Origin of the sequence: Burkholderia sp. RS01 (assembly GCF_039748055.1) — a bacterium.
Classification (GTDB): domain Bacteria; phylum Actinomycetota; class Actinomycetes; order Actinomycetales; family Micrococcaceae; genus Arthrobacter.
On the sequence record NZ_JBDLAK010000017.1, the window covers coordinates 56,034 to 112,962 of the forward strand.

The 56,929-nt window shown below is 67.2% G+C and carries 51 protein-coding genes (2 of these 51 only partly in view); 30 read left to right on the forward strand and 21 right to left on the reverse strand.

The genetic code is table 11. From position 1 onward, the window contains the following. Both metH and ABFP37_RS15910 read right to left on the reverse strand, forming a co-directional pair. On the reverse strand, positions 1-1,721 hold the beginning of the coding sequence (metH, locus tag ABFP37_RS15905) for a methionine synthase (protein ID WP_347034139.1). 1,930 nt of this gene lie to the left of the window's left edge; only the first 1,721 of its 3,651 coding nucleotides appear in the window; the start codon lies at positions 1,719-1,721; its stop codon lies off the left edge, out of view. A gap of 422 nt (positions 1,722-2,143) precedes the next feature. Beyond that, positions 2,144-2,593, reverse strand: coding sequence for a Rieske (2Fe-2S) protein (locus ABFP37_RS15910; protein ID WP_347034140.1), 450 nt, complete (start codon positions 2,591-2,593; stop codon positions 2,144-2,146). 565 nt (positions 2,594-3,158) lie between these two features. Between ABFP37_RS15910 and ABFP37_RS15915 the strand changes: the two genes are divergently transcribed. After that, positions 3,159-3,758: a TMEM175 family protein gene (locus tag ABFP37_RS15915; protein ID WP_078029634.1), complete on the forward strand. Its 600-nt coding sequence runs from the start codon at positions 3,159-3,161 to the stop codon at positions 3,756-3,758. Positions 3,759-3,774: 16 nt separating this feature from the next. Here ABFP37_RS15915 and ABFP37_RS15920 read toward each other — a convergent pair whose 3' ends face one another. Continuing rightward, a complete protein-coding gene (locus tag ABFP37_RS15920) occupies positions 3,775-4,278 on the reverse strand; it encodes an ATP-binding cassette domain-containing protein (RefSeq protein ID WP_347034141.1) in 504 nt (167 codons plus the stop codon). 207 nt (positions 4,279-4,485) lie between these two features. Further along, positions 4,486-4,929 carry an SDR family oxidoreductase gene (locus ABFP37_RS15925; RefSeq protein ID WP_347034142.1) on the reverse strand — a complete coding sequence of 148 codons (444 nt, stop codon included), beginning with the start codon at positions 4,927-4,929 and terminating at the stop codon, positions 4,486-4,488. Between the two features lie 83 nt (positions 4,930-5,012). Between ABFP37_RS15925 and ABFP37_RS15930 the strand changes: the two genes are divergently transcribed. The 4 genes from ABFP37_RS15930 (at position 5,013) to ABFP37_RS15945 (ending at position 8,117) form a co-directional block, all read left to right on the forward strand. Continuing rightward, positions 5,013-5,618: a TetR family transcriptional regulator gene (locus ABFP37_RS15930; protein WP_078029632.1), complete on the forward strand. Its 606-nt coding sequence runs from the start codon at positions 5,013-5,015 to the stop codon at positions 5,616-5,618. 747 nt (positions 5,619-6,365) lie between these two features. After that, on the forward strand, positions 6,366-6,728 hold the full coding sequence (locus tag ABFP37_RS15935) for a hypothetical protein (RefSeq protein WP_347034143.1): 363 nt from the start codon (positions 6,366-6,368) through the stop codon (positions 6,726-6,728). 166 nt (positions 6,729-6,894) lie between these two features. Then, positions 6,895-7,401 carry a sigma-70 family RNA polymerase sigma factor gene (locus tag ABFP37_RS15940; RefSeq protein WP_078029630.1) on the forward strand — a complete coding sequence of 169 codons (507 nt, stop codon included), beginning with the start codon at positions 6,895-6,897 and terminating at the stop codon, positions 7,399-7,401. Then, a complete protein-coding gene (locus tag ABFP37_RS15945; RefSeq protein WP_347034144.1) occupies positions 7,398-8,117 on the forward strand; it encodes a zf-HC2 domain-containing protein in 720 nt (239 codons plus the stop codon). The genes ABFP37_RS15940 and ABFP37_RS15945 overlap by 4 nt, the downstream gene beginning before the upstream one ends. A gap of 78 nt (positions 8,118-8,195) precedes the next feature. On the opposite strand, the gene ABFP37_RS15950 is transcribed toward ABFP37_RS15945, so the two are convergent. Further along, complete coding sequence (locus ABFP37_RS15950) at positions 8,196-8,744, reverse strand: hypothetical protein (RefSeq protein ID WP_347034145.1); 549 nt, start codon at positions 8,742-8,744, stop codon at positions 8,196-8,198. A gap of 294 nt (positions 8,745-9,038) precedes the next feature. Between ABFP37_RS15950 and ABFP37_RS15955 the strand changes: the two genes are divergently transcribed. Beyond that, a complete protein-coding gene (locus ABFP37_RS15955) occupies positions 9,039-9,458 on the forward strand; it encodes a hypothetical protein (protein ID WP_078029627.1) in 420 nt (139 codons plus the stop codon). Positions 9,459-9,574: 116 nt separating this feature from the next. Here the strand turns inward: ABFP37_RS15955 and ABFP37_RS15960 are convergent, their stop codons facing one another. Genes ABFP37_RS15960 through ABFP37_RS15970 form a run of 3 tightly spaced genes read right to left on the reverse strand, consistent with a single transcriptional unit; the run spans position 9,575 to position 14,528 of the window. After that, the gene (locus ABFP37_RS15960) at positions 9,575-10,675 is read right to left on the reverse strand and encodes a hypothetical protein (RefSeq protein WP_078029626.1); all 1,101 of its coding nucleotides are present in this window, start codon (positions 10,673-10,675) and stop codon (positions 9,575-9,577) included. Positions 10,676-10,734: 59 nt separating this feature from the next. Beyond that, the gene (locus ABFP37_RS15965) at positions 10,735-12,774 is read right to left on the reverse strand and encodes an ABC transporter ATP-binding protein (protein ID WP_347034146.1); all 2,040 of its coding nucleotides are present in this window, start codon (positions 12,772-12,774) and stop codon (positions 10,735-10,737) included. Continuing rightward, positions 12,771-14,528: an ABC transporter ATP-binding protein gene (locus ABFP37_RS15970; RefSeq protein WP_347034147.1), complete on the reverse strand. Its 1,758-nt coding sequence runs from the start codon at positions 14,526-14,528 to the stop codon at positions 12,771-12,773. The genes ABFP37_RS15965 and ABFP37_RS15970 overlap by 4 nt, the downstream gene beginning before the upstream one ends. 205 nt (positions 14,529-14,733) lie before the next feature. On the opposite strand from ABFP37_RS15970, the gene ABFP37_RS15975 reads away from it, so the two are divergent. The 3 genes from ABFP37_RS15975 to ABFP37_RS15985 all read left to right on the forward strand — a co-directional run bounded on the left by ABFP37_RS15975 (position 14,734) and on the right by ABFP37_RS15985 (position 16,813). Further along, on the forward strand, positions 14,734-15,180 hold the full coding sequence (locus tag ABFP37_RS15975) for a hypothetical protein (protein WP_185982434.1): 447 nt from the start codon (positions 14,734-14,736) through the stop codon (positions 15,178-15,180). A gap of 146 nt (positions 15,181-15,326) precedes the next feature. Continuing rightward, positions 15,327-15,842, forward strand: a complete 516-nt coding sequence (locus ABFP37_RS15980; RefSeq protein ID WP_221937618.1) for a YbaK/EbsC family protein — start codon at positions 15,327-15,329, stop codon at positions 15,840-15,842. Positions 15,843-15,964: 122 nt separating this feature from the next. Further along, on the forward strand, positions 15,965-16,813 hold the full coding sequence (locus tag ABFP37_RS15985; RefSeq protein WP_347034148.1) for a PhzF family phenazine biosynthesis protein: 849 nt from the start codon (positions 15,965-15,967) through the stop codon (positions 16,811-16,813). A gap of 29 nt (positions 16,814-16,842) precedes the next feature. Here ABFP37_RS15985 and ABFP37_RS15990 read toward each other — a convergent pair whose 3' ends face one another. Together ABFP37_RS15990 and ABFP37_RS15995 are read right to left on the reverse strand one after the other, a co-directional pair. Further along, the gene (locus ABFP37_RS15990) at positions 16,843-18,234 is read right to left on the reverse strand and encodes a cation:dicarboxylase symporter family transporter (protein WP_347034149.1); all 1,392 of its coding nucleotides are present in this window, start codon (positions 18,232-18,234) and stop codon (positions 16,843-16,845) included. 200 nt (positions 18,235-18,434) lie between these two features. Then, positions 18,435-19,199: a hypothetical protein gene (locus ABFP37_RS15995; protein WP_347034150.1), complete on the reverse strand. Its 765-nt coding sequence runs from the start codon at positions 19,197-19,199 to the stop codon at positions 18,435-18,437. Between the two features lie 232 nt (positions 19,200-19,431). Here ABFP37_RS15995 and ykgO point away from each other — a divergent pair, with 232 nt between their 5' ends. Beyond that, the gene (ykgO, locus tag ABFP37_RS16000) at positions 19,432-19,554 is read left to right on the forward strand and encodes a type B 50S ribosomal protein L36 (RefSeq protein ID WP_056624948.1); all 123 of its coding nucleotides are present in this window, start codon (positions 19,432-19,434) and stop codon (positions 19,552-19,554) included. A 254-nt stretch (positions 19,555-19,808) separates the two neighbouring features. Here ykgO and ABFP37_RS16005 read toward each other — a convergent pair whose 3' ends face one another. Then, positions 19,809-19,961, reverse strand: a complete 153-nt coding sequence (locus ABFP37_RS16005) for a hypothetical protein (protein ID WP_347034151.1) — start codon at positions 19,959-19,961, stop codon at positions 19,809-19,811. Positions 19,962-20,018: 57 nt separating this feature from the next. On the opposite strand from ABFP37_RS16005, the gene ABFP37_RS16010 reads away from it, so the two are divergent. The 8 genes from ABFP37_RS16010 to ABFP37_RS16045 all read left to right on the forward strand — a co-directional run bounded on the left by ABFP37_RS16010 (position 20,019) and on the right by ABFP37_RS16045 (position 30,646). Next, positions 20,019-20,282: a hypothetical protein gene (locus ABFP37_RS16010; protein WP_347034152.1), complete on the forward strand. Its 264-nt coding sequence runs from the start codon at positions 20,019-20,021 to the stop codon at positions 20,280-20,282. Positions 20,283-21,038: 756 nt separating this feature from the next. Next, the gene (locus ABFP37_RS16015; RefSeq protein ID WP_078029681.1) at positions 21,039-22,253 is read left to right on the forward strand and encodes a glycosyltransferase; all 1,215 of its coding nucleotides are present in this window, start codon (positions 21,039-21,041) and stop codon (positions 22,251-22,253) included. Then, positions 22,240-23,457, forward strand: a complete 1,218-nt coding sequence (locus ABFP37_RS16020) for a glycosyltransferase (RefSeq protein ID WP_078029622.1) — start codon at positions 22,240-22,242, stop codon at positions 23,455-23,457. Before ABFP37_RS16015 ends, ABFP37_RS16020 begins: the two co-directional genes overlap by 14 nt. Next, positions 23,457-24,647, forward strand: coding sequence for a glycosyltransferase family 4 protein (locus tag ABFP37_RS16025; RefSeq protein WP_347034176.1), 1,191 nt, complete (start codon positions 23,457-23,459; stop codon positions 24,645-24,647). The genes ABFP37_RS16020 and ABFP37_RS16025 overlap by 1 nt, the downstream gene beginning before the upstream one ends. A 137-nt stretch (positions 24,648-24,784) precedes the next feature. Next, the gene (locus tag ABFP37_RS16030) at positions 24,785-26,554 is read left to right on the forward strand and encodes an ABC transporter ATP-binding protein (RefSeq protein WP_347034153.1); all 1,770 of its coding nucleotides are present in this window, start codon (positions 24,785-24,787) and stop codon (positions 26,552-26,554) included. Next, the gene (locus tag ABFP37_RS16035; protein ID WP_347034154.1) at positions 26,551-27,852 is read left to right on the forward strand and encodes an aminoglycoside phosphotransferase family protein; all 1,302 of its coding nucleotides are present in this window, start codon (positions 26,551-26,553) and stop codon (positions 27,850-27,852) included. The genes ABFP37_RS16030 and ABFP37_RS16035 overlap by 4 nt, the downstream gene beginning before the upstream one ends. Further along, complete coding sequence (locus ABFP37_RS16040) at positions 27,849-29,036, forward strand: phosphotransferase (RefSeq protein WP_347034155.1); 1,188 nt, start codon at positions 27,849-27,851, stop codon at positions 29,034-29,036. Before ABFP37_RS16035 ends, ABFP37_RS16040 begins: the two co-directional genes overlap by 4 nt. Continuing rightward, entirely contained in the window at positions 29,033-30,646 is a 1,614-nt protein-coding gene (locus tag ABFP37_RS16045) for a UDP-glucose/GDP-mannose dehydrogenase family protein (RefSeq protein WP_347034156.1), read from the forward strand. The genes ABFP37_RS16040 and ABFP37_RS16045 overlap by 4 nt, the downstream gene beginning before the upstream one ends. Positions 30,647-30,760: 114 nt before the next feature. Here ABFP37_RS16045 and ABFP37_RS16050 read toward each other — a convergent pair whose 3' ends face one another. Then, positions 30,761-30,967 carry a hypothetical protein gene (locus tag ABFP37_RS16050; RefSeq protein WP_078029618.1) on the reverse strand — a complete coding sequence of 69 codons (207 nt, stop codon included), beginning with the start codon at positions 30,965-30,967 and terminating at the stop codon, positions 30,761-30,763. Between the two features lie 412 nt (positions 30,968-31,379). Here ABFP37_RS16050 and ABFP37_RS16055 point away from each other — a divergent pair, with 412 nt between their 5' ends. The 10 genes from ABFP37_RS16055 (at position 31,380) to bcp (ending at position 43,384) form a co-directional block, all read left to right on the forward strand. Continuing rightward, on the forward strand, positions 31,380-32,435 hold the full coding sequence (locus tag ABFP37_RS16055) for a LacI family DNA-binding transcriptional regulator (protein ID WP_078029617.1): 1,056 nt from the start codon (positions 31,380-31,382) through the stop codon (positions 32,433-32,435). Between the two features lie 200 nt (positions 32,436-32,635). Continuing rightward, complete coding sequence (locus ABFP37_RS16060) at positions 32,636-33,985, forward strand: MFS transporter (RefSeq protein WP_347034157.1); 1,350 nt, start codon at positions 32,636-32,638, stop codon at positions 33,983-33,985. Further along, complete coding sequence (locus ABFP37_RS16065; RefSeq protein ID WP_347034158.1) at positions 33,982-35,364, forward strand: amidase; 1,383 nt, start codon at positions 33,982-33,984, stop codon at positions 35,362-35,364. The genes ABFP37_RS16060 and ABFP37_RS16065 overlap by 4 nt, the downstream gene beginning before the upstream one ends. A gap of 324 nt (positions 35,365-35,688) precedes the next feature. Next, a complete protein-coding gene (locus tag ABFP37_RS16070; RefSeq protein WP_078029614.1) occupies positions 35,689-36,489 on the forward strand; it encodes a TIM barrel protein in 801 nt (266 codons plus the stop codon). 55 nt (positions 36,490-36,544) lie between these two features. Next, a complete protein-coding gene (locus ABFP37_RS16075; RefSeq protein WP_347034159.1) occupies positions 36,545-37,423 on the forward strand; it encodes a 2-hydroxy-3-oxopropionate reductase in 879 nt (292 codons plus the stop codon). Positions 37,424-37,581: 158 nt separating this feature from the next. Next, a complete protein-coding gene (gene gcl / locus ABFP37_RS16080; RefSeq protein WP_347034160.1) occupies positions 37,582-39,360 on the forward strand; it encodes a glyoxylate carboligase in 1,779 nt (592 codons plus the stop codon). Positions 39,361-39,396: 36 nt separating this feature from the next. Next, positions 39,397-40,674 (forward strand): glycerate kinase, encoded by a 1,278-nt coding sequence (locus ABFP37_RS16085; protein WP_347034161.1) that lies wholly within the window; start codon positions 39,397-39,399, stop codon positions 40,672-40,674. Further along, positions 40,667-42,010 (forward strand): allantoinase AllB, encoded by a 1,344-nt coding sequence (allB, locus tag ABFP37_RS16090; RefSeq protein WP_347034162.1) that lies wholly within the window; start codon positions 40,667-40,669, stop codon positions 42,008-42,010. The genes ABFP37_RS16085 and allB overlap by 8 nt, the downstream gene beginning before the upstream one ends. A gap of 119 nt (positions 42,011-42,129) precedes the next feature. After that, positions 42,130-42,780: a winged helix-turn-helix domain-containing protein gene (locus ABFP37_RS16095; protein ID WP_347034163.1), complete on the forward strand. Its 651-nt coding sequence runs from the start codon at positions 42,130-42,132 to the stop codon at positions 42,778-42,780. 124 nt (positions 42,781-42,904) lie between these two features. Then, positions 42,905-43,384, forward strand: coding sequence for a thioredoxin-dependent thiol peroxidase (bcp, locus tag ABFP37_RS16100; protein WP_347034164.1), 480 nt, complete (start codon positions 42,905-42,907; stop codon positions 43,382-43,384). Positions 43,385-43,487: 103 nt separating this feature from the next. Here the strand turns inward: bcp and ABFP37_RS16105 are convergent, their stop codons facing one another. Then, a complete protein-coding gene (locus ABFP37_RS16105) occupies positions 43,488-44,462 on the reverse strand; it encodes a polysaccharide deacetylase (protein ID WP_347034165.1) in 975 nt (324 codons plus the stop codon). Positions 44,463-44,475: 13 nt separating this feature from the next. Then, positions 44,476-45,999 (reverse strand): cytosine permease, encoded by a 1,524-nt coding sequence (locus tag ABFP37_RS16110; RefSeq protein WP_347034166.1) that lies wholly within the window; start codon positions 45,997-45,999, stop codon positions 44,476-44,478. 108 nt (positions 46,000-46,107) lie between these two features. Here ABFP37_RS16110 and ABFP37_RS16115 point away from each other — a divergent pair, with 108 nt between their 5' ends. Beyond that, the gene (locus ABFP37_RS16115) at positions 46,108-47,688 is read left to right on the forward strand and encodes a PucR family transcriptional regulator ligand-binding domain-containing protein (protein ID WP_078029605.1); all 1,581 of its coding nucleotides are present in this window, start codon (positions 46,108-46,110) and stop codon (positions 47,686-47,688) included. Between the two features lie 80 nt (positions 47,689-47,768). On the opposite strand, the gene purU is transcribed toward ABFP37_RS16115, so the two are convergent. The 7 genes from purU to glyA are packed head-to-tail and all read right to left on the reverse strand — an operon-like array spanning position 47,769 to position 56,594. Next, the gene (gene purU, locus ABFP37_RS16120) at positions 47,769-48,668 is read right to left on the reverse strand and encodes a formyltetrahydrofolate deformylase (protein ID WP_078029604.1); all 900 of its coding nucleotides are present in this window, start codon (positions 48,666-48,668) and stop codon (positions 47,769-47,771) included. Positions 48,669-48,671: 3 nt separating this feature from the next. Beyond that, the gene (locus ABFP37_RS16125) at positions 48,672-50,045 is read right to left on the reverse strand and encodes an L-serine ammonia-lyase (protein ID WP_347034167.1); all 1,374 of its coding nucleotides are present in this window, start codon (positions 50,043-50,045) and stop codon (positions 48,672-48,674) included. Next, a complete protein-coding gene (locus ABFP37_RS16130; RefSeq protein WP_347034168.1) occupies positions 50,045-50,680 on the reverse strand; it encodes a sarcosine oxidase subunit gamma family protein in 636 nt (211 codons plus the stop codon). Before ABFP37_RS16130 ends, ABFP37_RS16125 begins: the two co-directional genes overlap by 1 nt. After that, positions 50,673-53,636, reverse strand: a complete 2,964-nt coding sequence (locus ABFP37_RS16135; protein WP_347034169.1) for a sarcosine oxidase subunit alpha family protein — start codon at positions 53,634-53,636, stop codon at positions 50,673-50,675. The genes ABFP37_RS16130 and ABFP37_RS16135 overlap by 8 nt, the downstream gene beginning before the upstream one ends. Continuing rightward, complete coding sequence (locus tag ABFP37_RS16140; RefSeq protein ID WP_347034170.1) at positions 53,633-54,034, reverse strand: sarcosine oxidase subunit delta; 402 nt, start codon at positions 54,032-54,034, stop codon at positions 53,633-53,635. The genes ABFP37_RS16135 and ABFP37_RS16140 overlap by 4 nt, the downstream gene beginning before the upstream one ends. 14 nt (positions 54,035-54,048) lie before the next feature. Then, positions 54,049-55,269: a sarcosine oxidase subunit beta family protein gene (locus ABFP37_RS16145; RefSeq protein ID WP_347034171.1), complete on the reverse strand. Its 1,221-nt coding sequence runs from the start codon at positions 55,267-55,269 to the stop codon at positions 54,049-54,051. Next, complete coding sequence (gene glyA, locus ABFP37_RS16150; protein ID WP_347034177.1) at positions 55,266-56,594, reverse strand: serine hydroxymethyltransferase; 1,329 nt, start codon at positions 56,592-56,594, stop codon at positions 55,266-55,268. The genes ABFP37_RS16145 and glyA overlap by 4 nt, the downstream gene beginning before the upstream one ends. A 184-nt stretch (positions 56,595-56,778) precedes the next feature. On the opposite strand from glyA, the gene ABFP37_RS16155 reads away from it, so the two are divergent. Next, positions 56,779-56,929, forward strand: partial view of a GntR family transcriptional regulator gene (locus ABFP37_RS16155; RefSeq protein ID WP_347034172.1) — the beginning only. The gene runs 521 nt beyond the window's last position; 151 of the gene's 672 nt are visible here — the first part of the coding sequence; it begins with the start codon at positions 56,779-56,781; the stop codon falls past the right edge of the window.

Genomic DNA, 56,929 nt, shown 5'->3' on the forward strand with positions numbered 1-56,929 from the left:
ACGTTGGAGACGCCGAGGGTGGTTTGGATACCGGGATACTTCGTGGTGATCTGGCGGATGGCCTCGATGGTTTCGATGGCGTCGCGGCGGGTTTCTTCCTGGCCGGTGGCGATGGGGAAGGTGAGTGCGTCGACGATGATGTCTTCGACGCGCATCCCCCATTCGCCCACCAGTGCGTCGACGAGGCGGGAGGCGATGGCCACCTTGCCCTCGGTGGTGCGTGCCTGGCCGTGTTCGTCGATGGTCAGGGCGATCACGGCGGTGCCGTGTTCCTTCACGAGCGGCATGATGCGCGCGAAGCGGCTGTCCGGGCCGTCGCCGTCCTCGTAGTTGACGGAGTTGACCACCGGGCGCCCGCCGATGTGTTCGAGCCCGGCCTGCAGCACGGGCGGTTCGGTGGAGTCGATGACGAGCGGGAGCGTGGAGGCCGACGCGAAACGTGACACGACCTCCTTGATGTCGGCCACGCCGTCGCGACCCACGTAGTCAATGCACACGTCGAGCAGGTGCGCGCCGCCGCGGACCTGCTCGCGGGCAATGTCGACGCAGTCGTCCCAGCGCTCTTCCAGCATCGCCTGGCGGAACGCCTTCGAACCGTTCGCATTGGTGCGCTCACCAATGGCAAGGTACGCGGACTCCTGGTCGAAATTCACGTGATGGTAAAGGGAAGCGATGCCTGCTTCACGCTCGGTGGGAAGGCGGCCGCCGTCGGCGCCCCGCCCGCCGATGGTGACGGCGGAGGCGGTGCGGAAGGGCGCAAGACGCTCGACGACGGCGGCCATGTGTTCCGGCGTCGTACCGCAGCAGCCGCCCACGAGGCCCAGGCCGAATTCGCGCACGAACTGCTCGTGCGCGGTGGCGAGTTCGGTAGGCGAGAGCGGATAGTGCGCGCCGTTGGCACCAAGGACGGGCAGGCCGGCGTTGGGCATGCAGGCGATGGCCACGGAGGACTGCCTGGCGAGGTGGCGCAGGTGCTCGCTCATCTCGTCCGGCCCGGTGGCGCAGTTCAGGCCGATGGCGTCGACGCCGAGCGGCTCGAGGGCGGTGAGCGCGGCGCCGATCTCGGAGCCCATCAGCATGGTTCCGGTGGTTTCGACGGTCACCTCGACGAAGATCGGGAGCCGGATGCCGCGGGACACGATGGCCTGCTTGCAGCCGTTGACCGCGGCTTTGGTCTGCAGGAGGTCCTGGCTGGTCTCGATGAGAAAGGCGTCCGCTCCGCCGTCGATGAGGCCCTGGGCCTGCAGGGCGAAGGTCTGCTTGAGGTAGTCGTAGGTGGTGTGGCCGAGGCTGGGGAGCTTGGTGCCCGGCCCCATGGAGCCCAGGACCCACCGCATCCGTCCGTCTGATTTTTCTGCCGCTTCGGCGCGGTCCCGGGCGATCTCCGCACCCTTCCGGGCGAGCTCTTCGATCCGGTCGTCGATGCCGTAGTCGGAAAGGTTGGACCAGTTCGCGCCGAAGGTATTGGTTTCGACAGCATCGATTCCCACCGCGAAGTACGCGTCATGAATGTCCGCGAGGATATCCGGCCGCGTGGCATTGAGGATCTCGTTGCAGCCTTCCAGCCCCAGGAAGTCGTCCTCGAGCGACAGCTCCCGCCCCTGCAGCATGGTGCCCATCGCCCCATCGGCAATGACGACCCGGTGGTTCACGGCATCCAGCAGCTCCTGCGAACGGACGGGGCGGGGGACGGACTCAATATCAAGCGCAAAACGAGGCATGTGACCACATTACGGGCGGGGTCCGAACATTGCGCCGTGTTTTCCATGTACTACGACGGCGGGTGGAGGGCCGGGGTGCTGCCCTGCCTCCCGCTCCACAGCGTCACGGCGGAATTCGACGCCCTGCCAGCATGAGCGCGAGATTCCGTCAACCGGCAGTGGAGCGGCCGTGGAAGCTTGCGCCACGGCCAGCAGGCGGAGTTCCCAAGCTTGCACAGCGTATATCGCTTCCGTATTGGTGTGGACAGTTTGTTTGCTCGTGCCAGGGCGCAAGGTGAGGACCTCCCAGGCCGGGCCGTGTTGTAGGGCCGTGCGGCAGGCCCGACCGAGCCTTCCGGCGCTCTCAGACGCATCTGGGCTTGGTATCTCAAAGAGCAGACCCGACAGTCCAAGCGAGGCGCCACGTGCCATTTAATCCATTGTCAAGCGATGACTGTGATCCAGTCCCCGTCGATGGCGGCGGTTAAAGGCAGGAGAGGGCGGCGCGCCGGCCCGGTGATGACGCTGCCGTCCGACCCGTTGAAAGTGGAGCCGTGACAGGGACATTCGAAGTTCATACCGGCAGGCGCCACCGTGCAGCCGGCGTGCGTGCACGTTGCGTCATAAGCCACGACGTTGTTGTCTTCAGGTCTGAAGACAACAACGGTCCTCCCATTGGCTTTCCCTGTGGCGGTGTCGCCTACGTTAACCTCGCTGAGCTTCCCGATCCGGAAGGGACGACCGGGTGGCGCCGAAGGGGCGGGAGCCAGCGGGACGGTGGTGCCGCCCGAGGGAGAGACGGAGCAGGCGGACAAGCCCAGCGCGCCGCCCACCGTGGTGGCAGCTGTACCCAGCAACACGGAGCGTCGAGGCAGGGATTTTTCGGAACTCATGGAGCTATCGTGCCAGCTCGGCCTGAAAGTATGCTGCGCTCCCTGGAAACACCGCACGCCTGCGACATGCCGGGAGGGGCGAAACTCCGACGACCTCAACGGCTGGTTCGAGGAGGAGCGGCATCGCCCACTGACGGTGGAAAGCCGGTGCTTCGCCTCTCGCCGCTTCTGTTAAGGCGGGGTTCTGTCCAAGGGAGAGTTCTTTGACCGAGCGGTTTCGATTTGACGAGTCTGGCCACGAAACCCTGGCGGCAAGATCGTGCTCCGAGTCCGTTGGCCCGTTGCGGCAACCCGTCGCGGACGTCGACCCGCAGCCTAGGGAGGGCCGGGGAATTTGACGAGTTCTGGGCGAGCAGTGGTCGCGGTCAATGGACGTCACGCCCGCTAGCTCCGACGCCTAAAAACATCGTTCGACGCCTCCCCCGACTGGGCCCGGCTACGCGTGCATAAACGCCTGTCGCAACCGCCCCATCGAGTGGCGGGAACCTTGGGCCTGAACTTTCTCGCTGACGGGTATTGGCCACGAGGCAGGGGCTTGGGATGATGCGCTGATGAAGGGAACTCAGTGAACAAGAATCGCCTCGAGGCATTCAGCGATGGCGTACTGGCCATCGTCATCACCATCATGGTGCTTGAACTGCGTGTGCCCCACGAACCGACGTGGCAGGGGTTGGCCGCTGTGCTGCCCACGTTCCTCAGCTACCTGCTCAGCTTCGTATACGTGGGTATCTACTGGAACAACCACCACCACATGATCCACTTGGCCGACCGGGTAAACGGCGGGATCCTCTGGGCGAATCTGCACCTGTTGTTCTGGCTGTCGCTCTTCCCGTTCAGCACCCGTTGGATGGACGAGTCCGGGTTTCTGCAGGTCCCGGTTCTTGTATACGGGATCAATCTCCTCTGCGCAGCCATTGCCTACTTCATCCTGCAGCAGGCCCTCATCCGCCAGCAGGGCAGGGACGGTGCCCTCGCCCGGGCCGTCGGCAGGGACTGGAAGGGTAAGGCGTCCCCGCTGATCTATTTGACGGGCCTTGCGCTGAGCGGAGTACAGCCCTTGTTGGGAGTTGCGGTCTATACGGTGGTGGCGCTGATCTGGCTTGTTCCGGATCGTCGGGTTGAGCACTTCGTAGCTCAGGCGCACCAAGACCAACGCCGGCACTGACCTCAGACCTTGGAACTCAAACCTCCGCCACCGGAGCCGCGAACTGCGCCGCGTACAGCGCCGAGTACGCCCCACCCACCGCCAAGAGTTCAGCATGCGTCCCCTGCTCCACGATCTGCACGGCCTCCATCACCAGGATGAGGTCGGCGTCGCGGATCGTGGACAGCCGGTGCGCGATCACGAAGCACGTCCGGTCGGACCGCAAAGTACTCTTCGCCTTCTGCACCAGCACCTCGGTCCGCGTATCCACCGAGTTCGTCGCCTCGTCCAAAATCAAGACAGAGGGCCGGGCCAGGAACGCCCGGTCAATCGTCAGCAGCTGCTTCTCGCCGGCGGACACATTGGCGCCCTCGTCGTCGAGCACGGCGCCGTAGCCCTCCGGCAGAGTGCACAAACCGGTCCACATACGCCGTCTTTGCTGCCTCCAGGATCTCCGCTTCGGTAGTCGAAGGCCGGCCGTACGCGATGTTGTCCCGGATGGTCCCCCGAACAGCCAGGAATCCTGCAGCACCATGCCCATCCGCAGCACAGCCCGCGCCGGGAGACGGTGGTGACCTCCACGCCGTCGAGCGTTATCCGCCCCGCATCCAGCTCGTAGAACCTCATCATCAGCTTCACCAGCGTGACTCGTGGAGCCTATTCGAGGCGAGCACGGCTGTGCGCCGCGACGGTGGCGGACGACGGCGGGACCTCCCGCCGTCGTCCGCTTGCGCTTGGTGTCGCTCCCCTACAGCGCCGACCAGCCGCCGTCGGAGGCGAGGATGGAGCCGTTGATGTTGGTGCCGTCGTCGCTGAGCAGGAAGGTGATGGAGGCGGCGAGCTGCGCGGCGGTGGCGGGTGTGGGGACGGTGGCCTGCATCAGCGGGCCGAGCCGTTCGGCCGCGAGCTGGGATCCCCAGTTGGCCACGATGTTGGTGATGGTGGGGCCGGGTGCCACGGCGTTGAAGCGCAGGCCCCTGGGCCCGTACATCACGGCCGAGTTCTTGGTCAGACCGACGACGGCGTGCTTGGACGCGGTGTAGGCGGCGCCGGCGGCGGACCCGCGCAGGCCGGCCTCAGAGGCGACGTTGACCACAGAGCCGGTGCCGACGTCCAGCACGGTGACGATGACGGTCTTGCCGGCGAAGCGGCCGCTGGTGGTGGCTTCCTGCCATGTGGCTTCGTTGCCCATGATGTCCATCCAGACGTTGCTTTATTGGGTGGAGTCCACTTTATGACACTCCGTGTCATTATGTAAGGGTGAATACTGATGGGATGCCTTCGGATGCTGTGAAGACCGCAGTTCAGCGTTCCACCGGGCGCCCGGTGACGATTGATCCTGACGCTGTTGCCGCCACCGCGCTGCAGCTGTTCGCCGAGCGCGGCTACGAGCAGACGTCCATGGAGGACATCGCGCGCGAGGCGGGGATCGGGCGCAAGAGCCTGTACCGCTACTTCTCCAGCAAAGCCGAGCTCATCTGGGGCGGCATGGAGCCGGTGATCGAGGCGTCTGGGCGGGTTCTGGATTCAGCCCGGGTTACCGGCGGCGCCGGCGAGGACGTCCTGGCGCGGCTGCGGGAGGCGGCCATTGCGGGGGTTTCTGTTCTGCCTGACCTCGCGGTGACGCGGGGCCGGCTGCGGCTGATCGCCGAACACCCCGAGCTGGCCAGCCGGAGCTACGAGTCCCTGGCGCCGCAGCGGGATAGGGCGCGGGTGTACCTGGTTTCGGCTGGGGTCGGTGAGGATGTGGCGGGGTATCTGTGTGCCGCGTTCATGGGCGCGACGTTCGAGGCGTGGATGCAGTGGGCCGCCGGGACGGATCCGGATCCGGTGCCTTATTTGGTGGCGGCGGTTGGGGTGCTGCAGGCGCCGGGCACATAGGTGCCTCGGCGGCCAATGTTCGCAACGGAGCCGACCAAGGCAAAGCAACGGAGCCGACCCATCCTGCTGGTCAGGCATCTTCACCTCCCGCTGCGCATGACGAGATCCGGCACCCTACAACTCATCCCGGACGTTGAACCAAACACAGCCCCATACCGTAATGCCAGTAATACGGTTCGGTCAGGCGGGTTCATGTACGGGCACGAGCAATGTCCCCCAGTGCGTACTCCTCGCCCGGATCGCATTCAGGGAAAACGAGTATTAGGGCCTCGGGGAAATGAACCGAATCAGAAGCCGCAGGGGCCCCGGGAGGGCCAGATAATGAGTACCACCAGAGCCACGACGAACGCTGCCATTGTGGCTGCCGTAAACGCGGCCACGGCCCGCTGGACCCGATCCTCCGACCAGCCCATGTCTCGCCCGCGGACGGCGAAGGCCACGAAGCATCCCCTGCTTGTCTTGGCCGGACTCATTTGCCTTTCGGTCGCGTCCTGCTCTGGCCCGGCGCCGTCCGCGACAACGGCCGGGTCCACAACCTCACCGCCCGGTCCAACCCAAAGCCCAACCGCCCCGGCGGGGGCACCTGCGGCGTCTTCGACGGCGGCCCCGCGGACACCGGCCAGGACTGTTCCAGCACATACCCCAGCCAGCCCCAGCCTGCGCCCGAAACCGACGGCTCCAAAACACGCTACGCCACCCTCTCGACCGCCAGCTCCTGCGCTGCCTGCGCCGATGATGCCTCCGCCTATGATGCCTCCGCCCGCCGCAGCATTCACCATCAGCGTTTCGATCGAGAATCAGCTGATCAGAAGCATGAACGGCGCACTTGTGAGCGGCTCAGGTTCCGTCACGAGCAGCCCCGCGGGCGTGAATTGCTTCTCAGGACAGGTGGGTACCGTCTTTTGTCAGCCAGCTGTCTTCAGCATCGGGCAGACCGTGACGCTTGACGCGGAGCCAGGAGCCGACGTGGGAATGATGGGCGGCATGACCGTAACAGAATTCCTGGGCTGGAACGGTGTTGCCGCCCCATGCGGTGTCTCACGCCTCTGCAAAATCACGGAAATGGTACCGGGCACTTTTAGCGTCGGCGCCGTCTTCGCGCCGCGGTGATAAGGCACGACTGGCGAGGGGCGAAACACAGCCACGAAATTCTAAGAAGTTCGGGCCTGCAATCCGCTGCGGACACAGATGATCGCTTTCGTGTGGCTGACCTTGTTTCAACGTTCAGAATGAACCGTCGGCGGCCCGGCAACGTCATAGCTAGCGGGAGGTGAACATGGCTGATCAGCAGGATGAGATGCTTCGTTTGCTGCACGAGACCTATGCTCCCGCTCTATGGCGATTCGTCAGCGGTCTCACCAGGGACCATGCCGCGGCCGAGGACATCGTGCAGGAGACCCTGATCCGCCTCTGGAAGCATCCGGCCGTGTTGCAGCGTCCGGAGCCGGCGGTCCGCTCCTGGCTCTTCACCGTCGCCCGACATCTGGTCATCGATGACCGGCGCAGCGCCCGCAAGCAGCACGAAGTCCCTGGCGACAGTCTGCCCGAGACGGCGGCGGCGGATCAAACCGATCGGATCCTCGATACGTGGCTGATAGGAGACGCCCTCGCTGGCCTCTCCCCCGAGCACCGGGACGTCATAATGCACGCCTACTATCACGGCGAAACCACGTCAGAAATCGCCCAAAAACTCCACGTTGCCGAGGGCACGGTGAAGTCCAGGCTCCACTATGCGCTCCGGGCAATGCGGCTGGCCCTCCAGGAACGGGGAGTCACACTATGATTTCGAACGGGATGGACAGGTACCGCCAGTGGGACGCCGCCTATGTTCTGGGATCCCTCAACTCCTCGGAACGCCACGAGTTCGAGGAGCACCTCGCGCGATGCGATGCCTGCACCGCCGCCGTCGTGGATCTCGCGGGGCTCCCCGGCCTGCTGGCCGCGCTGACTCCGGCGGACGCAGAAGCGATCAACGATGGCACGGCTGCGCCCTCCCCGAACATGCTTCCAGGGCTGACTGCAAAGGTTCGGCGGCGCCGGAAGAGGACGCGCCTGGCCGTCGCCGCGCTGGTACTCGGGGCCAGTGCGATAGCCTCGGGCCTGACGGTGATGCTCACTGCTCCGGCGCCACCTGCCGGGCAGATCCAGCCCACCACGGCAATCAATCTGAAGTTTGCGCCGGTCGCTCCCACCCAACTGAGCGCCACAGGGTCCCTCACCGCGGTGCCTTGGGGAACACGGATCGACTGGACATGCCGTTACACGCCTTCCCCGGGCAACCTTCCCCCTCAATCGGACTCCGGCGATTCTGGCTTCGCGGAGTATGCACTGGTCATCGTGGACTTCCACGGCACAAGAACCCAGGTCGCGACTTGGGCAGCGGGATCAGGGACAGAAGTGACTCCCGCCGCAACCACCAGCCTCCCGGTAGCCCAGATAGGCAGCATTGAGATCCGCTCGCTCGCCAGTGGAAAGACGATCCTGGCGGCCAAGCTATAGGGAACCAATCAGCGCCTCGAAGGGGTCTATCCGAAGGGGCGGAGAGTCGAGGAGTTCCGAGGTGTTGGTGGCGGCTGCTCAGTACCCTGACGACCCAGGCGTGGAACCGCTGACCTTGTCACCGCCCGGAGCGACGGCCCACCAGATCCCGCCAACGCCTTGGCCCTTGACGTCGCCGGCGGCCATGTCTTTGGCATAGGTGTAGACCGGGCGCCCGTTGACGGTCGCCTGCATCGTTCCGTCGTCGCGGCTGATGGTGCCGACCTTGCCCGTTACCCCGTCCACGCCGGGCATCGGGGTGGTGGCTTTAACCGCTGGCCACATCATTGAGCACCCGGCATCGCAGGCGCTCTTGCCCGAGTTCGCGGTGTCCTTGTCAAAGAAGTACACCGCCATTCCCTTCTCATTGACCACGATGGTTCCTAGCGAGGTGCTGGCCGTCTTCAGGACCACGGCTCCGGCCACGGCCGGCGCCGATGCCGCAGGACCGGAACCTGCCGGCGAAGAACTTGCCGAGGAAGACGAGCCCTGCCCAGTCGAGCCCCCCGTGGGTGAGGACCCGCAGCCAGTGAGAGCCGCGATGCCCAGGGCGCAGGCCATGACCACTAGTGGGATGCTCTTATTCATGATCGATCCTGACCTCCCGGGTCGGTGCGGCCGGAATTTCCGTCCACACTGAGCACACGTATCCGAACGCGGGGCGGTTCAAGACGGCGTGCGCCGGTCCGTTCCCACGGAAAGAGTTCCGTGCGCTGCAGGAGCCATCCCCTGTCCGAAATCAAGGGGGAACCACGCGGTGGGCGGCCCAAGGTTACTAGCTAACTCTAGGGTGCTCTCAGCAGACTCTCAGTATCTGGTCGGGAAGCGCACCCCATGAACTGACCGACCAGGCCGCCGGGCCCTGCTCCCCATAAATCGATTTTGGGGCCCGGCGGCACTCAATCCCGGTACCAGATCACCTTTAAGGTCACGTTCAAACGCGCCGGCACCGTCAATGCCACCATGTCCTCAGGTGCGATTAGGCCTCTGGCGGTCTTCACAAGGCTTGCCAACCCCGTCGTGCACGGCACCTACGCCGCGGGGCAGGTTCTTCGGGCATCTACGACGGCGACGTTCCCCGCCGCAACGTCCGTTACCTGGCAGTGGCAGCGGGACGAGAAGCCGATCGCCGGAGCCACCGGATCGACGTACCGGCTTACCCAGAATGACCGGGACAGGTTCATCCGGGTCGTGGCGACCTATCGGAAGCCCAACTACCTGAATGCGGGCCGTGCATCGGCGCAGCGCTGGGTTCCGGGACCCACCACGTCCTGGGGCGGAGGCACGCGCATCACCTTCTAGGGTGTTTACTCCACCTGCTCCAAGAATGCCCGGACGCCTCGGAATCGGTGCCCGGGCATCTTGCTGGTTCAGGGGCGTTCGAGGAATGTGCCGATGCCGTCATCTGGCGGGCCGGCTCACTGTCTCAGTACCTTTTCGGCCCGTTCCGCGAGGACGCCGATGGCCAGGGAGAAGCGGCCAGGTAGCGGAGAAAGTGCCAGACGGAGCCAGACGGCGTCCGAGTACGCATCGAACCGGTCCGGACTGACGCGCAGTTCCTCGGCGGTGGCCAGCACCTGCGTGTGAGCCGTCAGATATCGTTCGGGCGTCATGCGGTTGTTTCGTAGATGAAGCTCCAGACGGACGTCCAGGCCGGCCAGATCCCGGGCGGCCTCGTGCCGGGCCGTACTGTCGAAGTCCAGCAACCCGGGCGGGATGTCGCCGTCGGAAACGATGATCTGCCTGTCGTAAAGGTCTCCGTGGGCCCACACCAGCGGATCCGGTGCCGTCCGGAGCAGGTTCACGGCCACATGCTCCGCAGCGGCGCGCAAGGCATCGCGCTGAGGCGAGAACTCCGGGGCGTTTTCATTGTGCCGCAGCCAGTCGTCCACCCGGCGACACATTTTCGTGGCTTCCCACTCCGGTGAACGGAGCGGAAGGCTGTCGAGAACGCTTTGCGCTGCGGGACCATGGGATCCGTTCAGTTCCGCGACCCAGGCCCGCGACCATTTCTCCCACGCCCCGGCGAACGCTTCATCGCCGACGGCGGCGTCCTCCCGGCCCAGCTCGTTCAGAGTCTGTCCCGCGATGGCGCTAAATACGATGACGTCCTCCTGGGAGCTCTGCCGGAGGATTCTGGGTGTTGTGAAGTTGCCGACGTCCAGTAGGACGTCCATCTGTGCGCAACGCTCGGCCGGCACGACGGCGCTGCCGCGCTTAAAGATCTTTATGTAGCGACCCTCCGCCCGGACGACCGCCTGGTGGTGGGGCCAGTACGAAATCAATTCACCCTGCTGTGCTTCCCGCCGCAAGGCGGGCAGTCCCGGATCGTCCAACGGGATAAGTTCGAACTGCCCGTGACGCAGGTGAGCTCCCCGGACTCCGGGCCGCCCCGGAGTCAGGACCTCCAGGACAAATTCTCCTGGTGTCTTGTCCGGCCATGCCCGCTGAATCAGCCAAGTTGTCCCCGTATCGTCGTCGGCTGACTCTGGAACGGGCGAGATGCTCCGTCCATCCATGCTTTCTCCTCCCCGTAACCAGCCGCTCTCGCAACCCTCTGCTTTCGCGAGGACCGCCCTTAGACCTCCGCCACCGGAGCCGCGAACTGCGCCGCGTACAGCGCCGAGTAAGCCCCGCCGGCCAACAACAGGGAAGCATGCGTGCCCTGCTCCACGATCTGGCCTGCCTCCATCACCAGGATGAGGTCGGCGTCGCGGATGGTGGACAGCCGGTGCGCGATCACGAAGCTCGTCCTATCCGAGCGCAAAGCGCTCATCGCCTTCTGCACCAGTACCTCGGTCCGCGTATCCACGGAAGAAGTCGCCTCGTCCAGGATCAGCACCGACGGCCGGGCCAGGAACGCCCGCGCGATCGTCAGCAGCTGCTTCTCGCCGGCCGAAACGTTGGAACCCTCGTCTTCCAGCACGGTGTCGTACCCCTCCGGCAGGGAGTGCACGAACCGGTCCACATACGTCGCCTGCGCCGCCTCCAGAATCTCCGCCTCGGTGGCAGTGGGCCGGCCGTAGGCGATGTTGTCCCGGATCGTCCCGCCGAACAGCCACGTATCCTGCAGCACCATGCCCATCCGCGAGCGCAGCTCGTGCCGCGTCATCGCGGTGACGTCCACGCCGTCGAGCGTTATCCGCCCCGCATCCAGTTCATAGAACCTCATCATCAGGTTCACCAGGGTGGTCTTGCCCGCACCCGTCGGGCCCACGATCGCCACCGTCTGCCCCGGCTCCGCCACCAAAGAAAGGGAAGAGATCAGCGGCTTGTCCGGCGAATAGGAGAACGAGACGTCCTCGAACACCAGCCTGCCCCGCCCGCCGTTCGGCGACTCAGCAGGCGCCGGATCCGGGCTCTGCTCGTCCGTGTCCAGCAGCTCGAACACCCGCTCCGCTGACGCCACGCCGGACTGCAGCAGGTTGGCCATGGACCCCAGCTGGGCCAGCGGCTGGGTGAACTGCCGCGAGTACTGGATGAACGCCTGCACGTCGCCCAGCTGCATCGCCCCGGACGCCACCTGCAGCCCGCCCACCACGGCGATCCCCACGTACACCAGGTTCCCGATGAACGTCAGCGCCGGCATGATCAGGCCGCTGATGAACTGTGCCCCGAAGCTCGCCGCGAACAGTTCACCGTTCTTCTCCCGGAACCGCTCCTCCACCTCCCGCTGCCGGCCGAACACCTTCACCAGCGCGTGCCCCGTGTACGTCTCCTCGATCTGCCCGTTCAGCTCTCCCGTGTGCTTCCATTGCGCCACGAACAGCTTCTGCGACCTCTTCGCGATCAGCGCCGTGGTCACCAGCGTCAGCGGCACCGTCACCAGCGCAATCAGCGCCAGCACCGGGGAGAGCAGGAACATCATCACCAGCACGCCCACCACGGTGAGCAACGACGTGACAGCCTGGGAGATCGACTGCTGCAGACTCTGCGAGATGTTGTCCACATCGTTCGTCACCCGGCTCAGCAGCTCGCCGCGCTGGATCGAATCGAAGTACCGCAGCGGCAGCCGGTGGATCTTCGCCTCGATCTGCTCGCGCAGCCGGTACACCGTCCGCTGCACCGCGCCGTTGAGCACGTACGCCTGGATCCAGCCGAACGCCGACGCCAGCACATACAGCGCCAGCGCCCACAGCAGCACCGAGAGCAGCGCCGCGAAGTCGATTCCCGTCCCCGGCGTCAGCGTCATGGCGCCGATCATGTCCGCCTGTGAATCCTTGCCGGCCGCCCGCAGCCCCGCGATCACGTCCGCCTTGCTCACCCCGGCCGGCAGGTTCTTGGAGACCACGCCGGCGAAGATCAGGTTGGTGCCCTCCCCCAGCAGCCGCGGTCCGATCACCGAGAACGCCACGCTCGCCACGGCGAGCGCCAGGACCAGCACCAGCCACAGCCGCTCGGGCTGCAGCGTCCCCAGCAGCCGCCTGGCCGACGCCCCGAAGTTCATCGCCTTCTCCGCCGGCACATTCATCCCGGCGAACGGCCCTCCCCTGCCCGGCCCCATCGGAGGCCGCGGCGGGCCTGCTGGCCGTTCCGCGCTCCCCGCCGGACCCGCAGGACGTACGACGGCGGTGGGCCCGGTTTCCGGGGCCCGCCCGGTGCGGCTGGAGGTGCTCATGCCGCCTCCTCCGCCGCCAGCTGCGAGGACACGATCTCCCGGTACGTCTCGGACGTCTCCAGCAACTCGCCGTGCGTTCCGCGCCCGACGATCCTGCCGTCGTCGAGCACCAGGATCTGGTCCGCGTCGATGATGCTGGACACCCGCTGGGCGATGATCACCAGGGTGGCCCCGGAGGTGTCGTGCTTGAGCGCCTGGCGGAGCCGGGCGTCCGTGGCGGTGTCCAGCGACGAAAACGAGTCGTCGAAGATGTACAGTTCCGGCCGCTTCACCAGCGCCCGGGCAATGGCCAGCCGCTGCCGCTGGCCGCCGGACAAGTTGGTGCCGCCCTGCGAGATGGGCGCATCCAGGCCGCCCTCCAGCTCCCGGACGAAGTCCTGCGCCTGGGCCGTGGCCAGCGCACCCCAGAGTTCGTCCTCCGTGGCGTCCGGCTTACCGTACAGCAGGTTGCTGCGAACCGTGCCGGAGAACAGGTACGGCCGCTGCGGCACCAGCCCGATGTGCCCCCACAGCAGGTCCGGGTGCAGCTCGCGCACGTCCACCCCGCCCATGAGCACCGTGCCGCCGCTCGCATCGAAGAGCCGGGGCATCAGGTTCACCAGCGTGGTTTTCCCCGACCCCGTGCTGCCGATGATCGCCGTCGTCCGCCCCGCGCGGGCGGTGAAGGTGATGTTGCTGAGGACGGGCTGCTGGGCGCCGGGGTACGCAAAGCGGACGCCGCGCATCTCCAGCTCGCCGGTGCCGACGGCGCCCGGCCCGCCGCCCGCGCCGGCAAAGCCAAGCGGGCGGGCCGGCGGGCGCACGGACGATTCCGTCTCCAGCACCTCGCCGATCCGGTCCGCGGAAACGGCGGCGCGCGGGATCATCACGGCCATGAACGTGGCCATCATGACGGACATCAGGATCTGCAGCAGGTAGCTGAGGAACGCGATGAGGGTGCCCACCTGCATGGAGCCGTCCTCAATCCGGAACGCGCCGAACCAGATCACCGCCACGCTGGAGACGTTCAGCACCAGCATCACCACCGGGAAGGCGAGCGCCATCAGCCGGCCCGCGCGCAGGGCGGTCTCCGTGACGTCCGCGTTGGCCTGCGCGAAGCGGTCGGTCTCCAGATCCTCCCGCACGAACGCCCGCACCACGCGGATGCCGGCCAGCTGCTCGCGGAGCACGCGGTTGACGGTGTCGATCCGGACCTGCATGCTGCGGAACAGCGGCACCATCCGGCTGACGATGAAGCCGACGCCGATCAGCAGCACGGGCACGCTGACGGCGATCAGCCAGGACAGCTGCGCGTCCTGCCGGACGGCCATGATCACGCCGCCGATGCTGAGCATGGGCGCGGCCACCATGAGCGTGGCGGACATCAGCACCAGCTGCTGGACCTGCTGGACGTCGTTGGTGGAGCGGGTGATGAGGCTCGGGGCGCCGAACCGGGTGACTTCCTGCTCGGAGAACTCGCCCACCCGGGTGAAGATGGCCCCGCGCAGGTCCCGCCCCATGCCCATCGCGGCCTTCGCCCCGAAGTACACGGCGGTGACGGCGCAGGCGATCTGCAGCAGCGTGATGAACAGCATGAGGCTGCCCACCCGCAGGATGTACCCGGTGTCCCCCTTCGCCACGCCTTCGTCGATGATGTCCGCGTTCAGCGTGGGCAGGTACAGCGAGGCGATGGACTGCGCCAGCTGGAAAACCACGACGGCGATCAGCAGCCGCCGCTGCGGCCGCAGGTATTCAACGAGCAGCTTCCAGAGCATCGGGACTCCACGTCACTCGAAGTGATTTGAAGGCCAGTCTACGTCCGGACTGCTTGGGACGAACTTGGGCTGGCTGGGCATGTTGGGGGCCGCCGCGGGGCATATGACAGGCGGCTGTCCGGCCGCCCCTGTAGGCTGTGCTCACCGCCGGAAAACCGCGGTATCCGCATGTTGAAGATTGGGGACTTCATTGGGGGAACAGCGTTTGGATTCCGGCGCGCCCGGGGACATACCGGCGGCCATCCGACTATCGACGGCGTGCTGGCTCACCAGCGCCGTGCTATTCGGCATCGTGCCGGTCATCCTGGACGTGGCAGGAATCAACTTCGGCCAGTCCATGCCTCAGTGGGCGGTGCCCTACATCGTGGCATTCGCGGTCCCGCTGACTACCCTCCAGGTGTGGGCGGCACTCCAGCTGCCGCACGGGGCGCGGTGGGCGCGGCTCCTCCTGACAGCGGCCGCCGTCGTGTCCGTGCTGGCCGTGCCGCTGGACCCGTCGGTGCCCATCCTGGCCGGCCTGGCGCTGACGCTGGCCGGCACGGTGCTGATGTGGCTGCCCGTGAGCAACCGGCACTTCCTGCTGGTCCGGAACGGAGCGCGGGCAGAGGCTTTGGACCAGGAGTCCGGGCGCTGCGCGACAGTGGGTGCCTGAGCAGGACCATTTGACGATGTGTCTTGGGCCAGAGCTTGGGCGGCGGCCGCCTTTCTGGTTATCGTCAGGGAAAGCCGCTGCCGTGACGGCCAGGCTGCGCGTCGCGGGAATACCGCCCGCCGCTTTAGCCGGAAGAGAGAACTCCTGTGACTGACACGATCCTCCTGCCCGCGGTGGCCGACGCCCTGGCCGCCCACAGCGTCCGCCACGAGGTGCTCGAATGCTCCCCCGAACTCGCGGACACCGCCGAGTTCTGCGAGCACTACGGCTTCACCCTCGACCAGGCGGCCAACACCATCCTGGTGGCGTCCCGCAAGCTCGACCCGCCCCGGTACGCCGTCTGCGTCGTCCTCGGCACCACGCGCCTCGACGTCAACCGTTCCGTCCGCGGCCTGCTGGACGTGAAGCGGGCCTCCTTTGCCGACGCCGAAACCACCGTGGCCCAGACCGGCATGCTGGTGGGCGGCGTCACCGCCCCCGGCATCGAAGGGCTCCCGGTCTATGTTGACCGGGCCGTCATGGACGCGCCCCGGGTGGTCATAGGCGGCGGGAACCGGTCCAGCAAGATCGTCCTCGCCCCGGCCGAGCTCCTGAAGCTGCCCGGCGTCGAGGTGGTGGACGGGCTCGCCACTCCGCGCGAACCGGCGGAACAGCGGGACTAGGCAACAGCTGGACTGACCGGAGGCCACTTTCGCGATGTGGCTATGGTGCGGCGTCCGGCCACCCGCCTACCGTGGATGAGGGCTTCGTCAGAAGATCCGCTAAATCCGAGAGAAAGGGCAGCATGGGCGCCGCCGTCAACGAATATCCGTTCTCGCAAGTAGACGTCTTTGCGCCGGGACCGAAGCCGGGCAACCCCGTCGCCGTGGTCCATGACGCCGATGACCTGTCCACGGAACAGATGAGGAGCTTCGCCAACTGGACCAATCTGTCGGAGACCACCTTCCTGCTGCGGCCGTCCCGCCCGGAGGCGGACTACAGGCTGCGGATCTTCACACCCCGCGCCGAGCTTCCGTTCGCCGGGCACCCCACCCTCGGCTCGGCCCACGCCTGGCTGGAGAACGGCGGCCAGCCCAGCAGTGAAGGACAGCTGGTCCAGGAATGCGGGGCCGGCCTGGTGAACCTCAGGCGCACGGAAGACGGGCTGTCCTTCGCGGCGCCGCCCCTGCGCAAATCAGGCCCGGTGGAACCCGCGGTGCTGGCTCAGGCGGTGGCCAGCCTCAGCATCAGCCCGGAGCAGGTTCTGGGAAGCAACTGGGTGGACAACGGCCCGGGGTGGCTGGGAATCCGCCTGGCCACGGCCCAGCAGGTTGTTGACCTCAAGCCCGATTTCGCCGCCATGGGCGACCTCCTGGTCGGCGTCATCGGCGCCTTCGAGCCCGGCGGCCCGGCGGACTTCGAGGTCCGGGCCTTTGCCCCCGGACTGGATGTGCCCGAAGACCCCGTCACTGGAAGCCTCAACGCCGGCTTGGCGCTGTGGCTGCGCAGCGAAGGCGTGGTGGCCGGGGACTACACGGTCCGGCAGGGAACAGTCCTGGGACGCGGCGGACTGGTCACCCTTACCAGCGAAGCGGACACCATGTGGGTGGGCGGCGCCAGCCGCACCGTCATCCGCGGCAGCGTCCGGCTTTAGGCCACCAGGAAGCCCACGACGGCGGCGGGTCACCGCACCGGTTCAGCCACCTCGCGTTCGCCGGATCCCGCCGGCACGCTGCCGACGGCGGCAGGAACCTCAGGCGCGCCGGCCGCCGTCGGGCGTTCACCGCTTTCCCCGCGGAACGCCTGGAGCATTGCCTCCCGGTCAAACTGGCCCTCCCACTTCGCCACCACAAAGGTGGCCACGCAGTTGCCCAGCAGGTTCACGGCGACCCGCATGGAGTCCATGACGCGGTCCGCCCCCAGCAGCAGTGCCACGCCGGCCACGGGGAAGATGCCCAGCGCACCGGCCGTGGCGGAGAGCGCCAGGAAGGCCGAGCCCGGCACGCCCGCCATGCCCTTGGACGTGAGCATGAGGACGCCCAGGGCCGCGAGCTGCTGGCCCAGGTCCAGGTTGTGGCCGAAGGCCTGAGCCAGGAACAGCAGGGAGATGGAGAGGTACAGCGCGGCGCCGTCGAGGTTGAATGAATAGCCGGTGGGAACCACCAGCCCGGTGGTGGCGCGCGAGCACCCGGCGTTGGTCAGCTTGGTCATGATGCGCGGCAGGACGGACTCGGTGGAGGCCGCGCCCAGGGCAAGCAGGAACTCCTCGCGGGAATACCTGATGAACTGCCACAGCGGCACCCGCGGATAGACCCAGGCAACGAGGAACAGCAGCCCGATGAAGATGATGGCCGCGCCGTAGCAGGCGGCGATGAGCACCGCGTAGGTGCCCAGGGAGCCGAGCCCGTACTGGCCGATGATGAACGCCATGGCACCGAACGCGCCGATGGGCGCCACGCGCATGACCCAGCCCATGATCTTGAAGAACAGCTCCAGCACGGTCTCCAGCAGGTTCACCACCGGCAGGCAGCGTTCACGGCCCACCACCACGATGGCCGCCCCGAAGAAGACCGAGAAGCAGAGCACCTGGAGCAGGCTGTTGGAGGCGAAGGCGCCAGCAACGCTGGTGGGAATGATGCCCAGCAGGAACTGGCCCGCGTCCTTGGGCGGGGCAGTCCCCGTTTTGGCGTCCAGCGCATCCTGCGACAGCGTGGCGGGGTCAATGTTCAGCCCGGCGCCGGGCTGGACCACGTTGCCGACAATCAGCCCGAAGACCAGGGCGAACAGCGTGGCGCCCGTGAAGTACACCAGGGCCTTCACCCCGACCCTGCCTACGGACCTGACGTCCCCCACCGCCGAAATCCCCGTGACGATCACCAGGAAGATCAGCGGCGCAATGATCATCTTGATCAGCTGGATGAAGCCGTCCCCGAGTGGCCGCAGGCTCGAGCCGAGGCCGGGCCAGAAGTGCCCGATCAGCACGCCGAGGCACACCGCCACGAGGATCTGGAAGAACAGCTGTTTGTGGAAGGGCTTCTTCGGTGCCTGGACAGCAGGGGCAGCTGGGAGGTTCATCTGGTGGCCTATCGGTGTGCGGCGGCACAGGGTGCCGTTCGGTCACTGGCAACGCTAAGGGCCGCATGTTTCCGGCACGATACATCCGCACTGCGGAATTGTTTAACCGCTTAATGGAACTTCTCGTCCGTTGAATGGCGCGTTCGAGGGGCCGGGCCACGCGGAGTTCGACGTTGTGTTGTATTTGAGAACGATTCTCATTAGTTGGAGCCATGCATCTCACCGTCGTTAGTTCCCTCGATGCCCTGTGCCGGCAGCAGGCGTGCCAGGCCCTGGCCGCCACCCACCCCGGGGCCGTCATCGTCCTCCACGACCTGCCCGAGAACGGTCGCGTCATCCGCCGCATCTTCGGCCGGTCCGGGCCCCTCGAGCGCGAGGAAACCCTGCTGGAACACGGCTGCCTCAGCTGCACGGTGCGCCTGGACGTGGTTCCCACCGTCGAGCGGCTCTTGGCGCTCGGCGAGGACCACATCATCGTCGGGCTGCCGCCCGCGGTTCCCTCGTCGACGGCCATCCAGGCCCTGAAGCGGGGACCCGCCCACGAGTTCGCCGTGGACGCGGCCGTACTCGCGTGCGCGCCGGATGCCGTGGAAGACCACATCTGGGACCACTACACCTTGTTCGAATCCGGGTTCACTCCCGTCCCGGACGACGAGCGGACCCCCGGAGAATTCCTCATCGGAGAGCTGCAGTTCAACGACACCATTCTTTGGGCCGATCCCGAACTCTTCCCGGTGGACCCGGAGGGGCGTGCCCGCGGCCTGCAGTTGCTCCGGGAGTTGGCGCCGCATGCGGACATCACGCAGGACGCCGGCAGCATCCGCGGTGGCCGGCATGACCATGCGGAGGCCGCCGGCAGGACCGTTCCCGGCACGGTGCGGACCCCGGCCGGACCACCCGCGGCACCCTTTACCACCGTCATCCAGCGGGTTCAGCAGCCCCTCCACCCCGAGCGGTTCCGGCACGCGCTGGCCACGCTGGCGCAGGGATGCTGCTGGCTCCGCGGCCGGCTGTGGGTAGCGGCAGCCCCGGGTTGCCGGATCGCCGTCCAGGGAATCGGGCCGCGCGTCTGGCTGGAAAACACCGGCCCGTGGCTGGCCGACCAGGGCGCAACCCCGGCGGACCGCAGCACGGACCCGGACGCGAAACCGGGCCCGACGAAACCCATCCCAAAGACCCCAAACAAAGGAGCAACACATGAAAGTTCGGAACTCGCTGCGGGCACTGAAGAAGATGCCGGGCGCGCAGGTGGTACGCCGCCGCGGCAGGACGTTCGTCATCAACAAGAAGAACCCGCGCATGAAGGCTCGCCAGGGCTGAGACCCGCCGGATCGGCCGCGGGGAGCGGCGCCGGGACCGGCCGCCGGGACCAGGTGCCGGTCTCGCTGCTGCACGAAGTGAGCTGTGCCTCACCTAGGGACGATCCCGCGCCGAGCGTCGTTGGAACCAGTGGCGGAAGGAGGCCACTTGATCATTGTCCTGACAGGAATCGACGGCTCAGGAAAAACGACGGCCGCCCACGCCCTGGTTGCCGCCGCCCGCGCGCGCGGCAACAAAGCGCTGCTGCTCAGCAACTACGCGGGCCGGCGCAGGATGTCGCTGCTCAGCACCAGGTTGGGCGCCCGGCTCCCGGCCCGACTGGCCGATGCCGTGGAGACTGCCATCCGCATAACCAACGTGCTGGTGTCCCATGCCCGGGCCCGGAGGTTTCCCGGCCTGGTGGTCATGGACCGCCATCTCCAGTGCCAGCTGGCGCTGCGCCGGGTCAGGAACATGCCGCGCGGATGGCTTCTCCCCGGCTCATCGGGGCGCTGCCCCGTCCGGACCTGGTGGCGTATCTGGACGTCAGTCCGAAGCGGGCACACGAGCGAATCGTGGCCCGCGGCACCGATGAGGAATCCCTGGCCGATCTGCAGTCGCTGCGCGACGCCTACCGCTCCCTGCCGGAGTACACGGACTTCGTGAAGATCGACGCCGATGCGACGCCGGCCGCCGTGCTCTCCGGGCTGGCGGAAGCCACCGACGACACCGGCGGGCTCAAGGTTTAGTCAAGAATTTCCGAAACCCGGCGGATCCGCCGACGTGCGCGTCAGCGCGACGCTACATTGGATTCGAGCTCTCCGCTTCCCCCCAAGACGGAGCGCCGGAAGCCTCCGCGCTTGAGTCCGCAGGATTCGCGCGGAGGCTTCCTTCATACTTCCGCCAGACCGGCACGTTCCTGGCCGGGCATAAAATCCGGACTGCGCCCCATCCACAGACCTCACCAAATTGCAGGAAAAGCAACGCAGCAGATCCCCCGCCAACATTTTCCGAGATTCGCCATTCGATGCATTTAATTCAGTGGTGGAACGTTGAATTTGAGCATTGACCTTAACGTCAAGCGGTGGCAACGTGGGAGTCAGTTCCCACCCTCCCATTGACGCGGGGGTCTTAATGCACACGTACTTCATAGCCTTGGTTTTTGATTCGGGCAGGCGCGGACGGAGCAGCCCACGCCGCGCCGGGGCCCTGTTACTCCTTGCCGACACGGCAGCCTTCGCGGCGTTCGTGGCGGCGTTCGTCTCTGGCCGAGGCCGGCCACCCCCAGGCACCAGCAGCCCAGGCACTGTTCCTTTTGTGATTCGACATTTGTCAGCGAGAACTTGGTCGGTAGCGTGAAATTGGTCGGCAATGTCCTCCGACATCTTGCGGCGGACATTTATGAGAATTCTTTAATGATTCCCTGATTCCCGAACAAGCCTTGTCTTTTGGCTTGCACATCAAGAGTTATTCCGGTGAGAGTCCGGCAGGCTATGGGGCCCACCTTGGAACACATACGAATTGTTCTTTATTCACACGACTCCCTCGGTCTGGGGCACGTGCGCCGCAATCTGGCCCTCGCCCATGCCCTGACCAACCAACTTCCCGGACTGATCGGGCGTGAGGTGACCGGGGTCCTGGTTTCCGGCACGACGCTCGCCCCGGGATTCGAGCTTCCCCCCGCCTGGGACTGGGTGATCCTGCCGGGCGTGGAAAAGGGCCGCGGCGGCTACCGTCCCAGGAGCCTCGACGTTCCCATGCCGGACCTGGTGTCACTGCGGGCTTCCCTGCTGGAATCGGTCCTGGGCAGTTTCCGCCCCGATCTGGTGGTGGTGGACCGGCATGCGACCGGGATTCACCGCGAACTGGAAGTGGCCCTGCGCCGGGCCCGCGCCGCCGGGCCGGTGCGGATGGTGCTGGGCCTGCGCGAAGTCCTGGATTCGCCGGAAGCGGCCATTGCAGAGTGGGACCGCGAGGGCGGCGAAGGGCTCGTGACATCCCTGTTTGACGCCATCTGGGTTTACGGCGATCCTGCCGTCCACGATCCGGTTGCCGCGGGCGAAATTCCGCACTCCTTCCGCAAACTGATCCACTACACCGGATATCTGGCGGCCGGGCGGCCGCAGGGTTCCGGGCAGCTGAGCATGCGGCGTCCCTACTTCATGACGACGGTGGGCGGCGGCGCCGACGGCCACGCCCTGGCGAAAATGGCGTCCGACGCCGCCCTGCCGCCGGGAGTGGGCCACCTGATCGTGGCCGGGCCACAAATGCCGGCGCAACAGCTCAACGACCTCCGGCTGCGCGCCAAGGCGGGCTTCAAAATCGTGGACACCCTGGACGACATGGTGCTCCACATGCGGCGCGCCGAGGCAATCGTTTCCATGGGCGGCTACAACACGGTCTGCGAGATCCTGGCAACCAGGGTCCCGGCGCTCGTTGTGCCGCGGACCGAGTCACGCTCCGAGCAGCGGATCCGCGCCGAATCCCTCGCCGCCGCGGGCTACCTGGAACACCGCGACATCGGCATGCTGACGCCCGCCGTCCTCGCCGACTGGCTCGTCAAGCAGCTCGGCACCAAGGTGGACCGCCGGCGAGCACAGCTCAACGGACTGGTCCGGGTGCCCCAGCTGGCCGCCGGCCTCCTGCTGCCCGTGCTGGAATCCATTGGCACCCGTCCGCTGGACCATATCCGGGAGGGCGCCGCGCATGTTGCCATCTGAACCGGGCACCGCCTACATCCTGAAAATGTACCCGCGGTTCTCCGAGACGTTCATCGTCTCCGAGATCCTGGCGCGCGAGGCTGCCGGGGACAGGATTGAGATCTTCTCACTCCGTCCGCCCAACGACCCCCGGTTCCATCCTGAACTGGCACGCGTCAAGGCGCCGGTGACGTACATCGCCCGGCCGAAGAGCGCCGAGCGCGTGTGGGAGACGTTCCGTGCCGCTGAAGCCGCCGGCCTCGCCCCGGCGGTGTCACGGGTTTTCACGGAACTGGCCACCATGGACACGAATGATGCGCTCCAGGCCATCAACCTCGCCGTCGCCCTGCAGAACCGCAACATCAGGCACCTGCACGTTCATTTCGCGTCGATCCCCACGACCGTTGCGAGGCTCGCCTCGGCCATCACCGGCATTCCCTATTCCTTCACGGCCCACGCCGTGGACATCTTTGTTGAGACCGCCGACGACGATCTCCGGACCAAGTTTGCCCAGGCCCACCATGCGGTGACCATCAGCGCCTACAACCTGCGGTTCCTGCGCCGCCGCTTCCCGGACGTCACCTCCCGCCTGCACCTGGTGCGCAACGGCCTGGAGCTCGACCGCTTTCCGTACCGCGACCCCCGGCCCATCGGTGCCACGGTGCGCGTGGCCGCCGTCGGACGGCTCGTGGAAAAGAAGGGGTTCCAGCACCTTGTGCCGGCCGCCGCCGAGCTCGTGGCCCAAGGCGTCCCCCTGGACCTGAGAATCGCCGGAACAGGAGTGCTGGCCGCACAACTGCAGTCCGCCGTCGAACAGCTGGGACTGGCGGACCACGTCAGGCTGCTGGGGCCGCAGACCCAGGACCAGGTCCATGAGCTGCTGGATTCCAGCGACGTCTTCATTGCTCCCTGTGTGGTGGCGGCGGACGGCAACGCAGACGGCATGCCCACGGTGCTACTGGAGGCCATGGCCACCGGCGCTCCGTGCATCTCCACCGCGGTCACCGGGATTCCCGAGGTGGTGCACAACGGGCGCACGGGAATCCTGACCAGGCCCGGCGATCCGCACGTCCTCGCCCAGGCCATCCGCCGCATCAGTGCGCCGTCAACGGACAGGGCGTCCCTGGCGCGCAATGCCCGCGCCCTGATCGAACGGGACTACGACGTGCGGCACCAGGCGGAGATGCTCCGCGCCCTGTCGCTCGAGGCAAGGAAGGTGGCGTGATGCGCGTCGCCTACATATGCGCCGATCCCGGCGTCCCCGTCTTCGGCACCAAAGGATCCTCCGTCCATGTCCAGGAGATGGTGCGCGCCTGGCGCAGGGCCGGGGCCGACGTCACGGTGTACTGCGTCCGCGCCGGAAACGACAAGCCGGCCGACCTCGGCGGGCTCGACGTCGTCGAGCGGCCGCCCCGCAAGGCAGAGCCTGCCGGGCGGGAGCGCGCGGTCGAAGAGGCGGCGTACTCGCTCGGTGACACTGCCCTGCGCGACGGCTGCGACGTGGCCTACGAACGTTATTCGCTGTTCAGCCCTGCTCTGTCCTTCGTGGCCGGCACGCTGGGGGTCCCGGCCGTCCTGGAGGTCAACGCTCCGCTGATCGAGGAGCAGCAGCGGTACCGCCAGCTTTTTGATGTTGGCCTCGCCGAGTCGATGCTCCGCCGGAACGCCCTGGCTGCCGACGCCGTGGCCTGCGTCTCGGAGCCCGTGCTCCGGTGGGTGAAGCAACGTGTTCCCGAGGCCAGGACCGTGCTGGCGCCGAACGGCGTCAACACCGACCGGATCACCGCCCGGCCGTGGGAGCGGCCGGGCGGGCGCCCCGGGCGGCCTGGTTCCGGGCGTTTCGTGGTGGCGTTCACCGGCACCCTCAAGCCGTGGCACGGCGTCCCGGACCTGCTCGAGGCGGTGGCCCGGGCCAACGCTGACCCGGACAGAGCGGGCCTGTGGACGGTACGGATCATCGGCGACGGGCCGGGCCGGCCGGACCTCGAACGGCTCGCCGCCCGGCTGGGCGTGGAGGCCGAGTTCACAGGAGCGGTGCTGCCAGAGTCCGTGCCGCGCCTGCTGCACGAGTGCGACGCCGCCGCGGCACCGTATCCGCAGCCGGAGCCGGGCCAGGACCACTACTTTTCGCCGCTGAAGGTATACGAATACCTGGCAGCGGGCATGCCGGTGATCGCCACGGCCGTGGGCCAGATTCCCGCCGTCATCGAGCACGGCCGCACCGGGCTAATGGTCGCCGCCGGCGATCCGGCGGCGTTCGCCGCCGCCCTGAAACGTCTGGCGTCAGACGCCGCGCTCCGGGAACGGCTGGGCACCCAGGCCCGGGCCGCCGCCGTCGAACATCACAGCTGGGACGGCGTGCTTTCGCTGATCACCGCAGCGCTGGCATCCCGGCAGGAGGTGGCCCGATCATGACCGCGCACGCCCACCGAGCGCAGCCGTCAGGGCAGCAAGAGGCCGTCGCGCGGAAGCCGTGGCGGCCGCCCCGACTCGGGCGGAACCCCTCCCGGCCGCCCAAGCCGGAGTCCGGGCTTCGGCGCACACTGCGCTGCGTGCGCCCGCATCTCCAGGGCCACCGCCTCCTCATGGTGGGCGGATTCGCCGGCTTGGCATTCGACGTCGCTTTCCGCCTGGTGGAACCGTGGCCCCTCAAGCTGGTGGTTGACGCCGTGTCCCGCTCGCTGGGCGCCACGCTGCACAGACCCGGTCCCACCCTGGACGCTAGTGTGCAGACCCTCATCCTGTGCGGGGCAGCGGTGGTGGCCATCAGCATCGGGCGCGCCATCTCCAATTACTGGTCCTCCATCTGCTTCGCCCTCATCGGGTCAAGGGTCGCTGCGGACCTGAGGGCGCGGGCCTTCCGCCACGTGCAGAGCCTGTCCATGCGCCACCACACGAAGGCGTCCACCGGGGACACCGTGCAGCGCCTGGTAGGCGATGTGTCCCGGCTGCAGGACGTGGCAATCACCGCAGGGCTCCCGCTCATGGGCAACATGGCCACCCTGGTGGCGATGATCGGCATCCTGCTCTGGCTGGATCCCCTGCTTTCTTTGGTGGTGATTGTGGCCGGCGGGGTCTTCGTCCTTCTATCCCGCGCCAGTTCAGGCCCGATCACGGCGGCGGCCGGCAACTCCCGCAAGGGCGAGGGTTACCTGGCCACGACGGCGGCGCAGACTTTGGGAGCCATCCGGGAGGTCCAGGCCTACGGCCTGGAGGACACCATCAGTTCCGGCTTCCGCAGCAGCAACCAGGCCACCCTGGGAACGGGCGTTGCGGCGCTGCGGCTGGCCGCCGGCCTTGAGCGGCGCACCGACGTGCTGATCGGCGTCGCGACGGCGGTTGTGCTGGCTGGCGGCGGCTGGCGGGCCATGGAGCACGTGATCACGCCGGGTGACCTGGTGATCTTCCTGATGTACCTCAAGACGGGCATGAAACCCCTGAAGGACGTGGCGAAACAGATTGGCCGGCTCGCCCGGGCCACGGCCTCCGGCGAGCGCGTGGCGGACCTGCTGGAAGCCCAGACGGACCTGCCCGAATCCGCCCATGCCCGCCGACTGGACAGCAAGAACCCGGACATCGTGATGGATGACGTATACGCGGGCCACGGCGAAGGAATGGTGCTGCACGGGATCAACCTGACCATTCCGGCCGGCGAGCATCTGGCCATCCTGGGCCCGTCCGGCGCCGGAAAGTCCACGCTGGCCAGCCTCATCCTGCGCATGATCGATCCCGCCACCGGATCGGTCAGGGTGGGCGGTGAGGACCTGCGGGACCTCAAGATCGCGTCCGTGCGGTCGCATGTGTCCATCCTGCTGCAGGACTCCGTGCTGTTCGGCACTTCCGTCCGGGACAACATCCGGTTCGGCCGGCTCGACGCCACGGACCAGGAAATCGAGGAGGCTGCTGCCCTGGCCCAGGCCGACACCTTCATCCGAACCCTTCCGGACGGCTACGACACGGTGCTGGGCGAAGCGGCGAAGGACCTCTCCGGCGGCCAGCGGCAGCGGATCGCGATTGCCCGCGCCATCCTCAGGCGGGCGCCGATCGTCATCCTCGACGAGGCGACGGCCGGCCTGGACGCAGCTTCCCGGGATTCCGTACTGCAGGCCCTCGCCGCCCTGACGCGCGAACGGACCTCCATCACCATCACCCACGATGTCCACTCCGCCCGTTCGTGCGACCGCATCGTCTGGCTCGAAAACGGCAGGATCGTGGAGGAGGGACGCCCGGAAGTGCTGCTGCGGGATCCCGGAACCCGGTTCGCCCGCTGGATGGATGACGAGGACCCCAGCCGGCCCGAAGAGAAGCTGGAAGTGCCATGACCGGTGCGCAGGCCGCGTTCAAAAATCCGGACTGCTCCCTGGCCAGCCGCGATGATGCGCTGCCCGGCCTGCCCTACCTGCTGGACAGTTCCCGGCTGTCTTCGCTGCTCGGCGAAACCGTCCGCGTCACGCGGGTCCGCTACAAGCCGCGCACCTCGTTGCTGGTGGCATTCCGCCGTATCCGCAACGGTGCCTTCGACTACGGCTGGGCTATGACCCGGACGCGCGCCGGCAACGCCAAGCTCCTTCGGCGCGAGCTCACCTCCCGGTCCCGCGGTGGAGACATCCGGGTCCTGCGGCCCGATCCGCGGCAGGACGACAACCTGGTGGCGGTGGGCGGCGTCGAGGACGACTGGGTTCTCTACGGGAACCTGCTCTGGCTGCGCGAACACGGCATGGAACGGCTCGGCCTCCCGCAACAGCCCGGCAGCGTGCTGGCCGGCACAGGCAGCGTGCTGCGGTACAAGCCTGAACGCCGCCTAGTCCTCTTCGTCCAGAACTCCGGTGCCCCGGTGGTCATCAAGGCCGCCGCAACGCCGGCCGGCGCCGAGCAGCAGGCCCATTTCCTGGAGCGGCTGAACCTGCACGGGGTTCCGCACCTCCCCCAACTGGGGGACGCCGAATGCCTCGAGCACGGCATCAGCGCCTGCGCGGCCTGGGGCGGCGGCGACCTTGCCGGGCTCGACGACGACTCCGGAGCCGTCAGCGCGGGGGAAGCCCTGGCCAGGCTACACGGCATCCCCCTCGGCGGTTTCCCGGCGGGGCCGGACGTCTGGCGGGACGACATCGCCGCGCAGCTGCAGGCAACGCGGTCCATGGTTGCGTCCCTGCTCCCCGCACTGGAGGAACCGGCCCGGCGGGTCGAAGCCGAGCTGCGCGCCCGGCTGCTGAAGGACGGCGCCGCGTCCGAGTACGTCCTGGTGCACGGCGACTTCTCCGCGGACCAGGTGCTGGTGGGAGGTTCGGAGGTGCGACTCATCGATTTCGACCGGACGCGCATCGGCGCGGCCGAGGCCGACCTGGGATCGTTCGCTGCGGCGGAGGAAGCGGTGCGCGCCGCCGCCTCCAGGGAACCCGCCGGGCCGGCCCGGCGCGCTAGGGGCGCCGGGGGTCCGAAGACCGCCCGGCTCAGCGAGGGCTACGCCGCGGCGGGCGGCCGGTTCACCGAGGCGGGCTTGGACGCCTGGGCAGCCTTCCGGCTCTTCAACAGCAGCGTTGACCCCTTCCGGGACCGGTCCCCGGAATGGGCCGCCGACATGTCCTGGCACCTGCGCCGGGCCGAGGAGCTGATCTCATGAACTGGCATCCTCCCGTACCGCGCCGCGTCACCGACCCCGCAGGAAAAGAGTGGCTGGTGGGCCGCGCGTGGCCCGGCGTCTCGGCAGGCCGGTATGTCCTCGAGGTTCACTCACCCGGCTATCCCGGGGTGCGGGGCGGGTTCTTCCGCGAAGGCCGGTTTGTCCCGGTGTCCGCGGACGACTCCAAGCTGCCCGCCCTCGCACGGGAGTCGCCCAAGGGCGAAACAGTGGTCCACCGCGCCCACAAGCGTGCAGTCCTCCGTGCCGGCGACACGTACATCAAGGTGTTCCGGCCTGAACAGGCGCCCGCGGCGGCCACAAATCACGTGTTGGCCACCGCGCCCCTGGCCGGCGGCCGCTTCAGGACACCGGTCATGACCGCAACCCGGCCGGACGTCCTGGCGTTCAGCCGCGTGGCCGGCCGGTCCTACTACGAGCTCGGCCAGGACCAGGCCACCGTCAGTGACGGCTTCTTTGCCGGCATGTGGGGTGGCTGGTCGCGGGCGTGGACGGAAACTGTTGCCCGCGCCAACAGCTCCGCTTTCCGCGGCAATCTGGAGCAGCTTCCGCTGCGCGATGCCGAAGAAGAACTGGCCAAAGTGCGGCGGTGGATGGATCGCTGGCTGCTCCACAGCGAAGGGATCCCCGAGGCCGCACCGGGACGCGCTGCACTCCTGGCACAGGTCGATGCCGTAAAGGCCGGTCTTTTGGCCGGGCCCCCCGATCCCCTCGGGTGGTCGCACGGAGACCTGCACGACAAGCAAATACTGGGCACGGATAGCGCCGGAATGGGCATCGACAACACCGGAGCGCCGGGCCTGCTGGACTTCGATGAAGCGTGCAGGGCCGAGGCCGCCCTGGACCTGGCGAACCTGGACGTGCACCTGGAACTGCGGCGGAGGCAGAACCTGCTTACAGCACGGCGGTTTGCGGCGGCCCACGCGAGTATCGTGTCCGCGGCAAGCCGCCTGCACGTCAGCCCGGAACGGTTCGAGGCGTATGCCGCCTCCGCGCGGCTCCGGCTGGCCTGCATTTACTCCTTCCGCCCGCCGTGGGGATCCTGGGCGGTGAGATACCTGACATCCATGGACCTGGTTTCGCCGGAGCTGCGCCGATCCCCCGGACGCCGAGCAGCCGGGCGCGAACCTGTCCCGCTCTTGAGCACAGAACGAAGCCTGACATGAGCAATTCCGCATGGGGAGATTACGTCGCCCCGTCCGTCCCGCCGTCGTCCGTTCCCCCCGCCCCTGCTGACGTGACCGCCACCGCCGCCGGCCCGTCCGGAAACGGCAGCGGGCCGTCAGGGAACGGTACCGGCCCGTCCGCAAACGGGGCCCATCCGTCCTCCAACGGCAGCGGGCCGTCAGGGAACGGTACCGGGCACGCGGGAAACGGTACCGGGCCCGCCGGCCTTTCCCTGTCCGTCATCGGAACGGGGTACCTGGGCACGACGCATGCCGTGTGCATGGCCCTCCTGGGCCACCGCGTGGTGGGGATCGACGTCGACGAGGCCAAGGTCGCGGCGCTTTCGCGCGGCAAGCCGCCGTTTTTCGAACCGGGCCTCAAGAAGCTCCTGAGGATCATGCTGGAAAGCGGCAGGCTGACGTTCACCAGCGATTTCTCAGCGGCCCGCGGCGCCGACATTCACTTCGTGTGCGTCGGCACCCCGCAGGAGGCAGACTCCCCGGCGGCCGACCTTCGCTTCGTGGACGCAGCCCTCGCCCGGCTGGCCCCGCACTTGGACCGGCACTGCCTGGTCGCGGGAAAGTCCACCGTCCCGATCGGCACGGCGGAACGGCTCACGGAGTTCGTCCACGCCAGCTCCCCCGCGGGCAGGCTCGCGGAGCTGGCGTGGAACCCGGAGTTCCTGCGCGAAGGGCACGCGGTGGAGGACACCCTGCACCCGGACCGGCTGGTGTTCGGTGTTCCGTCCGAGTGGGCTCGGGACCGGCTGGCGACCTGCTATGCGCCGATCATCGCGCAGGGCACTCCGGTGGTGGTCACCGACCTCGCCACGGCCGAGCTGGTGAAGGCGGCCGCCAACTCCTTCCTTGCCACGAAGATCTCCTACATCAACGCGATGGCGGAGGTGTGCGAGGCGACGGGCGCCGACGTCAACGACCTGGCCAAGGCGCTCTCCTACGACACCCGCATCGGCGGCCGGTTCCTCAAGCCGGGCCTGGGCTTCGGCGGCGGCTGCCTCCCGAAGGACATCCGCGCCTTCACACATCGGGCCAGGGAACTCGGCGTCGGGCAGGCGGTCGGGTTCCTGCAGGAAGTGGATGCCATCAACCAGCGGCGGCGCCAGCGCACCGTGGATCTCATCACCGAGATGGCCTGCGGAGACCTGACCGGCGTGCGGGTCACCGTCCTGGGCGCCGCCTTCAAGCCCGACTCCGACGACATCCGCGACGCTCCCGCCCTGGATGTTGCCCGCATGCTCCATCAGGCCGGGGCCAGCGTAACCGTGTACGACCCCAAGGCCATGAACAACGCCCGCCGGAGCTACCCGGACCTGGCCTATGCCGGCTCGCTGGAGGCCGCCGTGACAGGCGCCGAGATCGTGGCGCTCCTGACGGAATGGGACGTGTTCCGGCGTGCCGATCCGGCCGCACTGGGCGAACTGGTGCAGCTGCGGAACATCGTGGACGGCCGGCACGCGCTGGACGCCGACGCCTACCGGGCCGCCGGCTGGGACTACCGCGCCCTCGGCGCTCCGTCCCGCCTGCCGGCCCGAACGCAGCCTTCCCGGCCGCTTGAGCCGGCGTCACGGGACGCGTCGCTGGGTGTGTAGGCAGTTTCTGGATTAGCCGGGACAGTAATCACGGCGGCACCGTTTCGGTGCCGCCGTGAAGTGGATGGTGTGTCGTGATCTGGGGGCAGAGGGCCCGTTGTCAGGAAATGCCTGTCAGAGCGCCGGGTCAGGTGCTCCGGCGGGCTTGGTGCGGGTTTGCGTCAGGTGCAGCTGCAGTTTCGCTTCTGCTTCCCGCCGACGCCGAGCCTGCTCGCGCAGTTGCCGTGTTGCCTCGGAGCCTTCGGGATGGAACATTCCGGCCGATCGATTGCGGGGAGCGCCACCGCCGGAGGGTGCCGCCGCCATCAGTTCTTCGCTCATGCCCCATGGTCACACGCACATGTTCACGCGGGAAGATCAACGGGCGTAGAGTGACCGGATCGGAATCTTGCGGGATTCGTGCCGCGATCATAAGGGCCGGCGGCGCTTGGGAAGGCACCTGGGGCGAATACAGATCACTCGCCAGGCTCTTGCCGTCGGCCCCACATCAATTCTAGGAAAGAATCCGCCGCCGTGACAGTGCTTTGGGGAGCCAGCATCCTTTACATCAAATGAGCTTTCGTTGCCTTCGCGTCCACGTTCTTCGTTCGAGCCAGCCGGAGGACATGAGATCGAACAGGCGTGCGCTGCCCGGGCCAACGCCGCCCTGCTGCGCAGCGGGTGAGGACGCCGACACCCTCCGACGTGAGTGACGGTGTGACCCCTGAGAGTGCAGGCAGAATAGGATGGGCAGGTGACGGAACGCGTTGGCCGCAGGGGCCGGAAGGACAACCAGCCGGTAACGCTCAGTCTTATTGCGGAGCAGGTCGGGACGACTGCGGCGACTGTCTCCCGGGTTCTGGCCCGGCCGGAAGCCCAGGCGAAGACAGCCCTCGCAAAGCGGGTCTGGGTGACAGCCAAGGAGCTAAACTACCGGCCCAACACCCTTGCCGCCAGCTTGCGAACCAAACGCAGCAACGTAATCGGTGTGACGATTCCCCGAATGCGCGATGAAGTACTTGCCCTGATGTACGAAGGCATCGAAAGCGTGTTGGCTGAAAGCGGCTATCAGACCCTTGCAGTGACTACCAATGACGATCCTGTTCAGCAAAAGGAGAAAATTGAACTTCTCATCCGCCGCCAGGTGGATGGTCTTCTCATAGGTGACGCACTGGTTGGCGGAGCGGCGCTGGCCGACGTTCGCAGGTCAGGGACCCCCAATGTTCTCTATAACCGACGCGCCAGTGGCTACACATCCGTCACTTGCAATGACTACATTGGCGGGCAGTTGGCGGCCGAGCACCTGCTGGGAATCACCACGGGTCCCTTGGCGGTGTACGCGGGCATGGACTACGCCACGAACCTGCAGGACCGGGCCCGGGGATTCATGGAAAGGGTTGGTGTGGCTGGCCGCACACTCAGCAACAATTCTGTGATCAATGGTTCGATTTATGCGGAGGCCGGCGAGGAAGCAGCAGCACGGCTGCTGTTGTCGCCTCCTTTTCCCGAGGGCGTCTTCCTCGTCAACGACATGGCAGCGATCGGGTTCATGGGCGAATGCTCCAGACGGGGGTTCTCCGTGGGAAAGGACATCAAAGTTGTGGGGTTCAACGATGTCTCCGTTTCTGGGATCACCGTTCCCAGCTTGACCACAATACGCAGCCCCATGAATGACATTGGCAGACTGGCGGCTCTGACTCTGCTGAATAAGATCGCGGGGAAGCGTGTGAGCTCTGCGCAACTGAGCCCGTCTCTCATTGTTCGCAGCTCCACCGACAGCGGGCTCGGGTCCAAGGCCGGACACAAATAGTTCGAGCGGTTTAGCACCACGATGATCGCAGCCCTCCCCGCGGGCTCAACTGAAGCACCAAAGACAGCGGCCAGAAGACGCATCCACCCCTAGATGGAACGGACGCCATAGGCGTGAGCGTGTAATCGATTACGCATGTCATGTGTAATCGATTACAAAAACTGTTGACCTGTGATGGGAGTCACCCTTACTGTTGTGGCATGTCGAACAGAGTCGGCCTGACGGAACAGGTCAAAACAGTCACCCGAGCGACGAGATTCCGTTATCTCGTGCTCCTTGGCATCGTGGTAATTACCGTCGTGAATTATGTTGACCGCGGCGCGATCGCTTATGCGGCCAGCGGGATTATTGGTGAGTACAGGCTGGACCCCGTCGCCTGGGGGCAGATTCTCGGCTTCTTTGGCTACGGATACATGTTCGGGGCTCTGGCCGGGGGGTTCCTGGCTGACAGGAAGGGCCCCAAATGGACAATGACGGCCGCCTGCGCGGCATGGTCGGTCCTTGTCGTTGCAGTCGTCATCGCGGGCGACATTGGTCTGCAGTTGTTCGGCTCCGCCCTTGTGGGCTTCGCGATATTCCGAATTGGATTCGGGTTCGCAGAGGGGCCGACGTACGCCACCATCAATCGGACTGTCGCGAACTGGTCCACGGTCAAAGAGCGCGGTTTCATGTCCGCATTTGGCCTGCTGGGGACACCCCTCGGAGCATTGCTGTCAGCGCCCGTCGCCGTTGGCCTGATCACGCTGACCGGGGGCTGGCGCTGGATGTTCGTCGTCCTGGGCGTCCTTGGGCTGGTCTGGCTTTTGTGGTGGCAGCTTCTTTTCACCAACAAGCCAGAAGAAAACCCGCGCGTCAATTCCCAGGAGCTGGCGCGGATTCAGACAGCTGATGTGACCGGGGGGAATGCGGACGGCTTCGCCGGCGGTGCGAATGCCAAATGGTACGAGTTCTTCCTCAGCAGGACTCTGATCTTCAACGCTCTTGGCTACTTTTCTTTCATGTACGTCAACTTCATGATTCTCAGCTGGACTCCCAGGTACTTGGAATCCGAGTTCGGCTTCAAGCTCGGGTCGTTGTGGTACTTGGGCATGGTGCCCTGGATCGGCGCCTGCTTCACTGTTGTACTCGGCGGAAAAATCTCCGACTGGCTACGTCAGAAGACGGGGAGCCTGTGGATCGCCAGAAGCGGATTTGCGATGTTGTCGTTGGCCCTGACCACAATCTGCTTCTGCTTCATTCCCACCCTGGACAACCCGACAGCCGTGCTTCTCGTCATGGCGCTCGGGAATGCCCTCAACTCCCTGCCTAACGCTGTCTATTGGACAGTTCTGATTGACACCGTGCCGGCCAAATCGGCCAGTTTCGCAGGAATGACCCACTTCTTTGCCAACATTGCGACAGTCGTAGCCCCGACGCTCACCGGTTTCCTGGTCGCGGCGCACGGATTCGACTCCATGTTTATTGCAACCGCTGTAGCAACCTGCATCGGCGTTGTAGCCATGGCCTTCGTTCAGCCTGGTCGGTTCCGACGTAGCAAGGTGAGCGCGTGACTACGTCTGTAAGACAAATAGCTGATGAGATACGTTCCGCTTCGACGACGGCTTCCGCTGTCACACTCCAAGCGGCGAACGGAGTCGCCGCTTCCAACAAGCATCTAAATGCCTGGCTTACGATGAACGGCGAAGCCGAGAGTGATGCACAAAGAATCGATCACGAACGCTCACTGGGCAACAAAGGAGGCGTGCTGTCGGGGGTGCCTTGTGGCATCAAAGACCTCATTGATGCGGCCGGTATGCCCACCACCGCGGGGTCAAACTTCCCACACCAAATCGCCACGGAGGACGCTGGCGTCGTCAAATTGCTCCGAGCCGCCGGCGCGGTCATCCTCGGCAAAACCGCCACCCACGAGTTCGCGTTCGGACCCACCGGAGACATTGCCGCCACTGGTCCAACCTTCAACCCGCATGACCTGACAAAGATGTCCGGCGGCTCCAGCAGCGGTTCCGGTGCAGCCGTAGCTGCTGGCCACGTTCCTTTCGCATTAGGTACGGATACGGGTGGTTCCGTCAGAATCCCTGCGGCGCTGTGCGGAACTGTTGGCCTGCGCCCCACTTCCGGAACGGTGGACGCTACCGGTGTCATACCGCTCGCGCCGACCCTGGACACCGTCGGCATTCTTGCTTCGGATGTCGATGGCGTGTCCCGCGTCTGGGGCGTGATTTCGGAGACTGCCTCGGACGCGGTCATGGCGGTTCCCGGGGCGGTAAAGGTTGGGCTGATAACCGATGGGTTTTACTCGAAGGTAAGTACTGAAGTCGCGGATTCCATGACGAACGCTGTACGTGCCCTGCGTAACGCCGGAGTTATCGTCAGCGACGTTACTCTCGGGTGGTTAGAGGAATCGATCTCGGTGTACGACCATATTCAAAGCGCCGAAGCCGTGGCAACCCACCGCCAGCGACTTCTGGAACACCCGGAGCTTTTTCAGGACGAAGTGCGGACGAGGCTTCAAGGAGCCCAGAGGGTGCAGGAGAGGGAGTATCGCTCGGCGCTCACTCGAAGGAGCCAGTGGCGGGCTCGCGTCGACGAATATTTCGGGGATTGCGATGTGCTGATTTGCCCTACAGCTCCGATCACTGCACCCCTGATCGGGCAGCGGTCCGGTTTCGATGCCGGATGGACAAACGCCAAAGAGGCCCTGCTAAATTTCACTAGTCCTTGGAGTGTCCTTGGCGTTCCGGCCCTCGCACTGCCCATGGGAAAGGGCTCTGACGGGATGCCGACTTCCGTTCAGCTCATTGGCAGGCCGAAATGTGAACAAACGGTGTTCTCAGTTGCCCTGCTTCTCGAGGAGCTCGTTAGGGCAAAGAACTCTCCGTTGGCGCATTCGCATGCGGAGAGCGCACGGGTGATAACGGCCATCTGTTAGCGGCAAGTGTTGGCCCCTAGTCGACCCGTCCAAGGCCAAGACCCAACCCCTCCCAAGGAACCCACCGAAGACTGAGCTGTTGCATCGTTGTTCATGAGTGGCCGTCACACGATAGTGACGGCCACTCATGTGTCTGCAGGCACCATCGGCCTGGCCCGGCCCAGGCGGAGTGTCTTGGACCTCCTTAAGCACCACCCCCTTGACTCCCACTCGCGCCTTCCCTAAACTTTTCATAAAGCAGAATCTAAATTCCACAAAGCGGAATCTCGAAAGAGCCAAGTTAGCGGGAAGATAGATCAAAGCCCCTCCTCGGAAGGACCTACGATGACGTACACAGTGAACTGCTCCATCCTCCTGGCGGAGCTGCCCTTGCTCGAGCGCCCCGCTGCCGCGAAGGCGGCCGGTTTTGACGCCGTCGAGTTCTGGTGGCCCTTCGAATCGTCCGTCCCCACCGACGCCGAGACCACCGCCTTCGAACGCGCAATCACCGACGCCGGCGTCCAGCTCTCCGGCCTGAACTTCAATGCCGGCAACATGCCCGGTGGCGACCGCGGCCTCACGTCGTGGCCCGCACGCTCCACCGAATTCCGCGACAACATCGATGTCGTCGCAGGCATCGGCGAGCGCCTGGGATGCAAGGCATTCAACGCCCTCTACGGCAACCGCGTCGACGGCGAATCCGCGGAGAAGCAGGACGCCGTCGGCGCCGAAAACCTCGCGGCGGCGGCTGCCGGAGTGGCCCGCATCGGCGGCACCGTCCTCCTCGAACCCGTCAGCGGCGCACCCAGGTACCCGCTCCTCACGGCTGCCGACGCCCTGAAGGTCATCGCCCGGGTCAGGGAAGAATCCGGCGCCGGCAACGTCAAGCTCCTCGCCGACTTCTACCACCTGGCGGTCAACGGGGACGACGTCGCCGCCGTCATCGAGAACCACGCCAAGGACTTCGGCCACATCCAGATCGCCGACAACCCCGGCCGCGGGGCACCCGGAACCGGGCAGCTTCCCCTCGGCGAGTGGATCGCCCGCAGCCGCGAACTCGGCTACGACGGCTACATCGGCCTCGAGTACAAGGAACCGGCGGACACGGCCTTCAGCTGGGCCATCCGCGCACACGCTTCTAACTAGCGGTTTCGACAAGCTCAACCAGCGAATTACCCACAGACTTCAGTAAGGAACAATCATGAGCAACGTTTCAGTCATCGGACTCGGCATCATGGGACTGCCCATGGCCATCAACCTCGTCAAGGCCGGGCACACCGTCACCGGCTTCAACCGCAGCCAGGACAAGATCGACAAACTCGTCTCCGAAGGCGGCAAGGGCGCCACGAGCATCGCTGACGCCGTCAAGGACGCCGACGTCGTCCTCACCATGGTGCCGGACTCCCCCGATGTTGAGGGCGTCGTCAGCGGCGCCGACGGCATCTTCGCCAACGCGAAGCAGGGCACCCTCTGGATCGACGCCAGCAGCATCCGCCCGGACGTCGCCAAGCGCCTCTCCGACGACGCCCGCGCAGCAGGCATCCGCCCCCTCGACGCACCGGTCTCCGGCGGCGAACAGGGCGCCATCGACGCAGCCCTCTCCATCATGGTGGGCGGCGACGCGGCCGACTTTGAGGCCGCACAGGACGTCCTCAACGCCGTCGGCAAGACCATCGTCCACGTCGGCCCGTCGGGCTCCGGCCAGACCGTCAAGGCCGCCAACCAGCTGATCGTCGCGGTCAACATCGAGGTCCTCGGCGAGGCCATCGCGTTCCTCGAGGCCTACGGCGTGGACACCGACGCCGCCCTCAAGGTCCTGGGCGGCGGCCTGGCCGGCTCCAAGGTCCTGGACCAGAAGGGCCAGAAGATGCTCGACCGCAACTTCGACCCTGGCTTCCGCCTGGCCCTCCACCACAAGGACCTGGGCATCGTCACCTCCGCCGCCCGCGAAGCCAACGTCGCCCTCCCGCTCGGCGCCGTCGCCGCACAGCTTGTGGCCGCCACCGTCAACCAGGGCGACGGCGGCCTGGACCACTCGGGCCTCTTCAAGCAGGTCCTCCAGCTCTCTGGCCGGAAGTAACCCGGGCGGAAGTAAAGCACCTCCGGCAGTAGCCGGACAACAAGCAAAACCGGAGATCCGCCGTCGTACATGAACGACGGCGGCTCCCCCGGTACACCCAAAAACATACCCAAAATTCAGCCCGTAAAGGGCACCCCAAAGCTTTCAAGGAGCACACCATGACGAAGATGCGCACCGTAGACGCAGCCGTCGCCATCCTGGAGAAGGAGGGCGCCACCGAGGCGTTCGGCCTGCCAGGCGCGGCAATCAACCCGTTCTACTCGGCAATGCGGGCCCACGGCGGCATCCGCCACACCCTGGCCCGCCACGTGGAAGGTGCCAGCCACATGGCTGACGGCTACAGCCGCGCCGCGGACGGCAACATCGGGATCTGCATCGGCACGTCCGGCCCCGCCGGCACCGACATGATCACCGGCCTGTACGCCGCGTGGGCCGATTCCATCCCCATGCTCTGCATCACCGGCCAGGCCCCCGTAGCCAAGCTGCACAAGGAAGACTTCCAGGCCGTGGACATCGAGTCCATCGCCAAGCCGGTCACCAAGATGGCCATGACCATCCTGGAGCCGGGCCAGGTTCCGGGCGCCTTCCAGAAGGCGTTCCAGCTGATGCGCTCCGGCCGCCCCGGCCCCGTGCTGCTGGACCTGCCGATCGACGTGCAGATGGCCGAGATCGAGTTCGACATCGACACCTACGAGCCCCTGCCCGTCGAGAAGCCCAAGGCCAGCCGCAAGCAGCTGGAGAAGGCCCTGGACATGCTGACCGCAGGCGAACGCCCGCTGATCGTGGCCGGCGGCGGCATCATCAACGCCGGCGCCTCCGCGCAGCTGGTGGAGCTGGCCGAACTGCTGAACGTTCCGGTCATCCCCACCCTGATGGGCTGGGGCGCCATCGCGGACGACCACCCGCTGATGGCCGGCATGGTGGGCCTGCAGACCTCGCACCGCTACGGCAACGAGAACTACCTGCGCAGCGACTTCGTGATCGGCATCGGCAACCGCTGGGCCAACCGCCACACCGGCGGCCTGGACATCTACACCGCCGGCCGCAAGTTCGTCCACGTCGACATCGAGCCCACGCAGATCGGCCGCGTGTTCTCCCCGGACTTCGGCATCGCCTCCGACGCCGGCGCCGCCCTGGACGGGCTTCTGGCACTGGCCCGCGAGCGCCGCGACGCCAAGACCCTGCCGGACTACTCCGCCTGGGTTGCCGAGTGCGCCGAGCGCAAGGCCACCCTGCACCGCAAGACGCACTTCGACAACATCCCCATCAAGCCGCAGCGCGTGTACGAGGAGATGAACAAGGCGTTCGGCAAGGACACCACCTACGTGTCCACCATCGGCCTGTCCCAGATCGCCGGCGCCCAGATGCTGCACGTCTTCGGCCCGCGCAAGTGGATCAACGCCGGCCAGGCCGGACCCCTGGGCTGGACCGCACCGGCAGCGCTGGGCGTGGTGCGCGGCAAGCCGGACGAGACCGTTGTTGCCCTGTCCGGCGACTACGACTTCCAGTTCATGATCGAAGAGCTGGCCGTGGGCGCGCAGTTCAACCTGCCATACATCCACGTGGTGGTGAACAACTCCTACCTGGGCCTGATCCGCCAGTCGCAGCGCGGGTTCAAGATGGAGCAGAACGTGTCCCTGGCGTTCGAAAACATCAACTCCCCCGAGACCAACGGCTACGGCGTGGACCACATCAAGGTGGCCGAGGGCCTGGGCTGCAAGGCCATCCGGGTGGAGGACCCCAACGACATGGCTGCCGCGTTCGACAAGGCCAAGGCGCTCGTGGGCGAGTTCCAGGTTCCCGTGGTGGTTGAAGTGATCCTGGAAAAAATCACCAACATCTCCATGGGCCTGGAAATCAATGCCGTGAACGAATTCGAGGAGCTGGCCGCCACCGCAGCCGACGCTCCCACCGCCATCCTGGCCCTGCAGCCGTAAAGCTGCAGCGCTCAACACTAAAAGACAGGCACAGCAATGCGCATTGTGATCGCGCCGGACAAGTTCAAGGGCTCGCTCTCCGCCCCGGACGTCGCCCGGCACCTTGAGGAGGGGCTGCACGCCGGCTTCCGCACCGCGGGGCCGGACCCCCTTGAGGTTCTGCGGATTCCCGTGGCCGACGGCGGTGAAGGCACCTTGGATGCCGCCGTCGGCTCCGGCTTCACCCGCCGCAGCGCCGTGGTCAGCGGCCCCACCGGGCGGCCGCTGACGGCCGAGTTTGCGGTCCGCGGGCGGGAGGCGGTCATCGAAATGGCCGCAGCCTCCGGGCTCGCCGTCCTGCCCGGCGCCGGCCAGACCGCCGCGGGACAGACCGCCGCCGTCCTGCCCGGCGCCGGCGGGACCGGCGGACCGGACTCCGCTACCGCGAAGGCGGCCACGAGCCTGGGCACCGGCGAACTGATCCGGGCCGCGCTCGACGCCGGCTGCCGGCAGATCATCCTGGGCGTCGGCGGCAGTGCCAACACCGACGGCGGCGCGGGAGTCCTGCAGGGCCTCGGCGCCATCCTGTTCGACGCCGCCGGCAACGAACTGCCGCCCGGCGGCGCCGCCCTGGCCGACCTGGCCAGCATCGACTTCTCCGGCTTCGACTCCCGCCTGGACGAGACCCGTTTCATCCTCGCTAGCGACGTCGACAACCCGCTGCTCGGCCCCGAAGGCGCCGCCGCCATCTTCGGCCCGCAGAAGGGCGCCACCCCGGCGGACGTGGCAGCCCTGGACGGCGCTTTGGCCAACTTCGTGCACGTCCTCGCGGACGAAATCGGGCCGCGGGCGCTGAAAGCCGCGGACGCTCCGGGCGCCGGAGCTGCCGGCGGCGTCGGTTACGCAGCCATCGCCGTACTGGCCGCGACCCGCCGCCCGGGCATCGACGTCGTGCTGGAATTCACCGAGCTGGCGGACCGGCTGGCCGGCGCCGACCTGGTGATCACCGGCGAAGGCAGCCTCGACGAGCAGAGCCTGCTGGGCAAGACGCCCATGGGCGTGGCCCGCGCGGCGGCGCTGGCCGGGGTCGCCGTGATGGCCGTCTGCGGCCGCACCACGCTCACGCCCGAACAGCAAAAGGATTCCGGTTTCCGGCAGGTCTACCCGCTGACCGCGCTGGAGGCCAAGGTAGATATATGTATAGCCGAAGCGGCGTCCCTGCTTGAACAACTGGGAAAGAACATCGGCCTGGAGCTGGCGGAAACGGCGGCCGCCGCGGCCGATTGCACCCCGCCAGCCAACAGTGCCCGCACAAAGGAGCCCCTGAATGTCTGAAGAAACCTTTGACCTGGTCATCCGGGGCCGGCGCATCCTCACCACCGCCGGCATCGCGGCCCGTGAAGTGGGTGTGCGCGGCGGCAAGATCGTCGCGATCGAACCGCTCGGCAACGGCCTTTCCGGCGCCGAAGTGATCGAGCTCGCCGACGACGAGACCCTCCTTCCCGGCCTCGTGGACACCCACGTCCACGTCAACGAGCCCGGCCGCACCGAATGGGAGGGCTTCGCGTCCGCCACCCGCGCCGCCGCAGCCGGCGGCGTGACCACCATCATCGACATGCCGCTGAACTCCATCCCGCCCACCACCAACGTGGAAGGCCTCAAGCTCAAGCGCGAGGTGGCCGAGGACCAGGCGTTCGTTGACGTCGGGTTCTGGGGCGGCGCCGTGCCCGGCAACAAGGCGGACCTCCGCCCGCTGCACGACGAAGGCGTGTTCGGCTTCAAGTGCTTCCTGCTGCACTCAGGCGTGGACGAGTTCCCGCACCTGGAAGCGGACGAGATGGAGGAGGACATGGCCGAGCTCAAGTCCTTCGACTCGCTCATGATCGTCCACGCCGAGGACTCGCACGCGATCGACCACGCGCCCCATCCGGGCGGGGACAAGTACGCGACGTTCCTGGCCTCCCGCCCCCGCGGCGCCGAAAACAAGGCCATCGCCGAGGTCATTGAGCGGGCCCGCTGGACCGGCGCCCGCGCCCACATCCTGCACCTGTCCTCCTCGGACGCGCTGCCCATGATCGCCTCGGCCAAGCGCGACGGCGTCCACCTCACCGTGGAGACGTGCCCGCACTACCTCACGCTCATGGCCGAGGAAATCCCCAACGGCGCCACCGCCTACAAGTGCTGCCCGCCCATCCGCGAGGCCTCCAACCGCGAGCTTCTGTGGCAGGGCCTGCAGGACGGCACCATCGACTGCATCGTCTCGGACCACTCGCCGTCGACGCTTGACCTGAAGGACCTGGAAAACGGCGACTTCGCCGTGGCCTGGGGCGGCGTCTCCTCGCTCCAGCTGGGCCTGTCCCTGATCTGGACCGAAGCACGGCACCGCGGCATCCCCCTGGAGCAGGTGGTGTCCTGGATGGCGGAGAAGCCGGCCGCCCTGGCCCGCCTCTCCAACAAGGGACAGCTGGCGCTCGGGTACGACGCCGACTTCTCCGTCTTCGCGCCGGACGACGCGTTCGTGGTGGACGTCTCCAAGCTCAAGCACAAGAACCCCATCACCCCGTACGACGGCAAGGCCCTCTCCGGCGTCGTCCGCCGCACCTACCTGCGCGGCAACGTGGTGGACGGCCAGACCCCCGGCGGCAAGCTGATCCGCCGCGGCGGCGTCTGAGGCGCACCGCCATGGCTGTCCACGCCCATACGCCCGCCCCGAGGATGCGGTGCGCGCCGGCTCCGGGGGTGGCTCGGAGTGCGCCGTCGCGTCAGGCGCCGTCGTTGAAGGCGCCGTCGTTGAAAGCGCCGTCGTTGAAAGCCCGGGGCCTGGCCGTTTGGGTAAACCTCGGGGCTGGGCAGGAACTCGATGAAGCCGTACTGGCCCGCGCCGCCGAACTCGTGCTGGCGCGCGCCCTGAAGATTGCTCCGGAGGCGGAAGTCCACTGGCCTGCCGCCGGAGCTGCAACGTCCGACGTCGGGATGTCACCGGCCGGCACGCCCCCTGGGGAGGGGGCACCGGCCGGTTCCGACGGCGGCACTCCCGCGCCGTCGTCGTCCTCCACGGAGGACTCCCCGTACACGGACGACGACGGCGCCTCCCCCCTGCCGCCGTCGGCCGGGCCGGTGAGCCGGGTGGCCGTCGACCTCGCCGCCGGCGAGGTGCTGCTGGACGGGGAGCGGGTGGCGCTGACCGGCGTCGAATTCAAGCTGCTGCGCTACCTCGTGGAAAACTGCTCGCGCGCCATTGATCGGGAGGAGCTGCGGCTGTTCCTGGAATCGTTCGACAGCCCGGGCGCGGCCACCCGATCCATCGACGTTTATGTGGGCAGGGTGCGGCGGAAGCTGCGCGGCGGCCGGCACGCGATCGCCACCGTGCGCGGCGGCGGCTACCGGTTCATCCCCGGCCCCGCGGCAACAGTCCGCGGCCCGGCGGAATACTGCATCTAGGCCCGCTGTTATCAAGTTCAGCCCTAGTTTGCTCGACTGAGTCCTTATTCGACGCGCATTTTTTGCCTGACCAGATTTTGTCTGACATGTTTTTGTTTGACCCAGATCCATCCGAAGGAATGCCATGAGCCCCAACCTGACCAACAAGCTCCAGCCTGGAACCCAGGCGCCGGACTTCACCCTGCGGGACGCCGAAGGCAAGCAGACCTCGCTGGCCGACTACCGCGGCAAGAACGTCATCGTGTACTTTTACCCCGAGGCCGCCACCCCCGGCTGCACCACCGAGGCCTGCGATTTCCGCGACAACCTGGCCACGCTCCAGGGCTCCGGCTACGAGGTCCTGGGCGTCTCGCCCGACGCCCCGGAGAAGCTGGCACACTTCACCGGCGACTTCGCACTGACCTTCCCGCTGCTCGCCGACGAGGACCACGCCGTGGCGCTGGCCTACGGCGCCTGGGGCGAGAAGCTTGTGGACGGCGAGGTCCGCGAGGGCATCGTCCGCTCCACCGTGGTGCTGGATCCCCAGGGCAAGGTCCGCCTGGCCCGCTACCAGGTCAAGGCCCAGGGCCACGTCCAGGCTCTGAAGGAAGAGCTCGGCGTCTAACCTTCGCGCATCTTTCGCAACAAAAACCGGAATGCTCCCTCACATGGTGAGGGAGCATTCCGGTTTTTTGTGTAACTAGTGAGAGCGATGCCTTGGGGCGGGATCAGAGCTGCCCGGCGGCCAGCTCTGACTGCCGGACCTGCGTCTGGGAGATGCGGGACGGAGTGAAGCGGGCGCCGGCGTCGGGGAAGGCCGGAACCTCGATGCGGGCGTGGCTGTGGACTTCGGCCACGGTGTCCCGGGTGTGCTCGGCGACTTTGGCCAGCGTGGTCACCCACATCCCGTCCATGGCCTTGACCCGGCTGATCAGCTGTTCCAGCGCCACCGCCTTGGAGGGCCTGCCGGAGATGAACGGGTGGTTCGTCAGCACGAAGCAGCTCCCGGCCGCATGGTGTGCCTCTGCCTCGAGCGTCCACATCTCCAGCACCTTGGCGGGGCTTTCAATGACGCCGCTGCCGGTCACGCCGGGATAGAAGGCGTACTGCTCCCAGTCGTCCAGTGCCCAGTCGACCGGGATTTCGACCAGGTCCCGAGGGTCGCCGTCAGCGACGCTGAAGCGGTAGGGGGCGTCGCCGTCGAGCAGGCTTGAATCGTAGAGGAAGCCCCGGTCCGCGAGCAGGGCCGGCGAGTGCCAGTTCAGTTCCCACCAGGGGGCGCGGTAGCCCACAGGCCGGACGCCCGCCACCTTGGCCAGCGCCTCCAGCCCCCGGTCGATGTAGCGTGCCTCGGTGGCGGCGTCGATGCCCTGCATGGGTTCGTGCAGGTAGCCGTGGTGGGCGATCTCATGGCCGCCGTCCACGATCCGGCGGACGACGTCGGGGTAGCTTTCCGCGGTGAAGCCCGGGATGAAGAACGTGGCCCGGATGTCCTGCCGCTCGAGGATCTGCAGCAGCCTGGGGACCGCGACCTTGGGGCCATAGGACTGGTGCGTCATGAGGGACATCCGGCGGGTGCTGGCGGGGTCATGGGCGATGGTGCATGACTCGGCGTCAACGTCGAACGTGAAGGAGGCGGCTGCCCCGTACCCTTCGGGCCAGGTGATGGGATGGGCGGAGTCTGCGAAGGCGGAGAATTCCATGGTCCGTTCCTCTCTAGAGGGCGGCAGTGGTTGTGGACGGCAGTGCTACTGCCTCGGAAACGGCTGCAGGGACGGGCTGCGATCCGGTGCCGGCCAGAAACCTGCGGTGCACCCGGGGCCCAAGGACCGCGTAGCAGGCGGCGCTGCTGAGGCCGCCAGCGAGCCAGGACAGGTCCCAGCCGCCCAGGGCCACGGCGATGGGGCCCTGCATCACCGGGACCAGCCCGTACATGAACAGCCAGGTGGCGAAAATGCCGACCAGCAGGGAGACGACGCCGGCCCAGTTGACGCCGGGGAGGCGCTTGGTGCCCACGGGGTCGAACAGCCGTGCGGGCTCGCCCGGCCAGCGCTTCTCGATCCAGAAGTAGTGCACCAGCATGACGCCGCCCCACGCTGCCACCCAGGCCACGAGGCCGATCAGCCACGCGTCCAGGACGGCGGCGAAGTCCTCCTGAAAGATGAAGAAGACGACGGCGGCGAGCGAGAAGACTCCGACGAACAGGTTCAGCTTGCGCCGGCTGATGGTGATGTCGAGGGCCTGGGTGGCGACGGAGAAGGTGTAGATGTTCAGGATGTTGGTGGCGATGGGGCCGTGCAGGACCAGGAGGAGCACCGGCAGGGCCATGACGCCGAAGTTCTGCACGATGAGCTTTCCGGGATCGATCTCGCCGCTGTTCGTGGCCAGGCTGGCGCCGAGAATGCCGAGCCAGACGACTGGGATGAACTGGCCCAGGACCGAGGCCAGGTAGACCTTGCGCTTGGGCACTTCGGTGCTGACGAAGCGTGAGTAGTCGGCGGCGTAGGTGAACCACGTGATGCCCCAGCCGATGCCGATCGCGGTCATGACGGCGCTCATGGCGGCGATCCGTTCGGAGCCCTGGAGGATGTTGCCGGCGGGCCCGGCGTAGCCCCAGTCGATCTTGATTCCGAACCAGGCGACTGCGGACATGACCGCGAGGATGATGATGGTCGGCGGCACGGTCCACTTTTCGAAGGCGGCAATGGCCTTGTAGCCGAACCACGCGATGGCCACCTGGGCCGCCATGATGGTGGTGGCGACGCCGATCTTCCAGCCGTAGTTGTGGGCCGTGGGGTCAACCCATCCGAGGGTTCCGAACAGGGCCATGACCAGGTCCAGGATGATCCAGGTGTTGACGGCGCACCAGCCGATCACCAGCAGCGCCTGGATGGCGGCCGGCAGGTAGTTTCCGCGACGCCCGAAGGCTGCGCGGGCCAGGACCATGCCGGTGGCGCCGGTCTTCTGGCCGAGCAGGACAAAGCAGCCGAACAGCAGCATCCCGATCAGGTTGCCCAGGACGAGGACAGTGACGGTGTCGGCGAAGCCGAGCCCGAGGTGGATGCCGAGGGCGCCGAGGACCCAGTTGATGGGCGCCAGGTTGGCGCCGGCCCAGATCCAGAACTGTCCGGAGACTTTCCTGGTCCGCTGGGATTCCGGGATGGGCTGTAGCCAGGCTTCGACGTCATTGTCGGCTGCCGGCACTGTGCCGGCGGGGGCTGCAGTGGAGTGGGTGTGCATGGGGGCCTCCGTAGGGGGAAGGGGGATACCGCCAGATTATGTGTCCCAGGCCACATCCAACAAGATACGATGTGTACATCAAAACAGCCATTTGCATTACGGAGCGTCATGCCAATACTGCTCACTGAGGTGCTGAAACATCCCACCCTCACCGCCGCCGATCCCGTGATCCGTGCAGGGGCGGCCGCAGCCGAGGATACGCAGCTGCGGTGGGTCCATTCGAGTGAGGTCCTGGACATTGCGCCGTTGCTCAGCGGCGGGGAACTCCTCCTCACCGGCGGCGATGCCCTGGTTTCGGCTTCGGACGCGCGCCGCGTGGACTACGTCCGCCAGCTAGCCGAGCGGGGCGTCGGCGCCCTGGCCGTGGAAACCGGGCAGACCCTGGCCTCACTTCCGTCGTCGATGATCCAGGCCGCGGAGGAAGCGGGGCTGCCCCTCATTGAGCTCCGAAAAGTGGCGCCCTTCGTGGGCATCATGCAGGCCATCAATTCAGTGCTGGTCAGCGAATCGGTGGCGCACCTGCGCCGCGCCGACGAGGCCAGCCACGCCATGGCGGTGGAACTGGCCCATGGCAGCAGCCTGGACCAGATTCTTGCCGTGCTGGCCGGGATCCTTGACGCCGGGCTCGAGCTCTCCACGGTGTCCGGTGTGACGCTGGGCAGCGCGTCGCCGGCCGGGGACAATTCCCTTCAGCCGGCGGGGCCCGGATCCGAAGACGGGCCGGCTGCCGGGCCGGAACCCGCCGGCACGGTACCTGCCGGCGCGGTGATTAACATCGATGTCCCGGTACGCGGCGTGCCCTCGGCGAGACTGGCCATCAGCGTGCCCCCGCGGGGCGACGTGAACCTGGCGCGCGTTGCGGGCGGACGATGCGTTGACATCCTGTCGCTGGCGCTGCTGCAGCGGATGCCGCCCGGGCTGAAGGAGGTGGCCGGCACCGCCCTGCTGCGCGCGGTCAGCTCCGGCACCCAGCCCTGGCGGCTCCAGCAGCTCGCTCCCGCCGCCGGGATTCCAGCCTCGGCAACGCTGGTAACGGTGGTCATCCGGACCTCCACGTCGCAGCCGTTGCGGGCCGCGATGGACAAGGTCCTGAAGAGGTCGGCCCAGCAGAGCGCCAGCTACGTGGACAATTCGGAACTGCTCGCCCTCGCCGTTCTTCCTGCGGACCGGGAAGCCTCGGCACGCGCCGAGCTGGTCGCGGCCCTCCGCGATCTGCCGGTCGAGCCCGGAACCATGACCGCGGTGGGACCCCTTGCCGCCGGGATCGAGAACGCACCGTGGTCGCTCACCGAGGCCAGGTGTGCCCTGGACCTCGCCGGGCACGGATCGGCCCGGGCGGCGCAACGGCCGGCGTCGGACGCGGCCGGCGTGGTGGTCGATGTCGAAGAGCTCGCCGTGGAGCGGTTGGCCGCGCAGCACCTGGACCAGGGGGCACGGCGGGATTACGTCCGCCAGCAGCTGGGCGCAGTGCTGGAGCACGACGAGCGGCGGAACTCCCAGCTGCTGACGACGCTGGCAACCTGGCTCGACTCCGGCTGCAACACGGCGCAGGCCGCCAGGGAGCTGCATGTGGAGCGGCAGTCGATGCATCACCGGCTGCAGCGGATTTTTGAGTTGTGCGGCGGAGATCCGCGCGGCACGGGCCGGCTCGCGGCGCTGCACCTGGCCACCCGGCTGGCCGCCCTGTAGCCCAGAGCCCCGTAGCCCTGAGGGAAGGGACGCTCTCCCGCTTCCCCCAAGGAGGTGAGAGAGCGTCCCGGCACAAGGGGTTAGCGGAGCACCACTGTCCGGTTGCCGCGCAGGATCACCCGGCCCTCGCAGTGCCAGCGCACGGCGTTGCTGAGGGCCTTGCACTCGGTGTCGCGGCCGGCGGCCACGAGGTCTTCCGGGCCGTAGGTGTGGTCCACCTCCACCACCTGCTGGGCGATGATGGGCCCCTCGTCCAGCTCACCGTTGACGTAGTGTGCGGTGGCGCCCACCGTCTTCACACCGCGGGCGTAGGCCTGGTGGTACGGCTTGGCGCCCTTGAAGCTGGGCAGGAACGAGTGGTGGATGTTGATGGCGCGGCCGTCCAGCTTGCGGGTCAGCCCGTCGCTGAGGACCTGCATGTAGCGGGCCAGCACCACGAGTTCGACGTCGAACTCGTCCACCAGTTCCAGCAGCCGGGCCTCGGCCTCGGGCTTGGTGGCGGCGGTGACGGGCACGTGGAAGAACGGGATGCCGTGCCATTCCACGAGCGCCTGGTGGTCCGTGTGGTTGGAGACCACGGCCACCACGTCCACCGGCAGTTCGCCGATCCTGGCGCGGAACAGCAGGTCGTTCAGGCAGTGGCCGAACTTCGACACCATGATCAGCACGCGGCGCTTGGAGCCGTGCGGCTCCAGCCGCCAGCTCATCCCGAAGCGGTCCGCCACCGGGCCGAAAGCGGCCCGCAGGGTGTCCGCGGTGGAGGCATCGCCGTCGGACGCAAAGTGCACGCGCATGAAGAAGTGCCCTTCGGAGCGTTCGCCGAACTGCTGGTTGTCGATGATGTCGCAGCCGTGTTCCAGCAGGAAGCCGGAGACGGCGTGGACGATGCCCGGTGACTCCCGGCAGTCCAAAGTGAGGACATGCTCCACGGTGGTCGCCGGCTGCGGAAGGGACGAGGTTTCAGTCTCGATGGCAGTCATGGCTCAGCACTCAATCACGTTCACGGCGAGGCCCCCGCGGGAGGTCTCCTTGTACTTGGTCTTCATGTCCGCTCCTGTCTCACGCATGGTTTTGATGGCTTTGTCCAGCGACACCTTGTGGCTCCCGTCGCCGTGCAGCGCCAGCCGCGCGGCGTTGATGGCCTTGACGCTGGCGATCGCGTTCCGTTCGATGCAGGGGATCTGCACCAGGCCGCCCACGGGATCGCAGGTCAGCCCAAGGTTGTGTTCGATCCCCACCTCGGCGGCGTTCTCCACCTGTTCGGGGGTGCCGCCCATGACCTCGCACAGCCCGGCGGCCGCCATGGAGCAGGCAGAGCCCACCTCGCCCTGGCAGCCCACTTCCGCGCCGGAGATGGAGGCGTTGATCTTGAAGAGGATTCCGACGGCGGCCGCCGCCAGCAGGAAGCGGACCACACCGTCGTCGTCGGCTCCCGGAACGAACTTGACGTAGTAGTGCAGCACGGCCGGCACGATGCCGGCCGCACCGTTGGTGGGGGCGGTGACGATGCGCCCGCCGGCGGCGTTTTCCTCGTTGACGGCGAGCGCGAAGAGGTTCACCCACTCCATGGCCCGGAGCGGATCGGTGACGCCGGTGTTCGCGGTCAGGGTGCGGAACAACGACGGCGCCCGCCGCCTCACGTTGAGGCCACCGGGCAGGATCCCTTCCGCGGCGCAGCCGTTGTCCACGCATTCGCGCATGACGGCCCAGAGTTTCAGCAGCTCTTCCCGGAGTTCCGCTTCGCTGCGCCACACGAGTTCGTTGGCGAGCATGACGTCCGAGATGGACATCCCTTCGCGGCGGCAGATGGCCAGCATTTCGTCGGCGGTGGTGAACGGGTAGGGCAGGACGGTGGCGTCTGCCACCACCCGGTCGCCGCCGTCGGCATCGCCGTCGACAACGAAGCCGCCCCCGATCGAGTAGAAGCTCCGTTCGCTGAGCACGGCGCCGGCGTGGTCCAGGGCCCGGAAGGTCATGCCGTTGGGGTGGGCGGGCAGGGACTTGCGGCGGTGCAGCACCACGTCCTCGTCCCAGTTGAAGTCCACCCGGTGGTGCCCGCCGATCCGGAGTTCGGCGTCGAGCGCGGCCGCGGCCACCTGGTCGTCGGCGGTGGAGGTGTCCACCGTTTCGGGGTCCAGGCCCTGCAGGCCCAGCACCACGGCCTTGTCGGAGCCGTGGCCGCGGCCGGTGGCTCCGAGAGATCCGAACAGTTCGGCCTGGACCCGCGCGGTTGAGCTCAGGTGGCCGTCACCTTTGAGCCCGTCGGCGAACAGCTTCGCTGCCCGCATCGGGCCGACCGTGTGCGACGACGACGGCCCGATGCCAACGGAGAACAGGTCCAGCGCGCTGAGCGCCATCAGGGCACCTCGGGGGAAGCGAACTCCCTCATGGCGTCCAGGAGCCAGCGCCCCAGGAAGTCCGCGAACGAGGCCCGGGGGAACAGCCGGAAGCTGTCCTCACCGGTCTTCAGCAGGGTGACCGGGATGTTGCCCACCTCCGTGGTCAGGGCCGTCCCCGGCGTGAAGCTGCGCGGGTGCAGGTCCAGGGCGCAGCCCTTTTCCAGCACGGCGCGGGCCCGCGGGCCGGAGAGGTCGAACGTGGTGCGGTTGGCGGAGAGGTCCACCACCTGGCCCGGGGCGTCGCCCAGGGCGGCCGTGAGGGAGCCGATGAGGTCCCCGCCCAGGGAGTCGTGGGCCTCTTCCGCGGCCACCACCAGGAACTCGGACGGGCCCAGCCACAGGACGCTCACGCCGTCCCTGCCGCTGACGTCGCCGCAGCGGGCCGGCAGGCCGCCGGCCACGGAGGCGATCCGGGCGCCTTCCTCGGATCGCGGGTCCACCCGGACCCCGGCCATGGTCTGGAATGCGCCCTCTTTCAGGACGACCGTCCCTGGCATGGAGCCGGCTTCGAGTGCCCGGGCCAGGTGGGAGGCCGGGCTGCGGCGGATTTCCCGGAGTCCATTGATGTCTGCGAATGCTGCGGTATTAGCCATCTTTGCGGGTCCCTTCGGGGTCAAAAAGTACGGTTTCGGCGACGACGACATCAACCAGCTGGTCGCCGGCGGCGGCCACGAGGGTCTCGCCGATGCGGTTGCGGCCGTTCTTGATCAGAGCCAGGGCGAAGGACCTGCCCAGGGCGGCGGAGTGGTAGCTGGAGGTCACAAAGCCCTCCATGGGGACGGGGCCGTAGGCGGGGTTCGTGGTGATCCCCTTCTCCACCAGCTGGGTCCCTTCCGGCAGCCGGAGCGACCCGTCCACGGGCAGGACGCTGACCAGGTGCTTGCGGTCCTCGCGCCGGGCGTCGGCCCTGGCGTAGGACCGCTTGCCGACGAAGTCTTTGACCTTCGAGACCACCCATTCCATGCCGGCGTCCTGCGGGGTGACCGTGCCGTCGGTGTCCTGCCCGACGATCGGGTAGCCCTTCTCGGCCCGGAGCACGTGCATGGTTTCGGTGCCGTACGGGGTGATGTCGAACTCGGCCCCGGCGGCGGCCACGGCTTCCCAGGTGTTCAGCCCGTACCAGGACGGCACGTTGATCTCGTAGGCCAGTTCGCCGGAGAACGAGATGCGGCAGATCCGGGCTTTCACGCCGGAGGCGAGGGTGGTTTCGCGGAAGGTCATGAACGGGAAAGCTTCGGCGTCGAGTCCGCCGTTGGCGGCGAGTTCGGGTGCCACCTTGGCGATCACCGCGCGGGATTTGGGCCCGACGACGGCGATGGTGCTCCACTGTTCGGTCACCGAGGTGCAGTGCACGTCCAGCTCGGGCCATTCGGTCTGCAGCCATTCCTCCAGCCAGTCCAGAACCTTCGCGGCGCCGCCGGTGGTGGTGGTCATGAAGAACCGGTCCTCATCGAGACGGAGGGTCACGCCGTCGTCGAAAATCATGCCGTCCGCCATGCACATGACGCCGTAGCGGGCAGAGCCCGGTGCGAGCTTCTTGAACGCGTTGGTGTAGATCCGGTTGAGGAATTCGCCGGCGTCCTTGCCCCGGATTTCGATCTTGCCGAGGGTGGTGGCGTCCATGAAGCCCACTGATTCGCGGACGGCGGCGCATTCGCGCAGCACGGCGGTGTCCATGTCCTCGCCGGACTGCGGGTAGTACCAGGGCCGCTTCCACTGCCCCACATCTTCGAACAGTGCGCCCTGTGCGACGTGCCACGGGTGGATGGAGGTGACGCGGGCGGGGTCGAACAGTTCGCCGCGCTGGCGTCCGGCGAGTGCCGCGAACGCCACGGGGGTGAACGGCGCCCGGTAGGTAGTGGTGCCGATGTCGCCGATGCCGCGGGACGCTTCGCCGGCCTGCCGGAGCGCGGCGGCGATGACGCCTATCGCGTTGACGCCGGAGGTCTTGCCCTGATCGTTCGCGGTGCTGATGGAGGTGTAGCGCTTGATGTGCTCCACGGACCGCATCCCGGCCCCGGTGGACCGGAGGACGTCGGCCACGGACTGGTCGCGCTGGAAGTCGACGAAGTGGTGGTGCCAGTCATCCGGCGTGCCGGCCTGCCCGGGGACCAGCCACAGCTGGCGGGTGGGACCGGATGCTTTCGGCTCGCCGATCACGGCCGGCTCGACGGCGGATTCGAAGCCCGCGGCGATCGCAGCCGACGCTCCGGCGGAGATGCCTTCGGCGAGGCAATCGTCGAGTTCGAAGCTGCCGCGGCCCGAGCCGACCACCTGCTGGTTCGGGACCACGGTGCTCGGCACGAAGGCCGCCAGGTCCTCGTCCCAGCGCAGCTTGCCCTGCCGCTGCGAGTGCAGGTGCACCAGCGGGCTCCAGCCGCCGGAGACTGCCAGCAGGTCGCAGGCGATCTCTTCGATGCCTGAGGTGAGTTCGCCGTCGTCGCTGATGCTGCGGACGGTGACGGAGCTCAGCCGGCCGGTGTTTGTTCCGGCCGCGCCGGACGCGGAGGCCGCGGTGTCGGCAACCGCGCTGCCGATCAGCACGCGGGTGCCCGCTTCGACGGCGGCAGCAGCCACCGGGGTGAGGCGGGGACGGGCGTCGACGACGGCCGCGACCTTCACGCCGGCGGCGCGCAGGTCCGCGGCCAGGGCGTAGGCGGTGTCGTTGGTGGTGCCGATGACCACGCGCTGGCCGGCGGCGACGGCGTAGCGGTTGAGGTAGCTGCGGACGGCCGAGGCGAGCATGATGCCGGGGCGGTCGTTGTTCTCGAAGACAAGCGGGCGTTCGTGGGCGCCCGGAGCCAGGACAACCTGGTTGGCACGGATGTGCCAAATCCGCTGCCGGGAGACGCCGGGGGCTGCCGGGCTGGACAGGTGGTCGGTGCGGTTCTGGACGGCGATGACGTAGTTGGCGTCGTAGGCGCCGAAGGCCGTGGTGCGGTTCAGGACCGTGCATTCGGCCGCGGAGACGAGCTCGGCCTCGACGTCCGCCACCCACTCCAGGGCGGGCTTGCCCTCGATGGTCTCGGCCAGGCCGGGTGCCGTGGATCCGGAGAGGAGCGAGCCGCCCAGTTCGGGCTGGTCGTCCATGAGGATCACACGGGCTCCGGTGCGCACGGCCTCGCGGGCCGCGGCCAGGCCTGCGGGGCCGCCGCCGACCACCAGGACGTCCGTGTGGACGTATTTCTTGTCGTACTCGGCGCGGTCATCCTCCGGGTCCAGCCGGCCCAGGCCGTTCAGCAGGCCTGCCTTCAGGCCGTCCACCAGGGTGACAGTGGTGGCGGGGAGCATGGATTCGGCGACGTGGCCGGGGAAGCGCGGCTCGATCCGGACCAGCGCGTTGGGTTCCTCCACGCCGGCGGCCAGGATGCCCCGGGGCCGGTCCTCGTAGAGGGAATTGCCGACGGCGATCCGGCCGTTGGCGAGCAGGGCCGAGGCGAGCGTGTCACCCGGGTGGCCGGTGTATTCCTGGCCGTCCACGGTGAAACGCCAGGAGATGCTGCGGTCGATGCGTCCGCCGGCGGCGAGGCGGGCGTTCTGGGAAGTCACTTGGTTGCTCCTTCCGGGGCGGTGCTGGGGGCGGTGGTGCTGTCGGAGGCCGGTTGCTCTATCAGTTGTGGTTGCTTCCGGGCCCCGATAGGGACACCAACTGATAGGGCATCGGGGGAAGTGCTGGGGGCCGGCCGCGGCGTGCCCATCGGGTAAACGGCCTGGATGTCGTACGTGACCGTGTCACGGAGCATGTTGAACCACTGGCGGCAGCCGGTGCTGTGCAGCCAGCGTTCGGCGAAGATGCCCTTGGTGTTCTCGCGGTAGAACAGGAACTCGGCCCATTCGCGATCATTCAGCTCGTTCGGGTTTTCCGGGTAGGGCACGTGGGCCTGGCCGCCGTAGTGGAACTCGGTCTCGTCGCGCGAGCCGCAGTTGGGGCATGAAATGAGGAGCATGTCCGGACTCTCTTCTAGTGGGCCACGGCGGCTGCGCCGTGTTCGTCGATCAGGGCGCCGGTTTCGAAGCGTTCCAGCGCAAAGGGCTTGTTCAGCTTGTGCGGGGTGCCCGTGGCGATGGTGTGTGCGAAAGTGAGCCCGGCAGCCGGGGTGCCCTTGAACCCGCCGGTCCCCCAGCCGCAGTTGACGAACATGTTGTCCACCGGTGTGGTGCCCACGATGGGCGAGGCGTCCAGCGTGGTGTCCACGATCCCGCCCCAGGTCCGCAGCACATGCGCCCGGGCGAAGATGGGGAACAGCTCGACGGCCGCTGCCATCTGGTGCTCGATCACGTGGAAGGACCCGCGCTGGCCGTAGCCGTTGTAGGAGTCGACGCCGGCGCCCATGACCAGTTCGCCCTTGTGGGCCTGGGAGACGTAGACGTGCACGTGGTTGGACATGACCACCGTGGGGTGGATCGGCTCGTGCAGTTCGGAGACCAGCGCCTGGAGCGGGTGCGACTGGATGGGGAGCCGGAAGCCGGCCATTTCCGCCAGGACCGAGCTGTGCCCGGCGGCGCACAGGCCCACCTTTTCGGTGTTGATGGTGCCGCGGTTGGTCTTGACGCCCACCACGCGGTTGCCGTCCTTGACGAAGCCGGTGACTTCGCAGTTCTGGATGATGTCCACGCCCAGCTCGTCGCACTTGCGGGCGAATGCCCAGGCCACGTGGTCGTGCTTGGCGATGCCGGCGCGCGGCTGGTACGTGGCGCCCATGACGGGGTAGCGGATGTTGTCGCTGATGTTCAGGATGGGGCAGAGTTCCTTGACCTGGTCCGGCTCCAGCCACTCTGCGTCCACACCGTTGAGCTTGTTCGCTCCCACGCGCCGGATGCTCTCGCGCACATCGCCCAGCGTGTGGGCCAGGTTCATGACGCCGCGCTGGCTGAACAGGAAGTCGTATTCGAGCTCCTCCGGCAGGATTTCCCAGAGCTTCAGCGCATGCTCGTAGATGGCCGCGCTCTCGTCCCAGAGGTAGTTGGAACGGATGATGGTGGTGTTCCGGGCCATGTTGCCGCCGGCCAGCCAGCCCTTTTCCAGGACGGCGATGTTGGTCATGCCGTGGTTCTTGGCCAGGAAGTAGGCGGTGGCCAGGCCGTGCCCGCCGCCGCCCACAATCACGGCGTCGTAGGAGGACTTGGGCTCCGGGTTGCGCCAGAGGAAGTCCGGGTGCTCCGGAAGCTGCTGGGTGCTCACTGGGCTGCTCCAATCATGTCTGCCTCGAAGGCGGCAATCTCGGTGCCGTCGTTCAGGTGCGGGTAGAGGGGGAATCGTTCGGCGAGCGCCGTGACCCGGGCGCCGAGTTCGACGGCGGTCGCGTCGCCGATGGTTCCGGTACCGGCGGCGGCGATGAGCGCCGTCGCGATGATGTCCGCGACTTCGGTGAACTCCACGGCCCCGAAGCCGCGGGTGGCCAGGGCCGGTGTCCCGATGCGGAGTCCCGAGGAGACCATGGGCGGGCGCGGGTCGAACGGGACGGCGTTGCGGTTGACGGTGATGCCGATCCGGTGCAGGGCGTCCTCGGCCTGCTGGCCGTCCAGTTCCGAGTTCCGCAGGTCCACGAGGACCAGGTGGACGTCGGTGCCGCCGTTCACCACGGAGATGCCGGCCGCTGCCACGTCCTCCTGCAGGAGCCGCTCGGCCAGGAGCTTGGCTCCCTCGAGGACGCGCTCCTGGCGTTCCTTGAATTCCGACGTGCCGGCCAGCTTGAAGGCGACGGCCTTGGCGGCGATGACGTGCTCCAGCGGGCCGCCCTGCTGGCCGGGGAACACGGCGCTGTTGATCTTGCGGGCGTATTCCTCCTTGGCGAGGATGACTCCGCCGCGCGGACCTCCGAGGGTCTTGTGCGTGGTGGTGGTGACGACGTCGGCGTACGGCACCGGGTTGGGGTGCAGCCCTGCCGCCACCAGCCCGGCGAAGTGCGCCATGTCCACCATCAGGTAGGCGCCCACGAGGTCGGCAATGCGGCGGAACTCGGCGAAGTCGAGCTGGCGGGAGTAGGCGGACCAGCCGGCCACGATCAGGCGAGGGCGGTGCTGCAGGGCCAGTGCCTCGACTTCGGCCATGTCCACGCGGAAGTCGGATTCGCGCACGTGGTACGGGACCACGTTGTAGAGCTTGCCGGAGAAGTTAATGCGCATGCCGTGGGTGAGGTGGCCGCCGTGCGCCAGGTCCAGGCCCATGATGGTGTCGCCCGGGTTCAGCAGGGCGAACATTGCGGCGGCGTTGGCCTGGGCGCCCGAGTGCGGCTGGACGTTGGCGAACTCGGCGCCGAACAGGGCCTTGACCCGGTCGATGGCGAGCTGCTCGATGACGTCAACGTGCTCGCAGCCGCCGTAGTAGCGCTTCCCGGGGTAGCCCTCGGCGTACTTGTTGGTCAGGACCGAGCCCTGTGCCTCCATGACGGCCGCGGGAGCAAAGTTCTCCGAGGCGATCATCTCGAGCGTGGACTGCTGGCGGCCCAGCTCGCGGGCAACGGCCTGCTCGACCTCTGGATCGACTGCGGAAAGTCGCTCATTCAACTGCTCAACCACGGATGCTCCTTTGAAATACCATTTTGTTTCTAACTGATATATCAGTGTGATGACAATGGTATGATTGAGATCACACGAGAGTCAATAGCCGGAAGCAAAGTGGAACCGGGCTTCCGTTTGAATCTCGGACCCAGCAGCTAAGAAGACCCCCACCGAAGAACGGAGCCGCGCCGTGAATGCACTTCCCGCATTGCCGCCCGCCGAGGACGAAGCACTGTCCCAGGCGGAGGCGGCGTACAGGCAGTTGCGTGACAAGCTGATCATGCTGGAGATCCGGCCCGGCGAACCCATCAACGACGGGCAGTTGGCCGCCGAGCTCGGCT

Excerpts from the sequence above, each read along its gene's own strand:
- ABFP37_RS15910 (WP_347034140.1), bottom strand. The coding sequence starts at position 2,593 with ATGAGTTCCGAAAAATCCCTGCCTCGACGCTCCGTGTTGCTGGGTACA.
- ABFP37_RS15920 (WP_347034141.1), bottom strand. The coding sequence starts at position 4,278 with ATGGGCATGGTGCTGCAGGATTCCTGGCTGTTCGGGGGACCATCCGGG.
- ABFP37_RS15925 (WP_347034142.1), bottom strand. The coding sequence starts at position 4,929 with ATGGGCAACGAAGCCACATGGCAGGAAGCCACCACCAGCGGCCGCTTC.
- ABFP37_RS15930 (WP_078029632.1), top strand. The coding sequence starts at position 5,013 with ATGCCTTCGGATGCTGTGAAGACCGCAGTTCAGCGTTCCACCGGGCGC.
- ABFP37_RS15935 (WP_347034143.1), top strand. The coding sequence starts at position 6,366 with ATGATGCCTCCGCCCGCCGCAGCATTCACCATCAGCGTTTCGATCGAG.
- ABFP37_RS15940 (WP_078029630.1), top strand. The coding sequence starts at position 6,895 with ATGGCTGATCAGCAGGATGAGATGCTTCGTTTGCTGCACGAGACCTAT.
- ABFP37_RS15945 (WP_347034144.1), top strand. The coding sequence starts at position 7,398 with ATGATTTCGAACGGGATGGACAGGTACCGCCAGTGGGACGCCGCCTAT.
- ABFP37_RS15950 (WP_347034145.1), bottom strand. The coding sequence starts at position 8,744 with ATGAATAAGAGCATCCCACTAGTGGTCATGGCCTGCGCCCTGGGCATC.
- ABFP37_RS15960 (WP_078029626.1), bottom strand. The coding sequence starts at position 10,675 with ATGGATGGACGGAGCATCTCGCCCGTTCCAGAGTCAGCCGACGACGAT.
- ABFP37_RS15965 (WP_347034146.1), bottom strand. The coding sequence starts at position 12,774 with ATGAGCACCTCCAGCCGCACCGGGCGGGCCCCGGAAACCGGGCCCACC.
- ABFP37_RS15970 (WP_347034147.1), bottom strand. The coding sequence starts at position 14,528 with ATGCTCTGGAAGCTGCTCGTTGAATACCTGCGGCCGCAGCGGCGGCTG.
- ABFP37_RS15985 (WP_347034148.1), top strand. The coding sequence starts at position 15,965 with ATGGGCGCCGCCGTCAACGAATATCCGTTCTCGCAAGTAGACGTCTTT.
- ABFP37_RS15990 (WP_347034149.1), bottom strand. The coding sequence starts at position 18,234 with ATGAACCTCCCAGCTGCCCCTGCTGTCCAGGCACCGAAGAAGCCCTTC.
- ykgO (WP_056624948.1), top strand. The coding sequence starts at position 19,432 with ATGAAAGTTCGGAACTCGCTGCGGGCACTGAAGAAGATGCCGGGCGCG.
- ABFP37_RS16005 (WP_347034151.1), bottom strand. The coding sequence starts at position 19,961 with ATGACCACCAGGCCGGGAAACCTCCGGGCCCGGGCATGGGACACCAGC.
- ABFP37_RS16010 (WP_347034152.1), top strand. The coding sequence starts at position 20,019 with ATGGCTTCTCCCCGGCTCATCGGGGCGCTGCCCCGTCCGGACCTGGTG.
- ABFP37_RS16020 (WP_078029622.1), top strand. The coding sequence starts at position 22,240 with ATGTTGCCATCTGAACCGGGCACCGCCTACATCCTGAAAATGTACCCG.
- ABFP37_RS16025 (WP_347034176.1), top strand. The coding sequence starts at position 23,457 with ATGCGCGTCGCCTACATATGCGCCGATCCCGGCGTCCCCGTCTTCGGC.
- ABFP37_RS16035 (WP_347034154.1), top strand. The coding sequence starts at position 26,551 with ATGACCGGTGCGCAGGCCGCGTTCAAAAATCCGGACTGCTCCCTGGCC.
- ABFP37_RS16040 (WP_347034155.1), top strand. The coding sequence starts at position 27,849 with ATGAACTGGCATCCTCCCGTACCGCGCCGCGTCACCGACCCCGCAGGA.
- ABFP37_RS16045 (WP_347034156.1), top strand. The coding sequence starts at position 29,033 with ATGAGCAATTCCGCATGGGGAGATTACGTCGCCCCGTCCGTCCCGCCG.
- ABFP37_RS16050 (WP_078029618.1), bottom strand. The coding sequence starts at position 30,967 with ATGAGCGAAGAACTGATGGCGGCGGCACCCTCCGGCGGTGGCGCTCCC.
- ABFP37_RS16060 (WP_347034157.1), top strand. The coding sequence starts at position 32,636 with ATGTCGAACAGAGTCGGCCTGACGGAACAGGTCAAAACAGTCACCCGA.
- ABFP37_RS16070 (WP_078029614.1), top strand. The coding sequence starts at position 35,689 with ATGACGTACACAGTGAACTGCTCCATCCTCCTGGCGGAGCTGCCCTTG.
- ABFP37_RS16075 (WP_347034159.1), top strand. The coding sequence starts at position 36,545 with ATGAGCAACGTTTCAGTCATCGGACTCGGCATCATGGGACTGCCCATG.
- gcl (WP_347034160.1), top strand. The coding sequence starts at position 37,582 with ATGACGAAGATGCGCACCGTAGACGCAGCCGTCGCCATCCTGGAGAAG.
- ABFP37_RS16085 (WP_347034161.1), top strand. The coding sequence starts at position 39,397 with ATGCGCATTGTGATCGCGCCGGACAAGTTCAAGGGCTCGCTCTCCGCC.
- allB (WP_347034162.1), top strand. The coding sequence starts at position 40,667 with ATGTCTGAAGAAACCTTTGACCTGGTCATCCGGGGCCGGCGCATCCTC.
- bcp (WP_347034164.1), top strand. The coding sequence starts at position 42,905 with ATGAGCCCCAACCTGACCAACAAGCTCCAGCCTGGAACCCAGGCGCCG.
- ABFP37_RS16105 (WP_347034165.1), bottom strand. The coding sequence starts at position 44,462 with ATGGAATTCTCCGCCTTCGCAGACTCCGCCCATCCCATCACCTGGCCC.
- ABFP37_RS16110 (WP_347034166.1), bottom strand. The coding sequence starts at position 45,999 with ATGCACACCCACTCCACTGCAGCCCCCGCCGGCACAGTGCCGGCAGCC.
- ABFP37_RS16115 (WP_078029605.1), top strand. The coding sequence starts at position 46,108 with ATGCCAATACTGCTCACTGAGGTGCTGAAACATCCCACCCTCACCGCC.
- purU (WP_078029604.1), bottom strand. The coding sequence starts at position 48,668 with ATGACTGCCATCGAGACTGAAACCTCGTCCCTTCCGCAGCCGGCGACC.
- ABFP37_RS16125 (WP_347034167.1), bottom strand. The coding sequence starts at position 50,045 with ATGGCGCTCAGCGCGCTGGACCTGTTCTCCGTTGGCATCGGGCCGTCG.
- ABFP37_RS16130 (WP_347034168.1), bottom strand. The coding sequence starts at position 50,680 with ATGGCTAATACCGCAGCATTCGCAGACATCAATGGACTCCGGGAAATC.
- ABFP37_RS16140 (WP_347034170.1), bottom strand. The coding sequence starts at position 54,034 with ATGCTCCTCATTTCATGCCCCAACTGCGGCTCGCGCGACGAGACCGAG.